We start from the raw sequence: 55,657 nt of genomic DNA on the forward strand, positions 1-55,657 counted from the left end.
CCCTTTTTAACAACCAGAACACGCAAACCCACATAATGAGGCTAGTGTGGTGGGCTCGGTTTTGTTTATAAGAGACAGGGGCGAAATCGGCGAGCCGCGCGCGGATGGGGCCCGATTGCGGGGTGAAGGTCTCGGGGGAGTTCACGACGCTCCAGTTACGGCGTTCCAGCACCAGCCCCGGCCGCAGGCCGTCGAAGATGCGCACGACGCGGGTCAGGAAGCGGCGCTCGAAGCCGTGCACGGGCCGGTGAATATCGCCGAGCGCGCGGCCGAGCACCTCGTGGGCGGTGAAGAAGGTCGGGGCGCAGAGCGACAGCGCGCTGACCCGCCATTCGCCATGCGCCTTCTCCATCAGCACCAGGTCGTCTGGCACGCGGCGCGCGGCGGCCAGCAGCGGCGGCAGGTCCGCGCCGTCCAGGGGAGCGCCGAGCGCGGCGGCGACCAGTGCGGCGGCCTCGGCCTGGCCGGGGCGGGAGCCCTCGGCTTCACCCCAGACGATGTCGCGGTGGGCGGCCGCCAGCGGGTCCTTGCGGGCGGCGGGATCGGCCTCGCCGCCTTCCAGCCAGGCGGCCTCGGGAATGGGACGCAGGCCGATCGTGAAGTCCGCGGCCTCCTCGTAGGGGGCGTGGCGGATGGTCATTGGGGCTTGAAGCGGCGGGCCAGCGCCCACAGGCCGACGCCGATCACGATGCCGACGGTGTCGGCGAAGAGGTCGATCCAGTCGCCCTGACGGCCGAACGGCATCAGCGCCTGCGCGACCTCGATCCCGGCCGACAGCCCCCAGACGCAGACGATCACCGTCTTGCGCCGATGGGTCGACATCAGGAGCCCGATGACGACCAGCAGGCCGAAGGCGATGGCGTGGGCGGCCTTGTCCCAGACCAGCTTGGCGCCCGGAACATCGTTGGTGGGGGCCAGGGTTAGGTAGAGGATCACGCTTACCGCGGCGCCGAAGATCGCCACGCGCAGCGGCCGCGGGATGAACGAGAAGAAGGCGTGCATGTCCATCTGATAGCTGCGCCCCGCGGCGACGGCGAGCCTTTCAAAAGCCCGCCTGGCCCGCTAGCTTCCGGGAAAATTCAAACACGGGTTTAAATCGATGGCGATCGAAGCAGTGATCTGGGATTTCGGCGGGGTGTTCACCTCCTCGCCGTTCGAGGCGTTCGCGCGGTACGAGGCCGAGAATGGGCTGCCCAAGGGCCTGATCCGCAAGATCAACTCGACCAATCCCGACAGCAACGCCTGGGCCCTGTTCGAGCGCAACGAGATCGACACCCAGGGCTTCGATGCGCTGTTCCTGGAGGAATCGACCGCGCTCGGCCATCCGGTGCCCGGCGCCGACGTGCTGCCGCTGCTGTCGGGTCACCTGCGGCCGCGCATGGTCGCGGCGCTGAAGGCCTGCAAGGCGCGCTTCAAGGTCGGCTGCATCACCAACAACATGGTCACCCACCACAGCCCGGGCGCCGACGCCCCGCAGCGCGCGGCCGGGGCCATGGGCCAGGTCATGCCGCTGTTCGACCACATCATCGAGAGCTCGAAGGCCGGGGTGCGCAAGCCCGACCCGAAGATCTACCTGATGATGTGCGAGGCGCTCGGCGTGACGCCGGAGGCTTGCGTCTACCTCGACGACCTGGGCATCAACTGCAAACCGGCCGCGGCCCTGGGCATGCGGGCGATCAAGGTGGTGGCTGTCGACCAGACCTTGGCCGAGCTGTCCGCCGCCACCGGTCTGACGTTCGAGGAAGAGGAGCTGGCGTGACCCGCCCAACCAAGATCGGCGCCGAGGCGGCGCTGGCCAAACTGCCGGGCTGGAGCCGGGCGCCGGGCGATCGCGAGGCGATCGCCCGCACCTACCGGTTCGCCGATTTCAACATCGCGTTCGCGTTCATGACGCGGGCGGCGATCCGCGCAGAGCAGCTTGACCACCATCCGGAGTGGTTCAACGTCTACAACCGGGTCGAGGTGCTGCTGACCACCCATGACGCCGACGGGGTCACCGAGCTCGACCTCGCCATGGCGAGCTTCATGGACGAAGCGGCGAAGGCGGCCGGCGCGAAGGACTAGCCAACCAGGGAGCAGACGATGTCGGGACGGGTCGAGGGCAAGAAGGCCTTCATCACCGGTGGAGCCCAGGGACTGGGCGCGGCCATGGCGCGCAAGCTGGCGGCCGAGGGCGCCAAGGTCTCGATCGCCGACATCAACTATGCGGGCGCGCAGTCGGTCGCCGCGGCCATCAACGCCGAGCACGGCGAGGGGACCGCCTTCGCCTTTCCGCTGGACGTGACCAAGGAAGACCAGTGGATCTTCGCCCTGGAGGAAGCCGACGCGGCGATGGGCGGCATCTCGGTGCTGGTCAACAACGCCGGGATCAGCCGCGGCGGGAACATCGAGCAGCTTTCCTTCGAGGACTGGAAGCTGGTGATGGAGGTCAATGTCGACTCGGTATTCCTGGGGACCAAGCATGCGCTGAAGTACATGCGCCAGAACCAACCCGGCTCGATCATCAACATCTCGTCGATCGCCGGCCTGATCGCGGCCCACAACTCGCCCGCCTACAACGCCTCCAAGGCCGGGGTCTGGCTGCTGAGCAAGGGCATCGCCCTGCATTGCGCCAAGCAGGGCCTGGATATCCGCTCCAACTCGATCCACCCGACCTTCATCGATACGCCGATCCTGGACCGGCTGCGCGACCAGCTCGGCAAGGAGGTCGCCGAGGGCAAGCTGGCCCGCCAGATCCCGCTCGGCCACATCGGCGAGCCGGAGGACGTCGCCAACGCCGCCGTCTACCTGGCCAGCGACGAGAGCAAGTTCATGACCGGGGCGGAGATCAAGCTCGACGGCGGGATATCGGCGATGTGAGAGGCCGGGCTAGCCCGGCGACGGCCGAGTTGCGGCTTAAGCAGCCGCGACGCACCACTTAGGCGGAAAGGCGTGTGCGGGCGCGGCGCGGCAGGACGCCGTTCAGGACGAGATAGGCGACAAGGCCGATCACCAGCCCCCAGAACGCGCCGCCCACGCCGAGCAGCTTGATGTTCGCGGCCGAGGCCAGGAAGGTGATCAGCGCCGCCTCGCGCGACGCCGGATCGGCCATCGCGCTGGCGAGAGCGCCGCCGATCGTGCCGAGCAGGGCGAGGCCGGCGAGCGTTGTGATGAAGGTCGCCGGGAACGCCATGAAGACGGCGGCGAGCGTCACGCCGAACACCCCGACCAGCACGTAGAAACAGCCCGCGGCGATGCCGGCGACCCAGCGCTTGGTCGGATCTTCGTGCGCTTCCTTGCCGGTGGCGATCGCGGCCGTGATCGCTGCGATGTTGAAGGCGTGCGAGCCGAACGGCGCCATGATCAGCGACCCAAGCCCCGTCGCGGTGACGATCGGATCGGCGCTGGTCTTGAAGCCGTCGTTCCGCAGCACCAGCATCCCGGGCATGTACTGGCCGGTCAGGGTGATGAGAAACAGCGGCAGCGCGACCGAGAGCAGCGCGTTGAGCGAGAATTCCGGCCTGGTGAAGACCGGGGCTGCGAACTCCAGCTTCAGTCCCGCCAGATCGACCCGGCCCTGCGCGAGCAGGAAAGCCAGTCCGAGAACCAGGATGCCGACCACCGCATAGCGGGCGTGGAAGCGCTTCATCACCAGATAGGCGACGATCAGCAGGCCCACCAGCAGCGGGTCGACGCCGGCGCCGCCAAACGCGCCGATCCCGAACTGCAGCAGGATGCCCGCGAGCAGCCCGGAGGCGATCCCCGGCGGGATCAGGCGGATCACCTTGTCGAAATAACCTGACAGTCCGAGGACGACGAAAGCCGCCGCCGAGACCATGTAGGCGCCGACCGCCTCGCCATAGGGCGTCGTGGCCAACGCCGTAACGAGGAACGCCGCCGCCGGCGTCGACCAGGCGGTGATGATCGGCTCCCGATACCGCCAGCTCAGGAAGAGGCCGGACAGTCCGACGCCGATCGAAACGGACCAGACCCAGGAGGCGGTCAGCTCCGGGCTGAGACCAGCCGCCTTGGCGGCCTGGAAGACCAGAATGAACGTGCCGCCGTAGTTGACGATGACGGAGATCAGCCCGGCCACGACCGGATGCGTCAGGTCGCGCAGACGGACGGGCGATGGGCTGGGGGACATGGAAGCTCCTGAGTCTAGGCGCGGGCCGACGCGGCGGGTTGACATCTATCCGCGCAATGGCCTGATTGGCCCCGCCATTTTGACCGAGTTACCCAGACCAATTGTTCAGACATTCGCAGCTTGAGTCCGTGAAGGCCTGGCTCGTCCACCCCGCCCACGCGGCCATGCCGCTTCACGCGCGAATTCAACGGGCGATCCGCCAATTGATCCTCGATCATGCGCTGGGCGCGGGCAAACCGTTGCCGGCCTCACGCGCGCTCGCCAAATCGCTCGGGGTGTCGCGCGACACGGTCGAGGCGGCCTATGGGCAGCTTCACGCCGAAGGGTTCATCGACCGCCGCGTCGGCAGCGGTAGCTTCGTGGCGCAGGTCACCGAGCTCACGGCCGGGCGGCGGTCCACCCCGCAGGCCGCGCCATCGGGGCCGCCTAATCTCAGCAAGCGCGGAAACGCCGTGTTCCGCAGCGGCGGGGTCCGCGAGCGGCTTTCACTACGACCATTCGCTCACGGAGCGCCCGAGACGCGCACGTTCCCACTCCATCTTTGGGAGCGGCTGGAACGGCAGGTGCTGAAGGAGAGCGGCACGCAGGCTCTCCTCCACGCCGATCCGCAAGGTGTCGAGCCGCTGCGGCGCGTTATCGCCGACTATGTGAACCTTGAGCGCGGCGCGCGCGCCACGGCTGACCGGGTTCTGGTCCTTACCAGCTCACAGCAGGCGCTGACGCTCTGCGCGAACATGCTGCTGGACCCGGGCGATCGCATTTTCATCGAGGACCCGGTCTACTACGGCGCGCGCCAAGCGTTCGACGCGGCGGGCCTGGAGTGCGCGCCCGTCGGCCTCGACCGTCAGGGCCTGCTGGTCGAACAGATCCTGGACGATCCGCGCGGCGCCAAGGCCGTTTTTCTCACGCCATCCCATCAGTTCCCGACCGGGGCGACGCTGTCGCTCGATCGCCGTCTGGTGCTTATCGAGTGGGCGGCCCGGCGGCAGGCCTGGCTTATCGAGGACGACTACGACAGCGAATTTCACTACGCCGGCAAGCCGACAGCCTGCGCGCAAGGCCTCGATCCGCACGACCGGACCCTCTATGTCGGCACCTTCACCAAGTCCCTCTTCCCCGGACTGCGGATCGCCTACGTCGTGCTCCCGCCCCAGCTCGTGGAGCCGATGACGGTGGCGCGGACCCTGCTTGACGGGCATTCCGCCCCGATCGCGCAACTGACGCTCGCGAGGTTCATGGAAGGCGGGCACTTCGGCGCGCACGTCCGATCCATGCGCGGCGTCTACGCCGAACGGCTGGGCGTCCTGGTCGACCGCGTCGAAACGCACCTGTCGGATTTCGTCGAGGCGCAGCCTCCCGCGGGGGGGCTGCAGATGCCCTGCCTGCTGACCTGCGGCCTGTCCGAGGGCGCGGTCGTCCAAGCGGCGCGGCGAGCCGGGATCGAGTTGCTCGGACTATCGGGGCTCCACGTCGGTGAGTCCGGGCAGCCGGGTTTCCTGATGGGTTTCGCCGCCTACACGCCCGACGAGATCGAGGTCGCGGTCAAGAAGCTGGCCGGTGTGTTCCAGGCCATGACGAAGTCCTAGTCGCGCGCCGATCATGGCTCGGGTCGGGTGAGACCGTTCGCCGTCCCGGCGGAGGTCGCCGACGTGAGCTAAGAGCCCAGTTCGGCGGCGCGATGGCGCACAGCGTCCTCTAGTTGATCAGCATGGTTCCCAGCAGCACCCGTGCGCCCTTCTGGCCCAGGATGCGGTCGGCGTCGCGTTGCAGGGCCTGGCCGAGGACGTCTGGGTTGGGCGGGGTCGCGGGGGTCATGCCGGAGGCATAAGTCTGCAGGGTCTGGACGAAGGCGGCGCGGATGCGGGGGACGACCTGTTCGGCCTTGGCGCGCAGCTTGGCGTCCGGCACGTCGAGGATCGTCTGCACGGTCAGCACCCCGCGCCGGCCGCTCGGGCGCATGACGCTGGCGGCCAGGGTGTGGATCTCGACATAGGTGCCGACGCCGGTCTTCTTCTCGTCTTTCTTCTGCTCGTCCTTCTTCGGCGCGGCGGCTGTCAGCAGCGGCGCGGCGAGCACGAGGGCGAGGAGACGGCGACGGTCCATGGCGACACCACGCCACATCATGGTTAGAGCTCTCTTTACGAGCTTGGCCGGACAGTGCGGCGACGATTCGCAGTTCTTGTATTGGAGCGCCGCTTTTGGGCCGGTTCGCAGCCACCAACCTCGACCTCGACGGCAAGGTGATCTTCGTCACCGGGGGGACGGGCTCCTTCGGGCGCCGCTTTATTGAAACCGTGCTGATGCGCGCCAAGCCGCGCAAGCTGATCGTGTTCTCGCGCGACGAGCTCAAGCAGCACGAGATGCAGATCGACCTGGCCGAGAAGTTCGATCCCGAGACCCTGACCTGCATGCGCTTCTTCCTGGGCGACGTGCGCGACCGTCAGCGGCTGACCCTGGCCATGCGCGGGGTCGACATCGTCATCCACGCCGCGGCGCTGAAGCAGGTGCCGGCGGCCGAGTACAATCCGTCCGAGTGCATCCACACCAACATCATGGGCGCCGAGAACGTGGTCTGGGCCTGCCTCTCCAACCGCATCAAGCAGGTGGTGGCGCTCTCGACCGACAAGGCCTGCAATCCGGTCAATCTCTACGGCGCGACCAAGCTGGCTTCCGACAAGACCTTCGTGGCGGCCAACAACCTGTCGGGCGACATCGGCACCCGGTTCTCGGTGGTGCGCTACGGCAACGTGGTCGGCTCGCGCGGGTCGGTCGCGCCGCTGTTCCAGCGGCTGCTGGCGCGGGGCGACAAGGAGCTGCCGATCACCGACGCGCGCATGACCCGGTTCTGGATCACCCTGAACCAGGGCGTCGACTTCGTGCTGTCCTCGCTGGAGATCATGCGCGGCGGCGAGATCTTCGTGCCCAAGATCCCGTCGATGAAGATGACCGATCTGGCGCAGGCCATGTCGCCCGGCGTCGGCGTCCGGGTGATCGGCATCCGCCCGGGCGAGAAGCTGCACGAGATGATGATCTCGGCCGACGACGCGCGCACCACGGTCGACCTCGGCGACCGCTACGCCATCGAACCGGCCTTTGTGGAGTTCGGCCGCGAGTCCTACGCCAAGACCCATCCGATGGTGGCCGAGACCTTCTCCTACGCCAGCGACACCAATGACGAGTGGCTGAGCGGCGAGGGGCTGTTGGCGCTGCTGGCCGACGGCGCGCCCGAGCATCGCCACCGCCGGGCGACGGACTGAGCGCCATGCTGCCCTACGGCCGCCAGACCATCGACGAGGACGACATCGCCGCGGTGGCCCAGGCGCTGCGCGGCGACTTCCTGACCACCGGGCCGACGGTCGAGGCGTTCGAAGACGCCTTCGCCGATCAGGTCGGCGCTCAGCACGCGGTGGCCTGTTCGAACGGCACGGCGGCGCTGCATCTGGCCATGCTGGCGCTGGAGGTGCAGCCGGGCGAGGCGGTGATCGCCCCGTCGATCACCTTCCTGGCCACCGCCAACTGCGCGCGCTTCGTCGGCGCCGAGGTGGTGTTCGCCGACGTCGATCCGCAGACCGGACTGATGACCCCGGGCGCCCTGGCCGAGGCGATGACGCGGCTGGACGGGCGCAGGTTGCGGGCGGTGCTGCCGGTGCACCTGCGCGGCGACACCGCCGAACTGCCGGCGCTTGAGGCGATGGCCAAGAGCGCGAACGCGGTGCTGGTCGAGGACGCGCCGCATGCCCTGGGCTCGAGCCTGAAATTCGGCAACACCGTGCAGCGGGTCGGCGACTGCGCCCACTCGGCGATGGCGACCTTTTCGTTCCATCCGGTGAAGACCATCGCCACCGGCGAGGGCGGCATGGTCACGACCAACGACGCGCGCCTGGCCGAGCGCCTGCGCCGGCTGCGCAGCCACGGCATGATCCGGCCGCAGGACGGCGATCCGTGGTGGTATGAGATGCCGGAGATCGGCTTCAACTACCGGCTGCCCGACATCCTCTGCGCGCTTGGGATCTCGCAGCTGGCCAAGCTGGACGCATTCGCCGCGCGCCGCCGGGCGCTGGCGGCGCGATACGAGGAGGCGCTGAAGCCGCTGGCCCCGCGGGTCGTGCAGGCGAGCCGGCCCGACTGGAGCGACCCGGTGCTGCACCTGATGGTCGCGCTGATCGACTTCGAGGCCGCCGGCCGCACCCGCCGCGAGGTGGTCGAGGCCCTGCGCGCCCGCGGCGTCGGGACCCAGGTCCACTACATCCCGGTCCACACCCAGCCCTATTACCGCGAACGCTATGGCGAGCTGGAGCTGCCCGGGGCGAGCGCCTGGTACGAGCGCTGCCTGTCGCTGCCGCTCTATCCGGGCATGGCCGACGACGACGTCGACCGGGTGGTCGCAGCGTTGGCGGATGTGCTGGGGCTCTGAGAGCGCGGCGTCCGAAATCCGCGCGAATTCCGCTTGCCCGGCGGACAGCGCGGCCTAGGTAGGGGGACCGGCGCGGTCTTCGCCCGGTTCCAAGCCCATCCCGACCGGTGAAAGGCCAGCTATGGCCCAGGACGACTCCGCCCGCATCAACGGCTCGGCCCTCGCGGTCGGGGCCGGCTGCTACCTGATCTGGGGGCTGGTGCCGTTGGCCTTCCAGATCATGGGCCGGTTGGGGATCGGCGCCTGGGAGATCCTCGCTCACCGGACGCTGTGGGCCGTGCCGACCGCCTTCCTGTTCGTGGCGATGGCCGGCCAGACCAGGCAGCTGGCGACGGTGCTGCGCAACGGCCGGACCATGGCCTGGCTGGCGCTGTCGGCCGGGGTGATCGCGATCAACTGGCTGGTGTTCATCTGGGCGGTGAACAACGGCCGGGTGCTGGAGACCAGCCTCGGCTACTTCATCAACCCGCTGATGGCGATGGCCGCCGGGGCGTTGATCTTCCGTGAACGGATGGACGGCATCGGCAAGGGCGCGATCGCCCTGGCCGGCGTGGGGGTGGTGATCCAGACCTTCGCGCTCGGCCACTTGCCGATCATCTCGCTGACCCTGGCGACCAGCTTCTGCGCCTATGGGATCATCCGCAAGCGGGTGGCGGCCGAGGCCCAGACCGGCCTGCTGATCGAGTGCCTGATCCTCGCCCTGCCCGGGGTGTTCCTGATCGGCTGGCTGCAGAGCCAGGGGCAGGGTCACTTCACCGCCAGCCCGTCCGCCGCGGCTTGGCTTTTGGCCTGCGGGCCGATGACCGCGCTGCCGCTGATGATGTTCTCTTGGGCCGCGCGGCGGATCCCGTTCTCGGCCATGGGCTTTCTGCAGTTCATCGCCCCCAGCATGACCTTCGTGATGGGGGTGATGCAGGGCGAGGCGTTCACCCCGCTGCGCGGCGTCTCGTTCGCCTTCATCTGGGGCGGGGCGGCGGTGTTCGCCTTCGGGGCCTGGCGGCGCAGCCGGATGCTGGCGGCGGCCTAGCCCATGCGCGTCATGGCCGGGACGCGCCCGGCAATGACGAAGTGATCAGAGCGCGGCGTAGGCGGCCTCGATCAGCCGCTTGGCGCGGGCGTCGCCGATCAGGTCGGTGGACTGCTTGTTCATGACATAGGCGCCGGCCAGGCCTGTCTCCGGGTCGGCGAAGGCGCAGGAGCCGCCCCAGCCGGAGTGGCCGAAGGTCTGCTCGCCAGGACCCCAGACCTTGACCGCCGAATTGCGCATGAAGCCGGCGCCCCAGCTCATCACGAACGGCAGCACCAGGTCCTGGCCGTGAATCCGCTCGCGCGAGGCTTCGGCGATCAGGGCCGGCGACAGGATGGTCTCGCCGTCCAGCCAGCCGTCATTGGCCAGAGCCCCGATCAGCCGGGCCAGGGCCGGGGCGGTGGCGTGGCCGTTGGCGGAGGGGATCTCGATCCGCCGCCACTCGGCCTGGCCGCGGCCGGCTGGCGAAGACCAGGGGGTCAGGAAGGCGGCCTTGGTGGCGGCGTTGATCTCGCCGAAGGTCGGCAGGCCGCTCGGGCGCTGCAGGTCGGCGGCGCGGTGGTGCTCGGCGTCGGGCAGGCCGATCCAGAGGTCGAGGCCGAACGGTCCGGCCAGGTCCTCGCGCAGGGCGGTCCCCATGGTGCGCCCGTCGACCCGGCGGAAGATCTCGCCGGCCAGGTAGCCGAAGGTGATCGGGTGGTAGCCGCTGGCGGTTCCGGGCGGCCACAGCGGGGCCATGGCGGCGAGCTTGGCGCAGATCGCGTCCCAGTCGAACCAGAGCGAGGGCTCCATCTCCTCGGGGAAGCCGGAGAGGCCCTCCTGGTGGCTCATCACCTGTTCGACGGTGATGGCGCCCTTTCCGGCCTGGGCGAACTCCGGCCAGACGTCGGCGACGGGCTGGGCGTAGTCGAGCTTTCCGGCGTCGACCAGCCGGGCGATCAGCAGGGCGGCGATCGCCTTGGTGGTCGAGAACACCGGGGTCAGGGTCGTCTCGTCGAAGGCCCTGGTCCGCTGGCGGTCGGCGAAGCCGGCCCAGAGGTCGACCACCAGCTCGCCGCGCTGCACCAGGGAAAAGCGGGCGCCCAGCTCCTGGCCGGTCACGAAGTTGTCCTCGAAGGCGGCGCGGACGCCGGCGAAACGTTCGGGGCAGAGGCCGTGGATCTCGGGGGTCATGCCAATCGCTCCAATCGCACGCTGGGGGAGGTCGCCTTCAGCCGCTGGGCCATGGCGACGATGGGAAGTTCGGCGGCTCCGGCCGCATGGGCGGCGGCGACGGTCTCGGCCACCCCGCCGACTGCGCGGGCGAGCGCGTAGGAGCCGCTCAAGCCGTCGAGGATCGCCGCGCCGAACAGGGCGCTCAGGAGATCGCCGGTGCCCTTGGGGGCCGAGGGCAGGCGCGGGTGGGCGGCCATCCAGGCTTCGTGCGGATCGACATAGATCACCCCGATCTCCTTGGCCCCGCCGATCGAGGAGACCAGGGCCGGCTTGCCGAGCCGCCGGGCGGCGACCAGCACGTCCTGCGGGGTGCGGGTCTCCAGGCCGGTCAGGTGGGCCAGCTCCCAGGCGTTGGGGGCCAGGATGTCGGCGCGCGGGACCAGGTGTTCGGCGATCGCCTGGGCGACGACGTCGGGGACGTAGAGCCCCTTGCCGGAGTCGCCGATGGTCGGGTCGACGATGACCGCCGGCGCGCGCGGAGCCTCGCCGCCATAGCCGCTGCGCTTGGCGCCGCGGACCGCGTCGATGGCGGCGGCGGCGGCCAGCACCTGCTCGGTAAAGGCGAAGTAGCCGGTCAGCACCAGGTCGGTCTGGCCAAAGAGCTTGTTGGCCTCGATCCCGGCCAGCACGCCCTCAAGCACGGCCGGCTCGACCTTGGCGCCGCCGGGCGGGCCCCAGCCGGGATGCCGGCCGTAGAGCACCGTCGGGGCGACCATGGTGTCGATGCGCAGGATTGAGAGGGCGCTGGCCTGGGCCGTTCCGCCGACGTGGCTGGCGGCGACGTGGCTGGAGATGATCAGCGCGAGCGGCATGGCCGCCCTGCTTAGCGAGCGGCCCCGACCCCGACAAGCTGGGTGCTACCAAGTCTCGCGGTATGGCCGCACCTCGGCGAGGAACGACCAGGCGCTTTTCGGCTGGTGAGCCAGGTGGAAGACCTCGCCGGCGATGTCGTCGGGGGCGATGAAGAAGTCGTCGGGCGCGTCCTTCCAGCGCTCGCGGGTCCAAGGCACATCGATGACCGCGTCAATCACCAGATAGGCGACATGCACGCCCTTGGGCCCGACCTCGCGGGCGATGGCCTCGGCCAGGATGCGCTGGGCGGCCTTGGTCGGGGCGAAGCCGGCGAAGTGGGCCTTGCCGCGCAGGGCCGAGGTGTTGCCGGTGACGATCAGCGCGCCGCCGCCGGCCTCGATCATCTTCGGCGTCACCTGGCGGGCCAGGTGGTAGAGCGCCATGACGTTGGTTTGGAAGTTCTGCTCGAGCACGGACGGGTCGATGTCGAGGAAGTTGCCGAATGCGCCGCCGACGGCGTTGTGGACTACGACCTTCGGCGTGCCGAAGCGGACCATCAGGTCATCGACCGCGGCGGTCAGAGCGCCGGCGTCCGAAACGTCGACGGGCACGGCGACGGCGTCCGGGATCTCCTGGGCCAGGGCGGCGAGGCGGTCGAAATCGCGGGCCAGCATGGCCACGCGGTAGCCGTCGGCGGCGAACCTGCGGACGATCGAGGCTCCGGTCCCGGGGCCGACCCCGGTGATGATGGCGAGCGGTTTCATCTGGGCGTTCCTTCTGGGGGAGAGAGGACTAGGCCGCGAGCGCGCGGCGCAGGAAGTCGAGGCGGTCGTTGCCGAAGAACAGCAGGCCGCCTTCGGTGACGAAACTGGGCGCGCCGAAGACCCCGGCCTCGACCGCCGCGGCGGTGTTGGCCTCCAGCTCGGCGGCGCGTTCGGGGGCGTCGATCAGGTCCGCGGTGACGCCGAGGTCGGCGAGCAGGGCGGCGACGTCGTCCGAAACTGCGAGGGGCGCGTCGCCGGCCCACATGGCGCGGAACAGCCGGCGGGCGGCCTCCTCGCCATGGCCGAGCTTGCGGGCGGCCAGGGCGGCGTGCAGCAGCCGCGGCCCGTCGACGCCGCTCATGCCGGGATTGGGACTGAGCTGGGCGCCGTAGAGCGCGGCCCAGCGGCCGAGGTCCTGGCGGGCATAGGCCTGCTTGGGCTTGCAGATGACGGTGGTCGGCACGTTGCCGACCCGCTTCATCGTCTCCAGCACGTCGAACGGCCGCCAGTCGAACTCGCCGGGCAGGTCGTCCAGCTGGGTGCTGGCCAGGTAGCTGTAGGGGCTGCGGAAATCGAAGAAGAAGCGGGTGCGGGTCAGGGCGTCGGTCATGGGTTTCCTCCAAGCAGTTTCTTGAGGCCAGGCGCGGCGGCCGGGCCGGGGCGCAGGCGGGCCCGCTCGCGCGGCACCGGCTGGCCCGTCTCGGCGTCGACCAGCGCCAGCACCAGCGGGTGGCCGCTCGCGCTGTCGACCAGTTCGATGGTCGCCGCGCCCAGGCCGTTGGCGTCCCAGCGGTCGCCCCATTCGCGCAGGGCGGTGACCACCTTCCAGAGGTCGGCGCCCTTGTCGGTCAGCCGGTAGTCGTGACGGGGGGGATTGTCCTGGTAGGGGCGGCGCTCGACCAGGCCGGTGCTCTCTAGGTGCTTGAGACGGGTCGAGAGGGTGGTGTTGGGCATGCCGGTCGAGGCCTGCAGCTCGTCGTACTTCGACAGGCCCAGCGCCAGGTCGCGCAGCAGCAGCACCGCCCAGCGGTCGCCGATCGCCTCGAGCGCGCCGGCGACGGAACAGGTCATGCCGGCGAAGGACTTGGCGCGCATCGGTCAGGCTCCTCAGTAACTCTTATGATTGGAGTTAGTGGGCGCGGAGCCGGACGCAAGGGGAGCGGCGTTGAATTTCCCTCTCCCCGCTTTCAGGGACAGAGAGCAGATACTCGTTCTTCTGACGGGGAGGGGCCAAACGAAAAGCGGCGGCTGGATCGCTCCAGCCGCCGCCTCAATTCGGAAGTGTCCGAAAGCCTTAGGCTTCGGTGGTCTCGGTGTTGCGAGCGGTCTGGCGCTCGGCGATCCGGGCCGACTTACCGCGACGGTCGCGCAGGTAGTAGAGCTTGGCGCGACGGACGACGCCGCGACGCTTCACTTCGATGGATTCGATGTTCGGGGAGTGCAGCGGGAACACGCGTTCCACGCCTTCGCCGAAGGAGATCTTGCGGACGGTGAAGCTCTCGTTGATGCCGCCGCCCTGACGGCCGATGCAGACGCCTTCGTAGGCCTGCACGCGTTCACGATCGCCTTCCTTGATCTTCACGTTCACGCGCAGGGTGTCGCCGGCTTGGAAGTCCGGGATCGAGCGGGTGGCGATGAGGCGATCGGCCTCTTCTTTTTCGAGCTGCTGAATGATGTTCATGTCAGTCGTCCTTGTCCTACTGGGCTTTACTCGCCCTTTGCCTGTTGATTGGCGAGATGCGCCGCCCAGAGGTCCGGACGTCGTTCCCGCGTGGCCGCTTCGCGCTGGCTCCGCCGCCACTTGCCGATATCGGCGTGGTGACCGCTGAGTAGTACGGGCGGTATCTCAAGCCCCTCGAATTCCCGCGGTCTGGTGTACTGCGGGTGCTCCAGGAGCCCGTCCTCGAAACTCTCTTCACTCAAGCTTTCGGCCTGGCCGAGGACGCCGGGCACGAGCCTTACGCACGCTTCGATCGCCACCAGGGACGCCGCCTCGCCGCCGGCGAGGACCGCGTCTCCGACGCTGATCTCCTCGAACCCCCGGGCGTCGAGCACCCGCTGGTCCACCCCTTCGAACCGACCGGCCAGGACGATCAGTCCCGGGCCCTTGGCCCACTCACTCACACGCGCCTGGGTCAGGGGCCGACCCCGAGCGCTCATGTACAAAAGCGGCCGTCCCCGCCGATCCACGCTGTCCAGCGCGGCTGCGATGACGTCCGCCCGCATAACCTGTCCAGGACCGCCACCGGCAGGGGTGTCGTCGAGGAAGCCGCGCTTATCCTTGGAAAATTGGCGAATGTCCACCGTTTCCAGAGTCCACAGACCGTGCTCGCGCCAGGCCGTGCCGATCAGCGAGACGCCGAGCGGGCCGGGATAGGCCTCGGGAAACATGGTCAGAACGGTGGCGTCGAAGGACATGGGCGGCTTTTGGACCATTGGGCGTTGAAATTCCACTGACGTGCGGGCCGCATGCGTCCCAGCCTGATTGCGGAGGGCCGGTGCGTCCGCGCGCAACCGGGATGGCGCTTAGGGGATCGCCCAACTTGCCGGAACGCCGCTATCGGCTTAAGCCGATGCCTTTCGCAGTTGCAGCATTTTTAGAGATCCGATGGAAACGCCCGAAATCCTCACCGAGACCCTGGCCCTCGAACGCATCGAGGTGAACACCTTCCGCGGCGTTTCGCCCGAGGACGGACCGGGCCGGATCTTCGGCGGCCAGGTGATCGCCCAGTCGCTGCTGGCCGCCTATGAGACGGTCGAGGAGCGGATCTGCCACTCCCTGCACTGCTACTTCATCCGCCCGGGCGACCCGCGGATCCCGATCCTGTTCGAGGTCGACCGCTCGCGCGACGGCGGCACCTTCACCACCCGCCGGGTGATCGCGGTGCAGAACGGCAAGCAGATCTTCAACCTGGCCGCCTCGTTCCAAGTCGCCGAAGACGGCTTCGAGCACCAGGCGCCGATGCCGGCCGTGCGCAGCGCTGACGACATGGCCGCCGAGGCCGAGGCCCACAAGAAGGCCGTGCTGGACGGCATGAGCGAAGAGATGCGCCGGATGATGAACCGGCCGCGCCCGATCGAGATGGTCGGCCGCGACAACTATGGCTTTGGCCGCAAGCCCAAGCCGAGCGAGCCCAAGAGCGACACCTGGATGCGGGCCGTGGCCCCGATCGGCGACGATGCGCGCATGCACCAGGTGATCCTGGCCTACGCCTCGGACATGAACCTCTTGTCGACCGCCATGCGCCCGCACGGCGTGGCCTGGCAGACGCCGGGCCTGCAGTCGGCCAGCCTCGACCACGCGATGTGGTTCCACAAGGCCTCGAACTTCAACGACTGGCACCTCTACACCCAAGACAGCCCCAGCGCCTCGGGCGGCCGCGGCTTCGTGCGCGGCGCGATCTACGGCCAGGACGGGACGCTAGTCGCCTCGGTGGCCCAGGAAGGCCTGATGCGAATGAAGAAGTAATCCCAAATGGCGGCGAGCTCCGGCTTGCCGCCTTTGTTTTCCGACTGTTAGGCTCGGCGCTTCCTCGAAGGGGGCGTGCGAGTGTTCGGACAGTTCCTCAGTGAGTTGAAGCGTCGAAACGTCATTCGTGTGGCTGCGCTCTACACGGTGACCGCCTGGGGGATTTTCCAGGTCGCCAAGACGATCTTCGAGACCCTCGATTTTCCCAAGTGGACCAGCCAGGCGGCTCTGGTGGTGCTGGCGCTCGGCCTGCCCATCACCGCAATCATCGCCTGGGCGTTCGAACGCGCGCCGGATGGAAGCATTCACCGCACGACGCTGCCCGAAGGCGACGAGGCCCCGCCGAGGACGGGGCTGACCCGGCTGGACGTCATGCTGCTGGGCGGCATGGGCCTGGTGCTCGGGGTGACCGCGGCCATGGTCAGCGGGGTGATGCGCGGCGGGCCGCTGCAGATGCTGGGCGGACCGCCCGACAAGTCGGTGGCGGTGCTGCCGTTTACGACCTTCAGCCGGGCTCAGGACGCCGAGTATTTCGCCGACGGCCTGACCGAGGAGGTGATCAACAGTCTGGCTCAGTCGCCGGAGCTGAAGGTCGCCGGCCGCACCTCGAGCTTCTACTTCAAGGGCAAGAACCAGGATCTGCGCGAGGTCGGCAAGAAGCTGGGCGTGGCGCACGTGGTCGAGGGCAGCGTGCGGCGCGAGGGCGATCGCCTGCGCGTCACCTGCCAGCTGGTCGCCTGCAAGGACGGCTTCCACCTGTGGTCGGAGACCTATGACCGCCAGATGATCGACGCCCTGGCCCTGCAGACCGAGATCGGCGAAGCGGTGGCCGAGGCGATGAAGGTCAAGCTGGCCCTGCGCGGCGCGCGGCCCGGCGGTGAGCCGCGGAGCCCGGACGCCTACGCCCTGCAGCTCACCTCGATGGCCCAGCTTCGCCGCCAGGATCCGGAGTCGCTGAAGCAGGCGCGGACGGGGTTCGAGAAACTGATGGACCTGGAGCCGCGGAACGCCGCGGCCTTCGCCGGCTACGCCCAGGCGACGATGGTGCTGGCCCAACAGGGCCTGTCGATGGATATCGGTGAGGCCGGTCGTGTCGCGCAGGGGGCGATCGATAAGGCGGTGCAGCTCGATCCGGAGTCGCCGGACGTCTGGATGGCCAAGGCGATGATCGCCCGCGTGCAGAGCATCCGGATCGGCGGTCCCCAGTACGAGAAGGCGTTCGACGAGGCCATCGCCCGCACCCTGAAGCTGGCGCCTAACAAGCCTGAGGCGCTGAGCGCCAAGGCCTCGCGGCTGAACGACCTGGGCCAGTCGGAGCAGGCGGTGGTGTTCGGACGCAAGGCCCTGACCCTCGATCCGCTGAACCGCTCGACGATCATGACCTACGGCAAGGCGCTGATGAACGTCGGCCAGCTGGACGAGTCCGAGCGCCAGTTCCATTCGGCCACCGAACTGTACCCCGACTACGAACAGGCCAAATACCAGCTGGCCATGGTGCTGACCGAGAAGGGCCGGTTCGACGAGGCCGAGCCATGGCTGAAGGCGATCGCCGACGGCCAGGACCCGTTCATCTCGCTCCAGACGTCATGGGTCTATATGAACCTCGGTCTGCGCGACGACGCCGATGCGGTGCTCCGGGCGATCAGCGAGTCGCCGGCCAAGGAACTCGGCGAGGTCACCATCCTTTGCTACGACGGCGACTGGCCAGGCGCGCTGGCCATGGGCCGCTCGCTGATGGCCAAGGACGACGAGCCGTTCTGGCCGATGGTGGTGTTCCAGACCTCGGTGATGACCGGCAAGTACGCTGAGGGCGTCGCGGCGCTGAAGAAGCTGCGGCCCGACATCTTCTCGCCCGAGCCGGCGGTGACCGGGCTGGACCTGGCCATGCCGACCGTGGCGGCGCACGCGCTGAATCGCACGGGCGACCGGGCGCAGGCCAAGCGGCTGCTGGACGAGGTGCTGAAGGTGACCGCGCCGACGCCAGGGCAACGGCCGCCGAACGACTGGCTCGTCGCCCGGGCCAAGGTGTTCGCCGAGAAGGGCATGCGGGCCGAGGCGGTCGCGGCGCTGGAGAGCGCCTATCAGAACGGCTGGCGCGGCATCTTCCTGTGGGACGAGAGCCTCTGGCTCGACCAGCAGCCGAACCTGGCGGCGCTGCGCGAGGATCCGGCGATCCAGGGGCTGATGGCCAAGGCGCGGGCCGACCTCGCACGGCAGCGCGCGGCGGTGCTGGCCCAGCGGGCCTGACCGCCGCGGCGGATCACGACGCCGGCTGCAGCGGGCGCGTGTAGGTGGCGAGGTCGAAGTAGTCGCGCCAGACCTTGATCTTGCCGTCCTGCATCTCGAATACGCCGCAGCATGGCAGGTCGACGGCGGTATCCCCGACCATGGTGCGGTCCAGTCGTTCGGCGATCACCACGTCGCCGCGCGAGATCAGGTTGAGCACGTCCCACTGGGTCGACGTCCAGCCGCGCACGAACCCGGCGATGAAGGCGCGCAGGTTCTCGCGACCTGTGACCGGCCGGGTGGGCATGTTGTAGTAGGTGCCGTCGTCGGTGAAGAAGCAGGTCAGCTCGTCGGGGTCGAGCCGCGACCAGGCGGCGATGAAGTCGCGGATGGTCTGTTCGTTCTGGTCCATGGTCGCCCCCCGACTGGTTGTTTGGTGCAACCTAGCCTTTTGCCGGAGCGAAGCGCCAGGACTCAGTCCTGGTCGCGGCCTTCGTCGGGGTCGGCCTCGATGACGGCCGGCGGTTCGGCGATCAGCCTGCCCTCGGCGATACGGACTTCCGGCACCGCCTCGCGCGTGAAGGGCAGCCACCAGCTGGCCCCGGCCTTCGGCTGGATCTCGAGCAGGTCGCCGGCGCCGAAGTCCTGGACGGTCTTGACCTTGCCCAGCAGTTCGCCAGCCGTGGTCTCGACGGCAAGGCCGATGAGGTCGGCGAGATAGAACTCGTCCTCGTCGGGTTCGGGCAGGCTGTCGCGGGAAATGTAGAGCTTGAGGCCGCGCAGGGCTTCAGCTGCGTTGCGGTCGTCCACGCCCTTGAGGCGGGCGACGATCCCGCCCTTGGTCGGGCGGGCCGAGGCGATGGTCAGGGCGGGCGAACCGTCCTGACGCATCAAGCCCTTGTAGCTCGCCAGGGCCATGGGGTCGGCGGTGAAGGTCGTGACCTTCACCTCGCCGCGTACGCCATGGGCGGCGCCGACCTGGGCGACGAAAATCAGATTGTGCGTTTCGTCGCCCATGTCGGGTTCGAGTTAGCCTTCGGTTTGTTCCGGAGCGGCTTCGTCAGCGGCCGGAGCTTCGGCGGCCGGAGCTTCCGCAGCCGGGGCTTCCTCGGCCGGAGCGGCTTCCGGTTCCGGAGCCGGCTGGGCGGCGGCTTCGGCGGCGGCGGCGGCGCGATCGGCTTCACGCTGGGCGCGCTCTTCAGCGCGTTCCTTGGCCTTGCGGCCCGGCTCGGCCTTGTTCGGGTTGTTGCCGGCTTCCCACTTCACCAGGCCTTCGTTGGCCAGGAAACGGGCGACGCGGTCGGTCGGCTGGGCGCCCTTCTTGAGCCACGCCTGGATCGACTCGACCTTCAGGGTGACGCGCGCCGGGTCGTCCTTCTTGAGCATCGGGTTGTAGGCGCCGACCTTCTCGATGAAGCGGCCGTCACGCGGCGAGTGCGAGTCGGCGATGACGATGTTGTAGTAGGGGCGCTTCTTGGCGCCGCCACGGGCGAGACGGATCTTGAGCATGGGTTAGTCCTTTGTAAGCTCTAGGATTTCTTGAAGGGGTTGAAGCCCGGCGGCAGATTGCCGAGGCCAGGAAGCTTCGGACCGCCGGGACTGCCGAGGCCGGGCAGACCGCCCCCTTGGCTCGCCAGCTTGCCGAGTTCTTCCAGTTGCTTGGGATCGGGCGCCGGCATCTTGCCGCCGCCCAGGGCCTTGAGACGGTCCATGCCGCCGCCGCCCATCATGCCGGCCATGCGGGCGAAGCCCTTGCCGCCGTCGCGGCTCATCATCTTGAAGGCGTCGGCCATCTGGCGATGCTGCTTCAGGAGCCGGTTGATCTCGGCCACGTCGACCCCGGCGCCGGCGGCGATGCGGCGCTTGCGCGAGGCCTGCAGGATGTCGGGCTTCTTGCGCTCGGCCTTGGTCATCGAGGAGATGATCGCCATCTGGCGGTCGATCATCTTGTCGGAGACGTTGGCTTCCGAGAGCTGCTTCTTGACCTTCTGGACGCCCGGCAGCAGGCCCATCAGGCCTTCCATGCCGCCCATCCGCTTCATCTGATTGAACTGCTCGGCCATCATGTCGAGGTCGAACTGTCCCTTGGCCAGCTTCTTGGCCATGGCCTCGGTCTTGGCCACGTCCAGGTCCTGGGCGGCCTTCTCGACCAGGGCGATGACGTCGCCCTGACCCAGGATGCGGCCAGCCACGCGGCGGGCGTCGAAGACGTCGAGGCCTTCGATCTTTTCCGAGACGCCGAGGAACTTGATCGGCAGGCCGGTGACGGCGCGCATCGACAGGGCCGCGCCGCCGCGGCCGTCGCCGTCGGCCCGCGTCAGCACCAGGCCGGTGAGCGGCAGGCGTTCGTGGAAGGCGGTGGCGGTGCGCACCGCGTCCTGGCCGGTCAGGCTGTCGGCGACCAGCAGGGTCTCGGTCGGGCTGGCGATCTTCGCGATCTCGGCCGCCTCGGCCATCATCGCTTCGTCGATGGTGGTGCGGCCGGCGGTGTCGAGGATGACGACGTCGAAGCCCTGCAGCTTGGCCGCGGACATTGCCCGGCGGGCGATGTCGGGCGCCGACTGGCCGGGCACGATCGGCAGGCTCTCGACCCCGGCCTGCTTGGCCAGCAGGGCCAGCTGCTCCATGGCCGCCGGGCGGCGGGTGTCGAGCGAGGCCAGCAGGACCTTCTTGCGGTCCTTGGCCAGCTTCAGGGCCAGCTTGCCGGCGGTGGTGGTCTTACCCGAGCCCTGCAGGCCGGCCATCATGATGACCGTCGGCGGGTTGAGCGCGAGGTTCAGGCCCTCGGCGACATCGCCGCCCAGCATCTCGACCAGGCCGTCATAGGTGATCTTCACCACCTGGTCGGCGGGGCGGATCGAGCGGATCACCTCTTCGCCGGCGGCCCGTTCCTTGGCCTTGGAGATGAACTCGCGGACGACGGGCAGGGCGACGTCGGCCTCGAGCAAGGCGACACGCACCTCGCGCAGGGCTTCGTCGATGTCCTTTTCCGAGAGCACGCCCCGCCCGGAGAGGCGGTCGAAGACCCCGGAAAGCCGATCTGTCAGTGCGTCGAACACGCGGCGGAACTCCTATAGGCCCAAACGCAATCGACCCCCGTGGACGATCACGTCGACGGGGGGCCTCGCCGCCCTCGTCCCACATAAGTCGTGGGGGTCGTGGCGGTGGAGGGCGCGAATGCTATGCGCCAGAAGGGGGCGCTTATGCCCCTGTGGATGGAATAGGTCAAGGATTTGGCGCCGGGGGCGTCGGCCGATCCACTCACTGCGAGGGCCAGTACCCGCGGCGGAGCAGGGCATAGGCCGTGGAGACGTCTTCGACCGAGCGGAACACGATCTGGTTTTCCGTGCCGAAGTTCCAGATCCCGACCGTCAGAGTCGCTTGAGGCTTCTCGCCGATGAATATCGTCGCTCTCCCCTTTCGCTCGCGTTCGATGCGGACCTGGTTGGGGATGGGAACGCTGCTGGCGGTTCCATACCCGTCCGCGCGACAGGAGAGGGCTCTGATATTGGTGATCGCGTAGATGGTGCGTATCCGCCATTCGGCGTCGCCCTTGAGGATGATGGGAAAGGCGATCAGCCCCGCCAGGCTCACCCAGACCGCTTCAGGCCCCGCCATCGCTGGGTCGACCAGGATCAGCAACGGCGATAGCGCCAACATCAGCGCCGTGAATGCGGCCGCCTTGACCTGGCCGTTGTAGCAGGGCCAGCGGAGCGTGCCCTGGGGCGGGCGTCCGACCCACAGAATCTTCTCGATCGTCTCGTCGGCGTGCAGGTGGGGCCGGATGATCGCTGTCAGGTCCGGCGAGACAATCGACTTGCTCATGCTCAAGCTATGACACGGCCTGCGCGCACCGTCGCGGGGCGGGCGACGGCCCGGCGAGCTAGGCCGGGCCGGCAGTCGGACTAGCCCTGCACCACCCACTGACCGTCGGAGCCCTTGCAGGCGGTGTGGCGTGAGGTTTCCGGCGCGCCGCTCTGGGTGCGGATGGTCTGATCGAAGGTGCGGCAGACCGAGTTGCCGCCGGCGTATTGATTGCCCCGGGCCGGGCGGACCACAGTGTCGGACACGTAGCCGATCGCCTGGCCGTCGCGGCCGGCCAGCAGCCAAGGCGTGCCGCTGACCCGGGCCAGGGCGTCGAAGCTCTGGCCGCCCGACAGCTTGCCGACGACCGGCGCCGAGGTGGTCGGCCGGGCGCGGACGTTGACGGTCTTGGGGGCCGTGTAGGCGCCGGAGGCGGACTCGTAGGCCGAGGCCGGCTCGACGCCATTGGCGAAGCGCAGGCCGCTCAGCGAGACCGGCTGGCCGCCGCCGTTCGAGGTGGAGACAACGCGCACGTCGCCCGAAGCGCCGGTCTCCGGGTTGGACCAGGACTGCGAGCCGCCGCGGTCGAGGGCGTTTTGGGCCGCGTACTGCGCCTTCTGCTGATCGCTGCGCTGCATGCGGCAGCCGATGTAGGAGCCGGCGGCCGCGCCGGCCGCGGCGCCGAGCACGGTGCCCAGCGTGCGTTCGTTCTTGGCGAGGTTGCTGCCGACCACGCCGCCGACCAGGCCGCCGATCACCGCGCCGCCGGCCTGCTTGTTGCCGCCGGCGTCGCAGCCGAAGATCGAGGACAGCGGGCTGCCCTGGCGCAAGGTCGGCTGGGCGCCCGCGGTCGCGGGCATGGCGAGAGCGACGGCGACGAGGGCCGCGGTGACTTGTGAAGGACGCATATCGGGTTTCCTGGACGGATCGGGGCCCCAAGCGGGGCGAACAAGCTCTGCCGGAAAATGCGCCTGCGTACGGTTCCGTTCCATGCCGCGGCGCAATCAAAAATTGTATCGACCCGCCGGCGGGCTGCCGCCACGGCGCCCTTGACCTGATCCCCTCTGCGGGCGGGTAATCCGCCCGAGCGTCGGACACACGGCGGCATAAGGGAGAACGCCATGGAACGGGCCTATGACCTGGTGATCCGGGGCGGTACGCTGGCGGACGGATCGGGCGGCCCGGCCTATGCGGCCGACGTCGCGGTCAAGGACGGACTCGTCGTCGCGGTCGGCCAGGTGAGCGGCGCCGGGATCGAGGAGATCGACGCCCGCGGCAAGCTGGTGACGCCTGGCTTCGTCGACATTCACACCCACTATGACGGCCAGGCGACCTGGGATCAGCGGATGCAGCCCTCGTCCTGGCATGGGGTGACCACGGTGGTGATGGGCAATTGCGGCGTCGGTTTCGCGCCTTGCCGGCCCGCCGACCACGACCGGCTGGTGCGGCTGATGGAGGGGGTGGAGGACATTCCCTTCCCGGTGCTGACCGAGGGCCTGCCGTGGAACTGGGAGAGCTTCCCGGACTATCTCGACAGCCTGGAGGGCCGCCAGTTCGACGTCGACATCGGCGCCCAGCTGCCGCACGCGGCGCTGCGGGTGTTCGTGATGGGCGAGCGCGGCGCCAACCGCGAGGACGCCACCCCGGACGACATCGCTGCGATGGCCGCCATCGCCAAGGGCGCGGTCGAGGCCGGGGCGCTGGGCTTTTCGACCTCGCGCACGCTCAACCATCGGACCAGCGACGGCCAGCCGACCCCGACCCTGACCGCCTCCGAGGACGAGCTGACCGGCATCGCCATGGGGCTGGCCGCGGCGGGCAAGGGCGCGCTGCAGTTCGTGTCCGACTTCGGCGACCCGGAGGCCGAGTTCGCGATGCTGCGGCGGATCGTCGAGGCGTCGGGGCGGCCGCTGTCGTTCTCGCTGGTCCAGAGCCCGATCCAACCGGCCCAGTGGCGGCTGCTGCTCGACCGCCTGGAAGAGGCGAGCGGGGCGGGCCTGCCGATGCGGGCCCAGGTCTGCGGGCGACCGGTGGGGGTGCTGTTCGGGCTGGAACTGACGCTGAATCCGTTCACGCACTATCCGAGCTACAAGGCGATCGCCGCCCAGCCGTTGGCGCAGCGCGCCGCCAAGCTGGCCGATCCGGCGTTCCGCGCCCAGCTGCTGAGCGAAGGGAACGAGGCCTCGGCCGCGTTCGCCGCCAATATGACCCAGAACTGGAAGGTCATGTTCCTGATGGGCGAGACGCCGGACTACGAGCAGACGCCCGACCGTACGGTGCTGGCGCTCGCCAATGCACGCGGCGTGCGGCCCGAGGAACTGGCGCTGGACCACATGCTGACGAACGGAGGCCGGGGGATGCTGTACCTGCCGTTCCTCAACTATGCCGGCGGCTCGCTGGACCCGTCGTACGAGATGCTGAACCACCCGGACACGGTGCCGGGCCTGTCGGACGGCGGCGCGCATGTGGGGATGATCTGCGACGGCTCGTTCCCGACCTCGAACCTGACCCTCTGGACGAGGGACCGAACGCGCGGGCCGAAGCTGGCGCTGGAGGCGATGGTGCGGATGCAGAGCCACGACACCGCCGCGGCGCTGGGCCTGCACGACCGCGGGCTGGTGGCGCCGGGCTACCGCGCCGACCTCAACGTCATCGACTATGACGGCCTGACCCTGGGCGCGCCGAGCGTCGCCTACGACCTGCCGGCCGGCGGGCGACGGCTGGTGCAGCGGGCCGACGGCTATGTGGCGACCATCGTGGCCGGGCAGGTGACCTATCGCGACGGTCAGCCGACCGGCGCCCTGCCGGGCCGGCTGCTGCGCGGGGCGCGGGCGGCGCCGACGGCGATCGCGGCGGAGTAGCCGAACGATCACTCCGCCGGGACGGGTTCGACGCTCGTGTCGTCGGCCCGAGCCTCGCCCAGGACGCGTTGGCCCAAGGTGACGATCAGCAGGGCCGAGCTTGCTGCGACCACCGACACCCAGAAGCCGCTGCGGGGGCCGAAAGCGTCGACGACCAGGCCGGAGACGAAGGCGCCTAGGGCCATGCCGATGCCGATGCCGGTCATCACCCAGGTCACCCCCTCGGTCAGCGACTCCGGGGGCACGCGCCGCTCGATCAGGCCAAAGGCGGTGATGAAGGTCGGCGAGATCGCCACGCCGCTGAGAAAGATCGCGCCGGCCAGGACGGGCACGCTGTCTGCCAGCAGCAGGGGCAGGGTGGTCAGCAGGACGACGCCCAGCGCGGCCAGCAGCTGATGCTGCAGGGGAACCTTCAGGTTCAAGGCGCCGATGATCAGCCCGACGATGAAGGAGCCGAGGGCGTACACGCCGATCACTAGGCTGGCGGCGTCCGGCTGGCCCAGCTCCCGTGTCAGGGCGACAGTGCTGACCTCGGCGGTGGCGAAGATCGCGCCGACGAAGATCAGGGCGGCGGTGATGATCTGGACCGGCCGCAGGCCGATGGCCGACGTGCGAGCCCGGCTCGCCGTCGCCCGGACCTTCGGCTCGGTGCGGCGTTGGAGTACGAACGCGGTCATTCCGGCGGCCAGGAAGAGGGTGGAGGCCAGAAGCCCAGCTTCCGGGAATACGGCCACGCTGAGACCGACCGAGAGGGAAGCTCCCGCGATGTAGACCAGTTCGTCGGCGACCGACTCGAAGGCGAAGGCGGTGTTGAGCTCGGGCCGGTCGCGGAAGATCTCGGTCCAGCGCGCGCGCACCATGGCCGGGATGCTGGGCATGGCCGCCGCGAGCAACGCGGACGTGAACAGGGTCCAGGTCGGCCAATCCAGGCGGGAGGCGAGGATCAGGGCGCCGAAGGCCAGCACGGAAATCGCCGCTGTCGGGGGCAGGAGCCGACTCTGGCCGAAGCGGTCGACGAGACGCGAGATCTGCGGCGCGGCGAAGGCGTTGGTGAGCGTGAAGACGGCGGCGACCGCCCCCGCGAGCCAGTATTCGCCCCGGGCCTGGGACAACATGGTGACGATGCCGATGGGGGCCATGGCGATCGGCAGCCGCGCCACGAAACCCGCGGCGGCGAAGCCCTTGGTCCCAGGGGCCTGGAAGATCTCGCGATAGGGATTGGGCATGGCCTGGCCTTTCGATGGTGGCGGCGCACGTCCCGAAGTCCTACATACGCCTCGTATGCCAGTGAGGTGGTTACATACGTCTCGTATGTCAACCGCCCCCCGCCGCTTTCCGACCGGAGCCCCAGATGACGCGAAGATCGCGCCCCGAGATGATCGCCGAAACCCGCGCCAAGCTGATCGCCGCGGCGCGAAAGGCGTTTGGCGAGCGGGGCTATGCCGACGCCTCGATGGACGACTTCACGGCGAAGGCCGGCCTGACGCGGGGCGCGCTCTACCACCACTTTGGGGACAAGAAGGGCCTGCTGGAGGCGGTGGTTCGCCAGATCGACTCGGAGATGGCGCAGCGGCTGAAGCTGATCGCCGCCGCCGCTCCTACGCCGTGGGAGGGCTTCGTCCTGGAGAACATCGGTTATGTGGAGATGGCCCTGGAGCCGGAAATCCAGCGGATCATGCTGCGCGATGGTCCCGCCGTGCTGGGCGATCCGTCGCGCTGGCCAAGCGCCGACGGCTGCATTGCGGCGATCCGCGCCAATCTGGAGCAGTTGCAGGCAGACGGCGTGGTACGGGACGACGTTGACGCGGATGTCGCCGCGCGGCTGATCTCCGGCGCCTCGACGGACGCCGCCATGTGGATCGCCAACGCCTCGGACGCCGCCTCGGCGTCCCGCAAGACCGTTCCGGCCTTCAAGGCCCTGATGGAAGGGTTGCTGCGTAGACCTCAGGCGGACGCCGGATAGCCAGCCCGGTTTCCAGCGGCGGGCGAACGGCGCGGCGCCATTCCCCATGGCCCTGACCGCCGACGCAGGCCATAAGCGCGGGATGGCCGCCTCCCTTGCGCCGCGTATGGACCTCGACGACACGCCGACCCTGGACGGGGCGCGCGAGATCCTGCGCCGCACGTTCGGGCACGCCGATTTCCGCGGGCGGCAGGCGGAGGTGATCGCCGAGGTGCTGGCCGGCCGCAGCGCCATGGCGGTGCTGCCGACCGGCGGCGGCAAGAGCGTCTGCTATCAGATCCCGGCGATGATGCGCCCCGGCCTCGGGCTGGTGGTCTCGCCGCTGATCGCGCTGATGACCGACCAGGTCGCGGGCCTGCAGCAGTCGGGCGTCGCCGCCGCCAAGCTCGATTCCACGGGCGAAGCGTGGGAGCGGGCCGAGACCTGGGAGAAGATCGACCGCGGCGAACTGGACCTGCTCTACATCTCGCCGGAAGGGCTGATGCAGCCCTCGATGCTGGAGCGGCTGTCGCGCGTGCCGCTGGCGCTGCTGGCCATCGACGAGGCGCACTGCGTCAGCCAGTGGGGCCACGACTTCCGGCCCGAGTACCGGATGCTGGGTCGGCTGGCCGACATCTTCCCGAACGTGCCGCGGCTGGCGGTCACCGCCACCGCCGACAACCGCACCCGCGAGGACATCCGCGCCGAGCTGCGGCTGGAGGACTCGGCCGAGTTCGTCGCCAGCTTTGCACGGCCGGAACTGGCGCTGTCGGCCGAGCGCAAGCGAGGAGCCGGCCACAAGCGGGTGCTGGAACTGGTCGCCGCGCGGCCGGGCCGTTCGGGCGTGGTCTATGCCGGGTCGCGCGACGGAGTCGACAAGCTGGCCGAGGCGTTGCGCGGGGCGGGGGTTCCGGCCCTGGCCTACCACGCGGGCCTCGACAAGAACGTCCGCGCCGACCGGCTGGAGAAGTTCCTCGAGGCAGACGAGGCGGTGATGGTCGCGACCATCGCCTTCGGCATGGGCGTCGACAAGCCCGACGTCCGCTATGTGATCCACGCCGATCCGCCGGCCTCGATCGAGGCCTACTGGCAGGAGATCGGCCGCGCCGGACGCGACGGAGACCCGGCCGAAGGCATCACCCTCTACGGTTCGGCCGACATGGCCTGGGCGTTCCGGCGGCTGGATGGCCGCGACGTCGATGAGAGCGTCAAGCAGGTCCAGGGCCGAAAGGTGCGCCAGCTCTACGCCATGCTGGACGGCACGACCTGCCGCGCCGCCGCCGTGCGCCGCTACTTCGGCGAAGAAGGGGTCAAGGCCTGCGGCCAGTGCGACCTGTGCCTGGGCGAGGTCGAGACGGTGGACGCCACCCGGCCGGCGCAGATGGCGCTGTCGGCGGTGCACCGCATGGGCGGCCGGTTCGGCCGCGGGCGGCTGGTCGATCACCTGCTCGGCAAGACCAAGGATCCGTCGAGCTTCGAGGCGAGCCTCACCACTTTCGGCATCGGCCAGGAGCTGAGCGCCGTCGCTTGGCGCGACCTGATCGACCAGCTGTTGTTCGACGGCCTGCTGCGCGAGGACCCCAACGACGGGCGGCCGCTGATCGGGCTGGGCGACGCCGAGGGGGTCAAGGCGATCTATCGCGGCGAGCGGCAGGTTTCGCTGCGCAAACCGCAGGAACCTGAACCGAAGGCGCGGTCCGGCGGCCGGCGCAAGGGCCAGAGCGGGGCGGCGCTGGCGGTCGGCGCCCACGACCAGCCGGTTTTCGAGGCGCTGCGCGCCTGGCGCCGGGACGAGGCCGCGCGCCAGCACCTGCCGCCCTATGTGATCTTCCACGACCGCACCCTGGCCGAGATCGCAGGGCGCAGGCCCTCGGATCTTTCGACCCTGGGCGCGATCTCCGGCGTCGGTGAGGGCAAGCTGCAGCGTTACGGCGAGGCGGTGCTCGCCGTGCTGCGCGGCATGGACGCCTGAGCTTTGGGCTAGGCCGGCTGCAGGAAGACGTAGCGCTGGTAGGGATCGGCCAGCGTCCAGTCGGAGCCGGCGATCTTCCAGTCCGGATAGTTGGCGGCGATGAAGTCGAGGGTCATCGAGGTGTCGCCGTAGGTCGCCTCGCCCTCGACGGTGTCGCGCTGGTGCGGCACGAAGGCGAAGCCCTCGCGGGCGTGCAGCTCCTTGTAGGTCTCGGCCTTGTCGGCGTAGTCGGGGTTGACGTCCCAGTACTCCGGCGCGCGGATGGTGATGGCCAGCAGGCCGTCGTCGGCGATGTGCCGGCGCAGGGCGCCGAGGGCCGTGTCGGTGGCCGAGCGCGAGGTGTGGGTGAACACCGAGAAGGCGAAGGCGACGTCGATCGAGCGTTCCGGCGCCGGCAGCGACTTGGGCAGGTAGTCCGACTGCGCCAGGTTGCCGATCAGCCCCGCCTCGCGGCAGAGGCCGACCGCGAAGTCCCACGGGTCCATCGCCCAGATGCTGGCCGGGTCGGTGTAGTAGTACATCATCCGCGTGATGCGCCCGTAGCCGCAGCCGTAGTCGAGGACGCGGGCCTGGGAGAGCGAGCGGTTGCGGACCGCCGCGTAGTTGTAGGCCAGGGCGCGGACGAAGCTGACCGTCTCGCGCAGCAGGGTCAGACCGGCGTTGCCGGTGAAGTTGCGCTGGGTCTCGTCGCTGGCCATGCGTGGCAGCAGGGCCGACAGGTGCGGCAGGTCCTCGCGCGGCAGGTCGATGATCAGCATCCCGAAGGCGTCGAGCGAGAGCGTGGCGCGCAGCTGGGCCAGTACCTGGTCCACGCCGGCCCCGGAGGCGGCGAGAGTTTCGGCGGCGGCGACCGCCTTGGCGTCGTCGGGAGGCAACATGAATGACTACCTGAGCGAGAGGAGAGGAGGGTTCCATAGACCTGTCCGCCGCCTGTTGGCTACCCGCCTGCCCCCGCACGGTTAAGACCGGCGAAAGGCTCTGGCCCTAACCTCGCGCCAGTCGAGGGGAACGGGCATGGCGGTCGCGATCCTGCAGGCGCGGATGAGTTCGTCGCGGCTGCCGGGCAAGGTGATGAAGCCGCTGGCGGGACGGCCGATGGTCGAACGCCAGATCGAACGCCTGCGCCGTTGCGAAACCCTGAGCCGGCTGGTGGTGGCGACTAGCGACGACCCCAGCGACGACGTGTTGGCGAGCTTCCTTACGGACATCGGCGTCGCGGTCCATCGCGGGCCGCTGGCCGACGTGCTCGGCCGCTATATCGGCGCCATCGAGACGCTGGGGATCAGCGGCCAGGTCGTGCGGCTGACCGCCGACTGCCCGCTGGCCGACCCGGGCGTGATCGACGATTGCGTGCGACTGCAGGCCAGCCTGGGCGTCGACTATTGCTCGAACGGCCGCAACCGCACCTATCCGCGCGGGCTGGACGTCGAGGTGTTCAATGCGCAGGACCTGCTGACCGCCGGGCGGCAGGCGACCGATCCCTACGACCGTGAGCATGTGACGCCGTTCCTCTATCGCCCGGGCGCGCCCTTCACCCAGGGCGAGCTGGTCCAGGACCGCGACGAGAGCGCCCTGCGCTGGACTGTCGACACGCCCGAGGACTACGCCTTCGTCGCGAAGGTCTATGGGGCGCTCTATCCCACCAAGCCGGACTTCACGTCCGACGACATCCGGGCCCTGCCCTTCTCCCACTTCGAACCCGACACCTAGGAGCCTTCCCATGACCGGCACGCCGGCCGACCCGAAATCCGCCTGGGCGGGCGACTTCGGCGCCGAATACACGCAGCGCAACGTCGCCTCGGACGAGGCGCTGCGCGCGCGGACCTTCATGTGGGGCCGCTTCGCCCAGGCCTTCGCCGGCGACCCGCCGAAGACCATCCTGGAGGTCGGCTGCAATCTCGGCCTCAACCTGCGGGTCATGCCGCGGCTGCTGGGGGCTGAACTGTCGGCCATCGAGCCGAACGCCACGGCGCGGGCCCGGGTGCTGGCCGACGGCATCCTGCCGGCCGAGCGGCTGTACGAAGGCTTCGGCGACAAGATCCCGCTGGCCGACGGCGCGGTGGAGATGGCCTTCACCACCGGGGTGCTGATCCACGTCGATCCCTCGCGGCTGGCCGCGACCATGGACGAGATCCACCGGGTGTCGTCGAAGTACGTGCTGTGCGCTGAATACTTCTCGCCGCGGCCCGAGACGCTGAGCTATCGCGGCCACGAAGGGCTGCTGTTCAAGAACGACTTCGGCGGCCTCTACATGGACCGGTTCCCGGACCTGCAACTGGTCGACTACGGGTTCTTCTGGAAGCGGGCGACGGGACTGGACGACGCGACCTGGTGGCTGTTCCGCAAGGGCTAGGAGGCGGACCCTTCAGGGGAGGGCGCCTTATTCCAACTGTCATTTCGGCGCAGCCGAAGACCGTGGCCCATTCGCGCCGCGTTGGGTGTTCATGGGTCCCGGTCTTGCGTCGCAAACCGGGATGACACGACGGCGGGTGGGTCGGCAGTGCTATTCCACCATCGACCAGTCGAGCGGCGCGCCGCGCTGGAGGGCGTGGGCGGCCTTACGGCCGAGGACGTCCGGCAGATGCTTGGGCGGCAGGCCGAAGCCCGGGCGGATCGAGCGGACGTTGGCGGGGGTCAGCACCTCGCCGGCGGCGACGTCGGCGACGACGTAGAGCGAGCGGCGGTGGTCGCGGCTGGAGGCCTCGGACGGGGCCTCGTCGTAGCGGACCGAGCCCAGCGCCAGCCAGGCGTCGCGGCATTCGACGACCAGGCGTTCGAGCTCGGCCGGTTCGAGCGAGAAGTCGGAATCGACGCCGCCCTCGGCGCGGCTGAGCGTGAAGTGCTTTTCGATGAAGCACGCGCCCAGCGCCACGGCCGCCACCGAGGCGGTGACGCCCATCGTGTGGTCTGAAAGGCCGGTGACGACCCCGTGCTGGGCGGCCAGGTGCGGCAAGGTCATCAGGTTCATGTCCGACGGCGGGGTCGGATAGCCGCTGTTGCAATGGAGCACGATGATCTCGCTCGCCCCGGCGCCGCGGGCGGCGGCGACCGCCTCGGCGATCTCGGCCGGCGAGGCGAGGCCCGTCGACATGATCAGCGGTTTGCCAGTGCGGGCGCAGAGCTCGATCAGCGGGATGTCGACCAGCTCGAACGAGGCGATCTTGTAGGCCGGGGCGCCCAGGCTCTCGAGCAGCTCGACGGCGGTCGGGTCGAACGGCGAGGAGAAGACCGTGATGCCGATCTCGCGGGCGTGGGCGAACAGCCGTTCATGCCAGTCCCAGGGGGTGTGGGCTTCCTGGTAGAGGTCGTATAGCCGCCGCCCGTCCCAGAGGCCGCCGTGGACGGTGAAGCCGGGCCCGTCATGGTCGATGGTGATGGTGTCGGCGGTGTAGGTCTGCAGCTTGACCGCGTCGGCGCCGGCAGCCTTGGCCGCGTCGATCAGGGCCAGGGCGCGCTCGATCTCGCCGTTATGGTTCCCCGACATCTCGGCGACGATGTAGGGCGGATGGCCGGGACCGATCTTGCGGCCGGCGATGGTCACGAGGGGTTGGCTCACGCGCCGTCTCCAGGTTCGAGCCGCGCCAGCACGGGCGCGATCTGCACAAAACTCGGCGCCTCGGCGTCGGCCGGGAAGCCGTTGTCGCCAAGGGCCGCAAACTTGCCGGTCCGCACTCGCACCGAGCGGCAGCCGACGGCGGCGGCGGCGGCCATGTCGTGGCCGGGATTGTCGCCGATCACCACCGCCTGGGCGGGGAAGGCGCCCAACCGGCGCAGGGCCTCAAGATAGCAGGCCGGATCGGGCTTGGGCGCCTCGTGCTCCCAGCAGAGCAGCACCTCGTTGACCAGGTCGGCGACGCCCAGCGCCTCGATCTTGCGCGACTGCATCAGCGCCAGGCCGTCGGTGACGATGGCCAGCCGGTAGGATTGGGCGAGCTTAGTCAGGGTCTCGGGGACGCCTGGCCAGAGGCTGATCGTCGGGCGGTGGTCGCGGTAGATGCCGACCAGGTCGCCGATCAAGGCCGGGCTGGCGGACAGGCCGGCCTGGTCCAGCACGACGTCGAAGATGCGGCCGCGGCCGTGGGCGTCGAGTTCGGCCTCCATGCCGGCGGCGAGGGCGTCGGCGTCGAGGCGCGGATGCTGGCGGGCTAGTTCCTGCGCCACCGCGCGGAAGCCGGAGAGGACGTAGGTCCGCTCGTCGTAGAGCGTGTCGTCGAGGTCGATGAGCAGGGCCGAGATCATGGGGCGGCGATCACAGGGCCGCCAGCTCGGCGTCGGTGACGATGCGGTCCTGGGAATAGCGCAGCATGGTCAAGCCGTAGGCGAGCGCCCGCGGGCGAGCGGCCTCGGCGTCCTGGCCGCGCGCCATCTGCAGGATGCGCTCGGGCGAGGCCAGGCCGGCCTGGATCGAGAGGTTGGAGGCGCCGCCGAAGCGCGGGTTGATCTCGATGAAGCGGGTTCCGGTCTCGTCGTGAAAGGCCTGTACGACATTGTGGCCGACGAGGCCGAGCGCCGCGCAGAGCTGCAGCGCCTGATCGGCCAGGACCGGTAGGTCCTCGGTCCGCGACTTGGTCGCCTCGCCGCCCTGGACCTGCAGCCGGCGGCGGGCGAGCGCCTGCAGCGGCGCGCCGTCCAGGCTCATCAGCACGTCGATCGTGTATTCCGGGCCGTCATCGAAGGCCTGGACGACCAGGGTCTCGTCGACCGGCAGGTCGGCGGGATCGTCGATCCGGCGGGCGCCGGCGCCGCCGGCGCCGTCGACCGGGCGGACGAAGACCGGGAAGGCGTCAGGGGTCTGGCCTGGCGCGTAGGTGCGCGGTGTGGATAGGCCGAGCTCGGCGCAGGCCTGGGCGAAGCGGCGTTTGTCGCGGCAGACGGCGAGAGCTTGCGGCGATGGAACCAGGATCTTGACGCCGGCGGCCTGCAGCCGAGGACGCAACTGCGCCAGCCTCGCCAGTTCGCCGTCGCGGGTCGGCACGATCAGGCCGACCGCCTCGCGGGCGCAGGCGGCCAGCAGGGCGCCCTCGAAGGCCGGATCGTCGCTGCGCGGCAGGATCAGCGCCTGGTCGGCGGCGAAGAGGGCGGCGTTGTCGCGGGCGATGTCGGCGGCGATCACCCGCCCGCCCAGCGGACGGGCGGCGGCCTGGAAGGCCTGGACCAGCAGGACCTTGGCGGCGGCGCTGAGGATGAGGACGTTCATCGCCGCCCGCCGGACCCGCGCCTAGACCGGCCGGGCGTAGGCGGTCTGGTTGCGGCCGACGCCGGCCCGCGCGCAGCCACGGCGGAATTCGATCACCGCGTCCAGCGACCGCTCGCGCCACAGGCCCATCTCGAAGGCGACGCGGGTGAAGTGGCAGTTCCGGCCCTTGGCGCGGTCGCGCATGTAGCCGGTGTCCGGATTGAGCAGGAAGATGTCGATCGGGAACTCGCCCAGGTGCTCGACCACTTCCCAGCCGTTGGCGGCCAGGGCGCGCGGCAGGGTGTCGGTGTTGAAGTAGTTGAGGTGGTCGGGCGCGGCGAGCCAGAATTGCGGATCGGCCAGCCCGCGCCGGACGATCTGGTCCTGCAGCCACGAGCCGTCGTTCGGGACGGCGACGCGCAGCAGGCCGCCCGGCGCGACGATGGCGCGCAGTCGCTGCAGCAGGCCCATCGGGTCGATGACGTGTTCGAGGACGTTGTTGCAGATCACCAGGTCGTAGACCTCGCCCTTGGCGATCTCCTCGTCGAGCAGGGCGAAGGCGTCGCCCAGCATCAGGTGCTCGGCCAGGTGCGGATGGAACTCGCGCACGCCGTCGTCGGTGAAATCGAGGCCCTTGGCCTGCCAGCCGCGCTTCAGGAAATAGTCGAGCGTGAAGCCTTCGCCGACGCCGACTTCCAACAGGCGGCCGGGAGCACGGTTCCAGACCTGCTCGGTCTCGGCCGGCTGCAGCAGCTTGTGCTCAAGTTCTTCGGCCGTGTAGCCGTGGGCGTAGGGCGTGCGCCCGTCGGTCGCCCCGAAATACTTGTCGCGATAATAGGCGGCGAGTTCGTCCGGCGTCGGGCGCGGTTCGATCTCGTAATAGCCCTCGGGCCGTTCAACCAGTCTGAGGCTCAAGGCGGCGCTCCCAATTCGTCGGCCCATCTGCCCCTGAGCGTAGTTAAGGCTCCGTCAATCGCGGTGCGGCGAGGGGTCGCCCCCTCGCCGCTCTCGCCGTCAGAACCGGGTCTTCAGCTCGACGCCGATGGTGCGCGGGTCGTTCACAAAGCCGGTCAGGTTGTTGAAGTCGATGCCGCCTTCCAGGCTTTCGTCGTCGGTGATGTTGCGGCCGAACACCGCCGCATCCCACTTGCCGTCGGCGGTGGCGTAACCCAGGCGCAGGCCGCCCTCGAGCAGCTTGTCGTCGGTGAACTCGACCGAGCGGTAGAGGAAGAAGTTGATTTTCGAGCGGTAGGCCCAGTCGGTGTAGGCGTAGAACTCGCCGTCGCGGAACGGGATGGCGTAGCGCGCGGTGACGTTGGCGATCCAGCGCGGCGCGTTGGGCAGGCTGTTGCCGTCGACCAGCACCGTGCCGGGCGCGCCGGGCGGGTCGAGCACGGTGCAGGGTGCGCCGCACGGCTGGATGGCCAGGTTCGGGTCCTGGATCTCGGTGTAGCTGTACGAGAGACCGGCGGTCAGCAGCAGGTGCTCGATCGGGTTGGCCTCGCCATTGAACTCGAAGCCGTAGCCCTCGGCGTGCTCGGCGTTGACCAGCCGGTTGAAGTTGGCGCCGCCGCCGACCGCGGTCAGCTGCATGTCGTCGACCTTGTAGTAGTAGACGCTCGCGTCGACCCGGGCCCGGCGGTCGAACAGGTCGGCCTTCACCCCGGCCTCGTAGGACATCAGGGTCTCGGTTTCGGCGACCGAGATGGTCGAGCCGAACAGCAGGCGGCCCTGGATCGACGGGGCGCGATAGCCCTTGGCGATGCGGGCGTAGACGTTGACGTCGTCGTTCACCGCATAGGTGGCGTTGAGGTTGAAGCTGACGTCGTCGCTTTCAGGATCGGCGGCCAGGATCGGGGTCTGCGGCAGGCCGATCGGCGACAGGGTCTGCTGGGCGATGAACTCCTTCTTGTCGTTGGAGTAGCGGATGCCGCCGCCGATCGTCAGCTGGTTGGTCAGCTTGTAGTCGGCGTTGGCGAACAGCGCCCAGGCCTTGGTCTTCTGGTGCTGGTAGGCGAAGCCGTTGCGGGTTCCGCCGGCCAGGGTGTCGAAATTGATGCTGTCGATCTTCAGGTCTTCGAAGAAGTAGAAGGCGCCGACCGTGTAGTTCACCCCGGCATAGTCGCCGGCCAGGCGGACTTCCTGGCTCCACTGGGCGTGATAGGGCACCCCGTCGGCGCTCTCGGCGGTGAACGGGATCAGGCCCGGACCCGAGGGCGGGGCGAAGACCGCGCCGAAGCCGCCGTCGACGTCGCCGCGCGAATAGGCGGTCACGTGCTCGTAGGCGGTGATCGAGGTCAGGGTCGGCCCTTCGTCGCCGAAGTCGTAGGTCAGCTTCAGATTGGCGCCCGAGCCTTCCATGGTCTGGCCGGTGCGCGGCTCGGCGTCCTGATAGATCGTCTCGCGGTCGAAGCCGGGGACGAAGTCGTTGGTCCCCTGCTGGATGGCGTTGCCGCGGAAGATCTGCGGCGAGCCGTCGAGCTTGGTGTAGTGCAGGTTCAAGAGGGCGCTGAAGGCCTCGGTTGGCGTGTACAGCAGCTGGCCGCGGAGGGCGCTCTGGTCATAGCCGCCGGTGACGTCGTCCTTGCCGGTGAAGCCGTTGTCGATCCAGTCGTCGCGGTGCATCCAGATGCCCGACAGGCGTCCGGCCAGCACGCCGTCGATGATCGGGCCGGAGACCGCGCCCTGGACGTTGGCGGTGCCGAAGGTGGCGTAGGAGGCCTGGGCGTAGCCGCCGAAGTTCTGGGTCGGCTTGGCGGAGTCGAACTTCAGGACCCCGGCCGGGGTGTTGCGGCCGAACAGCGTGCCCTGCGGCCCGCGCAGGGCTTCGACCTGGTCGATGTCGAACAGCGGGAAGCTCTTCAGCACCGGGTTCTCCATCACCACCTCGTCGTAGACGAAGGAGACCGGCTGCGAGGCGTTGAAGTCGAAGTCCGTGTTGCCAAGGCCGCGGATGTAGGGCCGCGGGAAGATCCGCGCGTAGCTGGATTCCAGCGTCACGTTGGGGATGCGGGCCGAGAACACCCGGATGTCGCCGCCCGAGGACTGGATCACGTCCAGCTTCTCGGCCGAGATGGCGGTCACCGAGACCGGCACGTCGTTGAGGTTCTCCGACCGCTTCTGGGCGGTGACGACGACTTCGCCGAGTTCGGTATCCTGGGCGAGGGCCTGGACCGGCGCGAAGACGGCCAGTCCGGCGGCGGCGGCCAGCGCGGCGTGCGCGGCTCGGTTCAAGAAACGCGTACGCATGGTCATTGGCTGGGTCCCCCTAGACCCTGTCCCGGTTGGCTTGAAATAAGCCAACCGGGATGAACAGGGTCGATTCCTTTGAATTTTGAGCCCTCCCTACCCACTCACGATGACCCATCGTGAGTGGGGAAGGGCTCAAGCGATTCGTCTGCGTTTTAGGGGGCTTAGCGGAGTCGCAAAAGTGTAACCGGCGTGTCGTCGACACGACATGCGCCGTCTGTGGCGCCGGCGCCTCGCAATCGGGCCGCGGCGCCTAGATGCCGCTCGCCATAGCCGCGGCGGCCTGCGCGGTCTTGGCCGGGCGGCGACGCGGCGGGGTGTCGGCCGGCGCGCTCCACAGCGGACGCAGCGCCTTGGGCAGATTGGCGCGCACCTTTTCGACCTGGCCGGGGGCCAGGTGGCGCGACAGCACGCGGCAGACCGCCTCGATCGCGCGGCGCGGATCGATGCTGTGGGCGTCGGTCAGCCAGGCGCCGACGTCGTCCACGAACTCGTCCAGGCTGCTGCAGCGGTTCGGCTGCTTGGCCGGCTGATATTGGTCGTAATAGACCCCGCGGATCAGCAGCGGCAGCTGCGAGCCGAGGTGGGCCGAGAGGTCCACCGGCAGGCGGTCGCGCAGCTTGTGCAGGACCACGCTGAGCACCTTCCACGCCGCGTGCCGGTCGATGTCCAGCTCCTCGGACAGCTCCTTGAGCCAGGCGTTGGTCGTGTGCAGGGTCCTGTCGAAGACGTCCAGGCCGTTGACGCTCATGGGAGCCTCCTTCGATGGCGGACGATCTGCCAACGGTCGCCGCCGAAGCCGGTTCCAGCCCGCGCGCGTTCGTGATCGGCGCTAGAGCACGGCGGTCTCCAGGCCTTCGAGCGCCCCGGCCGCGCGCCAGGCCTCGAGCAACTGGACGAAGGCGATCGGACCCTTGCCGTAGGGGCCGTTGCGGGCCGCCAGCGCCGAGGGCCGGCCTTCGTTGTTGTAGTAGCCGGGGGTGCACTCCTCGGCGAACTTGGCGCGCTGCAGGGCCGAGTCGATGATGGTCTGCACCCAGGCGTCCTCGGCCGCCTGCGAGGCCTCGACCCGCCCGATCCCGCGTTCGGCGCAGGTCGCCAGGATGTAGCCGATGTGCTTGGCCTGCTCGTTGAGCATGTGCGGGTAGTTCACGGTGAAGCCGGACTGGCTGTTGCTCATGATGAAGCAGTTGGGGAAGCCGCGGCTGTGCATGCCGTGCAGGGTCGCGACCCCGGGCTCCCATTTGTCGGTCAGGGTGACGCCGCCGCGACCGACCACCTCGTAGCCGGCGCGTCGCGCATAGGAGGTGCCGACCTCGAAGCCGGTGGCGAAGATCAGGCAGTCGAGCTCGTACTCGACGCCGTCCACGACCACGCCCTTCTCAGTGATCTGCTGAACGCCGCGCCCTTGCGTGTCGACCAGGGTGACGTTGGGGCGATTGAAGGTCGCCAGGTACTCGTCGTGGAAGCAGGGCCGCTTGCAGAACTGGTTGTAGTAGGGCTTCAGCGCCTCGGCGGTGGCGGGGTCCTCGATCACCGTGTCCACCCGCGCGCGGATCTGCTCCATCTTCTGGAAATCGGCCAGCTGCACCAGCTCGCCCGGGTCCTGGACCCCAGCTGCTGCGTTCCGGTTGCGCGCGATCATGCCGAGGTTGCGGATGATGTCCGTCCAGCCGTCGTTGACCAGGTCCTCTTCGGCAAAGCCGCCGCTGACCAGGGTGTTGAAGTTGTCCATCCGCGCCTGCTGCCAGCCGGGGGTCAGGCCGGCCGCCCAGTCGGGGTCGGTCGGGCGGTTGTTGCGCACGTCGATCGACGAGGGCGTGCGCTGGAAGACGAACAGTTCGCCGGCGGCCGCGCCCAGGTGCGGCACGCACTGCACCGCTGTGGCCCCGGTGCCGATGATCCCGACCCGCTTACCGGCCAGGCCGGTAAGCCCGCCGTTCGAGTCGCCGCCGGTGTAGTCGTAGTCCCAGCGGCTGGTATGGAAGGTGTGGCCCTTGAAGCTGTCGACGCCGGGAATGCCCGGCAGCTTGGGCCGGTGCAGCGGGCCGTTGGCCATGGCCACGAAGCGGGCCTTCATGGCGTCGCCGCGATTGGTGGTGATGATCCAGCGGCCGGCGGCCTCGTCCCAGCTCATGCCGGTGACTTCGGTCTGCAGGCAGGCGTTGGCGTAGAGGTCGTATTGCTGGGCGATCGCGCGGCTGTGGGCGAGGATCTCCGGCGCGCGGGTGTACTTCTCGACCGGCATGTAGCCGGTCTCCTCCAGCAGCGGCAGATAGACGTAGCTCTCGACGTCGCAGGCCGCGCCCGGATAGCGGTTCCAGTACCAGGTGCCGCCGAAGTCGCCGCCCTTTTCGATGACGCGGATGTCCTTGATCCCCGCCTCGCGCAGGCGGGCCGCCGCCAGCAGGCCGCCGAAGCCGCCGCCGATCACCACCACCTCGACCTCGTCGGTGAGGGCGGCGCGGGTGAAGCCCGGCTCGACATAGGGGTCGTCCAGATAGCGGGCGAAGTCGCCCGCGACCTCGACGTACTGCTCGTTGCCGTCGGCGCGCAGGCGCTTGTCGCGCTCGGCCCGGTACTTCTCGCGCAGCTTCGCCGGGTCGAAGCCCAGTCCCGTGGTCGCCGCGTCCGCGAGTTCCGCTGAATCCGCCATCGATGCCTCCCGAAACATACCGCTTTATCCAATTTGGGTTCCCCTTGGGGAAGGCAAGGGGAGGGCGGGCGGAAACGACGATCGCGAGGTGACGGCGCGCGCCCCATTGTTGATATTGCGCGCCAATGATGGCCGCTCGGCCTGGCGGGTGAAGTCGAATGTCGGCGCTGACGATCGCCTCGGTCTGGATCAATGCGGTGCTCGACGGCCTGGTCCGCGAGGGACTGGAGCGCGCCGCCCTGACCCAGGGGCTGCGCGGAGTCGTCGACGGGCGGGCGCCGGACGCGGGTCAGGTCGAGGTCGGCCTGGCGCGACGCATCTGGCGACGGGCGCGGGCGCTCAGTGACGACCCGCTGCTGGGCCTGAAGGTCGGCTCGCGGCTGCCGGTTCAGGCCGCCAACGTGGTCAGCGTGGTTCGGGCCCACAGCGGGACCTTCGAGGAATCGCTGCGCCACATGGCCCGCTACCAGGTGCTGCTCAGCGACAGCGGGCGGTTCACGCCGACCGCGCGGGAGGGCGGCGGCCTGCGCTTGACGTACGAGCCGAGCAAGGCGGCCGTCGGCATCGACCCGCTGCAGATCGACTCGGTGGTGGCCGCCGCCGCTGGCCGCCGGCCGCGTCCGGTCCTGGTGCAGCTGGTCGGGCGCGCCGAGGTCGATCCCGCCCCGTTTGCGGACCTGCTCGGCTGTCCGGTGCGCATGGGCGCGGCGGCGGCGACCATCGACTTCGACGCCGCCGCCCTGGCCACGCCGATCCCAGGCGCCGACCCGGCCCTGCGCGACCTCAACCTGGCCTATGCCGAGTCCCTGCTGGCCGGTCGCCGGCGGATGGACGGCCTGCGCCACAACGTGCGCGCGGCGATCGGCAAGCTGGGGCCCGGCGCGGCCGACGTGCCGTCGGTGGCGGCCGAGGTGGGATGCTCGCCGCGCACCCTGCAGCGGCGGTTGGCGCAGGCGGGGACCAGCTTCAAGACGCTGCTCGAAGGCTATCGCATGGAGGAGGCGCTGATCCTGCTGGTCGAATCCCAGGCCAGCGTCGCCCAGATCAGCCGGCTGCTCGGCTATTCGCAGACCAGCGCCTTCTCGCGGGCGGTCGCGCACTGGTGGGGGACTTCGCCGCGCGCCCTGCGCCAGGCGAGGGGCGTTCCACTGCGCTGACGAATTGCAGCCGGGCCGCGATGCCCTTCAGGGTTGCCGAACGGCGGTCTTCGGGTTCAACTGCCGCCATGGGATGGTCGCAGCGGCAGGGTGTGCTGGACTCGCAGGCCGGTCAGATCATCAATCTGATCGGCTTGATGCTGGTCATCCTGGCCGTTCCGGCTCTGACGATCTACGAAACCTGGTCAGAACAGGCGGCCATGCGCCGGGCCTGGAACATCGCCGGCCCTGCATGTCCTGTCGTCGAGGCCTCGCCGACCCTGTTCGGAGCCAAGGGGCCCAAGGCTTTCGAGTATGGGGATATCCGCTTCGAGCGGCGGTTCGGCCACGTCAGCTGCGTGGCCCCGGCCAAGCGCGGCATGGTCGGCGGCGAGGTCTATCGGGTCTGCCAGTTCAGCGCCCCGGCGGCGCTGGCCGTGACGACAGGCGGACGCACCAGTCTCTACAAGCCCGGCGTCGGCCAACGCGCCACGGTCACCGTCCGCGACGGCCAGGTCAGCTGCGTCGTCGGCGGCTGGTTCACCGGCTGACCCCCCGCGACACCTCGCCCCGACGGGGCGTGCAGAAGTCTGTTGAGAGTAAGTCGCATTTGCCGCTATAGAGCGCGGCTCAAACAGACACAGTGCGTTCGGGGATCTGATGACGGTTATCGGCGGAGCGCGGATCGCGCGCGCAGGCTTGGCGACGGGCGCCAGCCTGCTGGCCCTGACGATCGCGGGCGTGGCCCAGGCGCAGGACGCCAGGGGCGCAACCGAGGTCTCGGAACTGGTGATCACCGCCGCGCGCACGACCCTGCCGGCCAGCGCCCTGCCGATGACGGTGGATGTGGTCGACTCCGAGGACCTGGCCCAGCAGGTGTCGATCAGCGGCTCGATCGTCGATGCGGTGTCGTCGTTGTCGCCGTCGTTCTCGCCGACCCGCCAGAAGCTGTCGGGCAGCGGCGAAACCCTGCGCGGCCGCTCGCCGCTCTACGCCATCAACGGCATTCCGCAGTCGACCCCGATCCGCGACGGGTCGCGCGACGGCTTCACCATCGACGCCTTCTTCATCGACCACGTCGAGCTGATCTATGGATCCAACGCCCTGCAGGGCATCGGCGCGACCGGCGGGGTGGTCAACCAGGTCACCGTCGGCCCGCCGAAAGAGGACGGCCTGTCGGGCCGGGTCCTGGTCCAGGCCAGCACCGACGCCCAGGCGCACGGCGACGGCCTCGGCTGGAAGACCGCGGGCCTCGGCGCCTGGCGCAGCGGCGCCTTCGACGCGACGCTCGGCCTCGCCTACGAGGCGCGCGGCGCCTTCTATGACGGCCATGGCGCCCGCATCGGCGTCGACAACACCCAGGGCGAAATCCAGGATTCCACCAGCACTTCGATCTTCGGCCGCTTCGGCTGGCAGATCGACGACAGCCTGCGCCTGGACCTGATCGCCAACCGCTTCGAGCTGAAAGGCGACGGCGACTATGTGATCGTGGCCGGCGACCGCACGAAGAACCGCCCGGCCAGCTCGATGCGCGGCTCGCCCGAAGGACGCACCGCGGCCAACCGCGTCGAGACCGTGTCGCTGGCCCTGACCGACGACGATCTGTGGGGCGGCGATCTTAACGCCCAGCTGTTCTACAACCGCTCGCGCGATACCTTCGGCGGCGACCGCAGCGCCACGTTCCAGGACGTGCGTCTGGCCCCGCTCGGCACGCTGTTCGACCAGTCGTCCAACGAATCCGAAAAGTTCGGCGCCCGCGCCAGCTATGAGCGCGAAGTGCCGTTCGTGCCCGGACTGAGGGGCACGCTGGGCCTCGACACCCTGCGTGACGAAACCGCCCAGACCCTGATCGCCACCAATCGCGTCTGGGTGCCGCCGACCGAGTTCCGCAGCGTCGCGCCGTTCGTACAAGCCAACCTGGCCCTGTTCGGCGACAAGGTGCACCTGGCCGGCGGCGCCCGCTACGAGTCGGTGACCCTGAAGGTCGGCGACTACACGACCCTGGCGACCTACGGCTCGCGCGCGGTCGGCGGCGGCGAGCCGAGCTTCGACGCCACCCTGGTCAACGGCGGCATCGTCGTGACCCCGATCCAGGGCCTGCGCCTCTACGCCAGCTATGCCGAGGGCTACACTGTTCCCGACGTCGGCCGCATCCTGCGCGGGGTGAACCGCGACGGCGTCGACGTCGACAGCTTCCTCGACATCAGCCCGGTGGTTTCCGACAACCAGGAGATCGGCGCGGAGTGGAAGTACGGCCCGATCGAGGCCAGCGCCGCGTACTTCTGGTCGACGTCCAAGCTCGGCCAGCTGCTGGTGCTGAACCCGGCCACCAACGTCTACGACGTGCAGCGTCAGCGCGTAGAGATCGAGGGCGTGGAGCTGAACGTCTCGGCCAGGACCCCTGTGCCTGGGGTGAGCGTCAACGCCGGCTACGCCAAGCTCAAGGGCCGCGCCGACAGCAACGGCGACGGCAGTGTCGACATCGACCTGGACGGCGCCAACATCTCGCCCGACCGCTTCAACTTCGCGCTGATCTACCAGGACGGCCCGCTGTCGGCGCGGCTGCAGAGCCAGTCCTACCTGGAGCGCAGTTTCGAGGGCGCCGATCCGCGAAACAGCTTTGGCGGCTACACCCTGGTCGACGCCTCGGTCCGCTACGAGGCGGGCTTCGGCGACGTGTTCTTCAGCGTCCAGAACCTGATGGACGAGTACTATCTGAGCTACGCATCCGACACGAGCAACGCGACCGACAACCTGCGCTACTTCGCGGGCCGCGGTCGGGTCTTCACGCTCGGCCTGGAGCGCAAGTTCTGATGCCGACCCTGAGGCTCCTGCACCGGTGGGCCGGAGGCCTGGTGGGTCTCTTCCTGGCGGTGCTCGGCCTCTCGGGGGCGTTGCTGGTGCACAAGGACGACTTCCTGGGCGCCACCCTGCCGCACGCCGCCGATCCGCAGGTGCAGGACGCAGCAAGCATCGCCGCGGCGGCCGAAAAGATCTTCGCGGGGCCGGACGCGCCGCGCTCGATCATCCTGGCCAGCGAGCGGATGGGCCTGCATCGGCTGAACTATGTCGACGCCGACCGCGGCGCCTATGCCGATCAGAGCGGCGAGATCGTCGCCTCCTGGACGTCCAAGTGGGAGCGGCCGGAGATCTGGCTGTTCGACCTGCACCATCACCTGCTGACCGGCGACGCCGGCGAACTGGCCGCTGGGATCATGGCGCTGGTCGGGCTCGGCTTCGTGGTCACCGGGATGATCCTCTGGTGGCCGGCGCGGCGGTTGTTCGCCTTGCGCGCCTGGCCGGCGAACATGAGCCGCAACGCCGTGGTGCGCCAGCACCGCGACCTCGGCGTCGTGACCGCGCCGCTGCTGTTCGTCTCGATGCTGACCGGGGTGATGATGACCTTGCCTGTCGTCGAGGATCTGCTGCTGGCGCCGTTCACGTCGCCCGCGGCGATGGCCGCCGCCGCCAAACCGCCGGGCGAAAAGGGCGGCCCGCTCGCCGCCGACCTCGATGTCGACGCCCTGCTGGCGAGCGCCCGGGCCAGGTATCCCGATGGCGAGCTGCGGATCATCAGCCTGCCGACCAAGCCGGGCGGGCTGATCTCTCTGCGCCTGCGTCAGCAGGCCGAATGGCTGCCGAACGGACGGACCATGTTCTGGTTCGATCCGGCCGACGGACGGCTGCTGGCCAGCCGCGACGCCCAGGCGATGCCGCTGGGCCTACGGATCGCCAACGCCGAGTATCCGATCCACGCGGCGAAGGTCGGCGGCCTGGCCTACCGGCTGGTGATGAGCGTCTCCGGCCTGGCCCTGGCGCTGCTCGGCTCGCTGGCGGTCTGGACCTTCTGGGCCGGGCCAAAGACCCAGAAGCGCAAGCGGCGCGCGCCGGTCGCCAAGGCGGCCTGACGCGGATTCGGCCGGTCGGGCGAACCGTGCTCGCAAATGTCTGGCGGGCGGTATGTTCGCGCGGCTAAGCTGGTCGCCATGAACCCGCGCATTTTTGTCCTGACCATGGTGACGTTCGCGTTCGGGTCGGGCGCCTTCATCTTCGCTGGCCTGCTGGAAGCGCTGGCCGCGGACCTTGGCGTCACCACCGCCGTGGCCGGGCAGCTGCAGACGGTGTTCGTGCTGACCTCGGCGGTGCTGGGGCCGGTGGCGGCCTGGCTGTTCGCGCGGGTCGACCGCAAGGTGATGGTGATCGCGGGCCTCAGCCTCGGCCTGGTGCTGCACATCGCCTGCGCCCTGACCCCGAACTTCGAGGCGCTGATGGTTTTGCGCGCCCTGGCGGGCCTGGCCGGGGCCATGTCGGGGCCCGCGGCCAGCGTCGCGGCCGCCTCGCTGGCACCGCCGGATCGGCGCGGATCGGCCCTGGCCATGGTGTCGGGCGGCATGACCCTGGCCTTCGTGGTCGGCATTCCGATCGGCAGCGTGGTCGGCGACCTGTTCGGCTGGCGCGCGACGTTCGTGACCGCCGCCGTGCTGTCGGCGATCGCCCTGGCCGGGGTGCTGCTGTTCCTGCCGCGGGTGCCGGCGCCGCCCAAGCGCGCTGGCGGCAGCCTCGACCTGCCGGCGATCTGGCCGCTTTACCTGACCACCTTCCTGGCCTTTGCGGCCAACATGACCCTGAACCTCTACATCGCCCCGATCGTGCGGGTCGGGGCCGGCGTCACCGGCGCGGGGGTCGGCGCCTTCCAGTCGATGATCGGCTTTGGCTCCATCGTCGGCCTGTGGCTGGGGGCGCGGGCCGCCAACCGAGACCTCGGGCGCAGCTGGATCCTGATCGGCTTTGCGATCCAGGCGACGGCGATGAGCATCCACTTCGCCGCCACCCACCAGGTCGCGCCGGCCGGCTGGCCCAGCGCCGCCCTGGTCGCCCTGGGGATCTTCGTGGCTGCGACGGCGCTGTTCTCGATCACGCCGGTGATCCAGTCGCGGCTGATCGCGATGACCGAGGGCGCGCCAGTCGCCCTGGCGCTCAACGGTTCGGTGATCTCGGTCGGCCAGGCGCTGGGCTCGGCCATGGGCGGACTGGCGCTGGCGACCTACGGCGTGCCGGCGATCCCCGGCGCGGCGCTGACCATGTCGCTGCTGGCGCTGGCCACCCTGGCCTTCGTGTTCCCGAGACCGAAGCCGACCCTTGCGCCGAAGCCGTAGGATCTGTTGCAGCGTGCGATGAGAGAACCGGAGGGGCGAGCCCCTCCGGCAGTGGTTAGCCCTAGTGCCTCAGTTCGCGGGCGCCGGCCATTCGCCGGGCCCGACCGCGACGCATGGCCTTTTGACCGACCAGGAAGCGCACCAGTTGGCGATCATCGTCGTCATCCTCGATGCCTTCGCTCTCGTCCTCGTCTCTGCGCTCGCTGAGCACGTGGGCCAGGACCAGTCGGCGCAGACGCCGCCGGCGCCTGGGGCCCCCGACCAGGACTTGAGCCAGGCGCCGATCCTCATCGCCGCCTTCCTCATCCTCGATGCCCTCGTCCTCGTCTTCGTCGCCGCGTTGACGGAGCATCTGGGCGAGCACCAAGCGACGCAGACGCCGCTTGCGCACGGCTCCGCCGACCAGCAGGCGAGCGAGGGTATGATCCTCGTCGCCGCCTTCATCTTCATCGATGCCTTCGTACTCGTCGTCGGCTTCGGCTCCACGCTTGTCGCTGATGAGACGGGCGATCAGCAGCCGCCGCATGCGCTTGCGGCCCCGTACCTTGCCGCCAGCGAGCAGGCGGGCGATGTCGTCGATGTCTCTGCCATTGCCATCGTAATTGGTGTCAAACGTCATCGAGTGCTCCTCGTGTGTTTGCTTACAGGCCGCGTCAAAAGGCACGCTGTCCGGACGGCGCGGTTAGCTTCATCCCCGACTTGACGTGAGTGACTAGTGGTCGGCGCCGGCGTCCGAGGCTCGGTCGCGGCTCGCGGCTCGCTCGATCAGCGTGCCCACGATCGCGGGGCTCAAGACATCGAACTGGGTTAGACGCTTGGCCGCGCTTTCAGCAATTAGCGAACGCAACAGCATCCGCGACAGCTCGGCGTCCTCTTCGGACTCCGGAGTTTCGTCGCCCCGGGCCTGCTGGTCCAGAACGCAGGCGACGCCAGCTTCGAACGCCCGTTCAACGATGTCTCTCAATGTCGCTTCGGGCTTCAGCTCGGACAGGCGGGCGCGCTCTTCATCGGAAAGTTCCCGGCGATCGCCGGAGGCGTCCATGCTCTCGATGCTGATCACCCGCCCCGTGCCAGGATCGACGTTAATGGATAGGAGCGGTGCGAGCGCCTGTTCAGACGATCCGGCGGCGGCTTTTTTCCGGCCCGTCGTGGTTGAAGATTCCGCGGCGAAAGAGGGATGTTCGTCGATTGGGGACACGGTGACCTCCATGCCTTTCCCCCGATGTCAGCATGCTACGCGCCCGATGTGCGCCGGTCTCCTAGGTTCATTGCCCGCGGGTAGGACCCCCGGCCCGTCGCAGGGGGGAGCATCAGTCGACGCGCGTCGAAGACCGCACGGTACGGATGACGACGTGTTCGATCCGGCGAGACTGGGGTCACGGTCGGCCGCCGTCTCCTTCACGCCAGACATGGCGCAGAACTGCGCAGCGGCCGCGGCCGCCCGCCGCGAAGCTAGGCTTTCGAGCGCGCTGAATGCGGCCCTAGACGTCGACTTCGGCGTCTAGGGCGTTTTCCTGAATGAACTCGCGGCGCGGCTCGACCAGGTCGCCCATCAGGCGGGTGAACATGTCGTCGGCGTCGTCGGCGTGGGTCACCTTGACCTGCAGCAGGGTGCGCGCGTCGGCGTCGAGCGTCGTCTCCCACAGCTGGTCGGGGTTCATTTCGCCCAGCCCCTTGTAGCGCTGGATCGACAGGCCGCGGCGACCGGCCTCCATCACCGCGTTGAACAGGTCCAGCGGGCCGCGAACGGTGGCGGTCTTGTCCTTGCGGGTGAAGGTCGCGACGCCGTCGAAGGTCTCGACCATGGCGGCGGCGCGTTCCGACAGGCGGCGCGCGTCGGCCGCATGCAGCAGCAGGTCGTCGAGCACGATTCGCTCGGACACGCCGCGCTTGATCCGCGAGAACACGTAGCCGCCCGTGGCGGCTTTTTCGCCGTTCCAGGTCCCGTCGCCTTCCTCGGCGTAGAGATCCATGCGCTTGGCCGCCTTGGCCAGGTCGCCGCCGTCCTCGGCCAGCAGGCCGGCGATGGCGGCCTGTTCGATGGCGAAGGCCGGGGCGCGGGCCGACAGGCGTTCAATGTTGGCCTTGGCGCCGCGGGCGCTTTGGACCAGGGCGAGCAGGTCGGCGCCCACCAGGCGTTCGCCGGTCGACAGGTCGAGCGCCGCGCCCTCGACGCCTTCGTCGATCAGGTAGTTTTCGAGCTCGGTGTCGTCCTTCAGGTAGCGCGACTGACGGCTCTTGGTCGCCTTATAGAGCGGCGGCTGGGCGATATAGAGGTAGCCGCGCTCGATCACCTCCGGCATCTGCCGGTAGAAGAAGGTCAGCAGCAGGGTCCGGATGTGGGCGCCATCGACGTCGGCGTCCGTCATGATGACGATCTTGTGGTAGCGCAGCTTGTCGATGTTGAAGTCGTCGCGGCCGATGCCGGCGCCCAGCGCCGTGATCAGGGTGCCGATCTGGTCGGACGACAGCATCTTGTCGAAGCGCGCGCGCTCGACGTTCAGGATCTTTCCGCGCAGCGGCAGGATGGCCTGGTTCTCGCGGTTGCGGGCCTGCTTGGCCGAGCCGCCGGCGGAGTCGCCCTCGACCAGGAAGACTTCCGACTTGGCCGGATCCTTCTCCGAGCAGTCGGCGAGCTTGCCGGGCAGCGAGGTGATGTCGAGCGCCGACTTGCGGCGGGTCAGTTCGCGGGCCTTGCGCGCGGCTTCGCGGGCGGCGGCGGCCTCGGCGATCTTCTGGACGATCAGCTTGGCCTCGTTCGGGTGTTCTTCGAACCAGGTGCTGACGCCTTCCGACACCAGGCTTTCGACCGCGGGGCGCACCTCCGAGGAGACCAGCTTGTCCTTGGTCTGCGACGAGAATTTCGGGTCCGGAACCTTGACCGAGAGCACGCAGGTCAGGCCCTCGCGGGCGTCCTCGCCCGACAGCGAGACCTTCTCGCGCTTGGTCGCGCCCGAGCTCTCGGCGTAGCCGGTGATGATGCGGGTCAGGGCCGAGCGGAACGCCGCCAGGTGGGTGCCGCCGTCCTTCTGCGGGATGTTGTTCGTGAAGCAGAGGACGTTCTCGTGGTAGCCGTCGTTCCACCAGAGCGACAGGTCCAGTTCGACATTGTCCTTCTTGCCGCGGACCACGATCGGGGTCTTCAGCAGCGGCGTCTTGGCCTTGTCCAGGTGGCGCACGAACGCCTCGATGCCGCCCTCGTAGTGCAGCAGCTCGACGAAGGGCTCGGCCTCGCGGTTGTCCTTCAGCCAGATGGTGACGCCGGAGTTCAGGAAGGCCAGCTCGCGCAGGCGATGCTCCAGGGTCTTCCGGTCGTATTCGATGAAGGCGAAGGTCTCGGTCGAAGCCATGAAGGTGACCTCGGTGCCTGACAGCGGCTCGCCGTTCTCACGCAGGGGCGCGTCGCCGGTGACGACCAGAGGCGAGACCGCGTCGCCACGGCGGAATTCCATCTCGTAGGCCTTGCCGCCGCGATAGATCTTCAGGCGCAGCCAATCGGACAGCGCGTTGACGACGGAGACGCCGACGCCGTGCAGGCCGCCGGAGACCTTGTAGGAGTTCTGGTCGAACTTACCGCCGGCGTGCAGCTGGGTCATGATGACCTCGGCCGCAGAGACGCCTTCGCCCTCGTGGATATCCACGGGAATGCCGCGGCCGTCGTCAGTGACGGTCACCGAGCCGTCGGCGTTCAGGATCACTTCGACGCGGCTGGCGTAGCCGGCCAGGGTCTCGTCGATGGCGTTGTCGACCACCTCGTAGACCATGTGGTGCAGGCCAGAGCCGTCGTCGGTGTCGCCGATGTACATGCCGGGCCGCTTGCGCACCGCATCCAGGCCCTTCAGGACCTTGATGGACTCTGCGCCGTACTCGGCCTGCCCGTTGGTTTCGCCTTGGGTTTCGTCGGTCATACCGTATCCAGAATCGCCAGGTTCGAGCCGTCCACATGGACGCCCTGGGCCCGGCCCTTCAAATCCTCGAAGAGATGCTCGTCCGTTCCGGTCAGGAACGCCTGCAGCTTGAGCGCCTCGATTTCGTCGAAGAGCGCGGCCCGCCTGCGACGGTCCAGATGCGCTGCGACTTCATCCAGCAACAATATAGGGTTTGGAGCCGATTCTGCACGCGAAAGACGCGCCGCTTGGCCCAAAACCAGGTTCAGAATCAGGGCTTTCTGCTCGCCAGTGGAGCACTCTGCCGCCGGACGGTCCTTTTCGGCGTGGATGACGGCCAGATCGCCGCGGTGCGGACCGGTCAGGGCGCGGCCGGCGGCGGCGTCGCGCTCGCGGGCGGCGGCCAGGGCGCGGGCCAGGCGGGCCTCGATTTCCTCGGCCTTGAGCCCCTCCGCGGCCATCCGCTCCCAGTCGCCGGTCAGCGACAGCCGGGCCTGCGGGAACGGCCGGTCGCCGCGGCTGTCGATCTCGGCCTGTAGCGCCGCCAGGGTGCGGGCGCGGGCCTCGGCCATCAGCGCCCCGGCTTGCGCCATCCTGGCCTCCAGCGCCGTCAGCCACGCTGCGTCGGCCGGGCCGTCGTTCAGCAGCCGCATGCGCTCGCGCTGGGACTTCTCATAGGCGCTGGCGTGAGCCGCGTGGCCCGGCTCGGCGGCGAACACCAGCCGGTCGAAGAACCGGCGGCGGTCGCCGGCGCCCTCCAGGAACAACCGGTCCTGGGCCGGGGTCAGCCAGACTTGGCGTTGGTGGTCGGAAAGCCGGCCGGGCGGGACCGGCTCGCCCTCCAGCCGCACCGCGCGCCGCGCCGCGCCGGCGCTTTCGATCCCCGTGCCGATGCGCACCGGCTCGCCGTCCTGCTCGATGACGGCGGCGACCGCCCAGGCGCGGCCCTGGGCCTCGCCGGGCCGGCGGCGGCCGAGTTCGGCGCCGACCGCGCCGCGCAGGCCACGGCCCGGGGTGAACAGGCTGACCGCCTCCAGGAAGTTGGTCTTGCCGGCCCCGTTCGGCCCGACCAGGAACACCGGTCGCCCATCCAGGGCGAGCTCGGCCCGCTCGTAGGAGCGGAAGTCCGTCAGGGTCAGGCGGGTGAAGGCGGTGGTCACCGCCGCCTCATAGCCGGTTTCGCGAGCCGGGGCGAAGGCTTGAGCGCGGTGGCGGATCGACTAGGCTGCGCGCGGAAGTTGCGGGGGCGCGATGCGGTCAGTTCGGGTATGCGCGGCGGCGTTTTGCGCGTTGATGTGGGGTGGGGCGGCGGGCGCGGCGCCGCCCGCGCCGGTCATCACCAATCCCGACTGGCTGGAGCGGCCGAGCTCCCAGGATGTGGCGGCCCTCTATCCCAAGTTGGCGATGGCCATGTCGATCACCGGCCGCGCCGCGGTGGCGTGCCAAGTTGATTCCTACGGGACCTTGGAAGGCTGCAAGATTGAAAGCGCCTCGCCGACCGGGCAGGGCTTCGGCGAGGCGGCGCTGGCCCTGACTTCTAAGTTCCGGATGAAGCCCAAGACAGTGGACGGGCGGGCGGTCGCTGGTGGCGACGTGCGCATTCCGATCCGGTTCATACTGCCGGCCTCGAAGCCGATGCCCGCACCGCGCCCGCCGGCCTCGCCGCGCGCACTTGCGGCCGCCCGCCGGATCTCGGCGATCCTCTTCAGCGAGGTCAATATTGCGGCCGCAACGGACGACGCGATCGGCAAGATGGAGGTCAGCGGCCCAGGCGTGGACGCCGAGACGGTTGCAGCGGCCAAGGTCGCCGTCGCCGCTGGCATGGCGGCTGGCCGGGACTATGTGCTCAAGACGGCGCCGGAAATCTATGCCGACCTGTTCACGGCGCCGGAACTCGAGGGCATCGCGTCCTTTCTGGCGACGTCCGCCGGGCGCACTGCGGCCTCGGCGCGGCTCGCCGAAAGTCAGCAGCTTCGCGACGTCGGGATGGCGACGGGCGGCGAAATTCGCCGCATGGCGCGCATCGAGTTCTGCCGCGCCCGCGACTGCCAGGAGACGCCTGCGCTGCAAGACCTGCGGAGCGTCCAGGACGACGCCGCGATCACTCGGCCCGAGTGGAGCGAGGAGCCCTCGCCGAAGGCGCGATGGGGCGCGTATCCGGGGGTGGGCAAGGTGCTCGCTATCGGAGGCTACGCTGTTCTCAAGTGCCGGGTCGACGACATGGGGCTGCTGGCGGGATGCCAAGTGGTGGTCGACAGTCCGAAAGGCCTGGGGTTTGGCGACGCGGCCCTATCGTTGGCCCCCGCCTACAGATTGGCGCCGAGCCTGATGGCGCAAGGCGCGGCGGGAGAGCCGATCCTCGTCTTCTCCCCGTTCCCGGTGCTGCGCCTGCCGGACGCGGCGAGCGCTGCACGCTTGCCGCTGACCCAATCGCTCGCCGCCCTGCAACTGGCCAAGGACGAGGCCGATGATGTTCGGGCCAGGGGCCGGGCGAAGTTCGCGGGCGCGCTGACCGAGGACGGGATGGCGACTTCGCCGCCCGAGGCCGCCGCCGCGGCGACCGAAGCCTTGCTGAACGCCTATGACAGCTGGTTCGCGACCTTGCTCGACAATGCCGCGGCCGCCTATGCGCAGGTCTATTCCGAGGACGAGTTGCGTCAGTTGCTGGCCTTTCGGCGCAGCCCTGCCGGCCGCGCCTGGACCGCCAACGAGCAGGCCCTGACCGCAGCGTTCGCCGTCGAAGCTGAAGCCGCCGCCGTCATCGGCGCGGCGCAGGCCCGCAAGACGTTCTGTGCGGAGCGTCAGTGCGAGCCCAGCTGAACGCTGCGGGGCCTAGACCCGCAGCGGCATCAGCACGTACTGGACGTCGGCGTCGACGGGGTCGATCACCAGGGCCGGGTCGTTCGGGCCGCCGAAGCGGAACTCGGCGGTCTCGCCGGCGATCTGGTCGGTGACGTCGAGCAGGTAGCGGGCGTTGAACGACAGCTCGAAGGCCTCGCCGTTGTAGTCGACTTCCAGCTCCTCGACCGCCTGGCCGGCTTCCATGTTGCGGACGGTCAGGATGATCCGGCCCGGCTCGATGGCCATGCGCACCGAGCGGCTCTTCTCGGCCGAGATGGTGGCGACGCGGTCGACCGCCTTGGCGAACAGCTTGTTGTCGACCAGCATGATGCGGTCGTTGCCCTGCGGGATCACGCGGCTGTAGTCGGGGAACGAGCCGTCGATCACCTTGGACGTCAGGGCCGCGCCGTTGAAATCCAGGCGGATCTTCTGGGGGCTGACCTGCAGGTCGACGTTCTCGCCGGCGTCCTCGAGCAGGCGGCGGGCCTCGCCGATGGTCTTGCGCGGAACGATGACGCCGGGCGTGCCGGCCGAGCCCTCGGGGGCGATCATCTCGGCCAGGGCCAGGCGGTGGCCGTCGGTGGCCACGGCGCGCAGCTTCTGAACGCCGCCGTCCACGACCGTGTGCAGGTAGAGGCCGTTCAGGTAGTAGCGGGTCTCTTCGGTCGAGATCGCAAAGCGGGTCTTGTCGATCAGCCGGATCAGGTCGCCGACGTCGACGCTGACGCGGCTGGAGAGGCCATCCGAGGACATCACCGGGAAGTCGCCGGCCGGCAGCACCGGCAGGTTGAACCGCGAGCGGCCCGCAGCCACGGTCAGGCGCGGGTCCTCGCCGGTGAACGACAGCGAGACGTCGGCGCCCTCCGGCAGCTTGCGGACGATCTCGTATAGGGTGTGGGCCGGGGCGGTGATCTGGCCCGGCTGATCGACCTGGGCCAGCGCCTCGTCGATGATCTCCATGTCGAGGTCGGTGGCTGAGAAGGTCAGCCGGTCGCGCTCCGCCGACAGGAGGACGTTTGAAAGGATCGGGATGGTGTTGCGGCGCTCGACCGCGCTCTGCACGTGACCCAGCGCCTTCATCAGCGCCGCCCGTTCAATCGTAAGCTTCATGTTCCGGTCCGAATCTCTCCAAGCGCCGACGCAGGCCGCGCCGCCGCCCCCTGTGCTGGAGGGACTTGGGACATTAGCCGAAATGCGGCCGGGTTAAAGGGGGCGAAACCATCAGAACGGGGGAAACCCTTCAGGCGCTGGCGATATCGAAGCGCACGGCCGAGCGGCCGAAGTCGACCGAGACGGTTTCGAACTGGGTCAGGAGGTCGATGCCGAGCATGATCGTCGGGGTTTCGTGCAGGTCCCAGAGCTTGAAGATCGGCATGTCCGAGAACACCACCGGCACGTTGCCCAGGTTCAGGCCGCCCAGGCGGATGAACGGCAGGTAGAGCTGCTCGCCGCTGAACCGCTCGCCGGCGATGGAGATCAGCCCGACATGGGTGGCGCGCTGGCCGGCGGCGGGATCCAGGCGCATGATCAGTCGCCGGAGCGCGGCGTTGCCGAGCGAGAACTGCGAGCCGGAATCGATCATCGCGCTGATGGAGCGGCCGCTGATGTCGGCGTCGACGATGGTCAGCTGACCGGACTTGCGGCGGGCCGGCACCACGACCTTGCCCTTGGCGCTGGCCTCCTGCCGCGACTTGGTGATTTCCAAGGTGTTGCCGGCGAATCCCATGACCAGCCGCTGGCCCTTCAGCCAGTCGATTCCGAGCACCCCGTCGATGTCGAAGGACGACATCGGCAGCACCGGCGCCTGGACCTTCTTGCGCACGCGGGTCCCGATTTCGAGCCGGTCGAGCACGACGCTCGGGCGGCCGCGGCGCCCGACGATGGTGTGCACCTGCAGCTCGCGGCCGGCCGGCAGGGCGAGCTTGCCGGCCAGCTCGGACGACACGCAGGAGACGTTGGCGCCGGTGTCGACCATGAAGCGATAGGGACCCAGGCCGTTGATCGTCACCGGGGCGGTGATGTGCTCGAAAAGCTGCCGGGTGATGGCGATGGAGGTGGGTTCATCGTCAGGTTCTACGGCCGGCGCCTCAGGAACCTGCCCGAAGACCGGCGGCGCGGCGAACAACAGGCCACCGGCGGCGGCGAGCCTGCCGAGCGCGAGGCGGCGAGTCTGCGACCCGACCAGCACGTTCTGCTCCCTGATGTTCCGGCGAAGCCTACGCCCGATACGGGAAACCGTCAATTTTTCTAGAGACTTAGCGCCGCCCCAGGGTTGTGGCGGGCGAAGCGGGCGCCGCAGCCCGCGGGCGGGCTGGGCGCGGCGCCCCGCCAACCGGCGGCGCCTGGCTGCGGAGGGGCTATCGGCAGCCATCGGCAGGCGTTGCGCAAACCTGCCGATGGCGTCCAGCAACCTGCCGCCGGGTGGCGATCCTCAGGCCGCGGCGGTCAGGCCCTCGTAGGCGGCGGCGATCAGGGCGACGTCGCGCGGGTCGCCGACCAGGTCGGTCCCCATGCGGTTCATCGTGTAGGCCAGCGCCGCCTTGCGCCCCGGATCGACCATGGCGAACGAGCCGCCCCACCCGGAGTGGCCGAAGGTGGCCGGCGAGGGGCCGTAGAGCCCGTCGGTGTTGAGCAGGAAGCCCGCGCCCCAGCGGGCCGGCACGCCGAGTACTTCATCGACGCCGCTGATCCGCAGCTGCGTCGCCTGGGCCAGGGTCTGCGGCGACAGCAGCCGGCCGGCCGCCACCTCGCCGAACAGCCTGGCCAGCGAGCGAGCGTTGGAAAAGCCGTTGGCCGAGACCAGTTCGCAGGCGCGCCAGGCGGCGGTGTTCGGCAGCAGCGGCTCGATGACCGGATTGGTGTAGGCCGCCACCTGCGAGGGGTTGAGGTCGGCGGCCATGTTCGAGGTCGCCAGCTCTGGCGGGGCGATCATTTCGGCGCGGCG

Annotated in this window: 52 protein-coding genes and 1 pseudogene (1 of these 53 cut by a window edge); 20 read left to right on the forward strand and 33 right to left on the reverse strand. The window is 69.3% G+C overall.

All coding sequences use genetic code 11. From position 1 onward, the window contains the following. The coding region (locus OUA97_RS10840) for a heme-dependent oxidative N-demethylase subunit alpha family protein (RefSeq protein WP_267231903.1) at positions 1 to 640 on the reverse strand (640 nt) is incomplete at its 3' end. Then, complete coding sequence (locus OUA97_RS10845; protein WP_267231904.1) at positions 637 to 1,008, reverse strand: VanZ family protein; 372 nt, start codon at positions 1,006 to 1,008, stop codon at positions 637 to 639. The genes OUA97_RS10840 and OUA97_RS10845, both read right to left, overlap by 4 nt. Positions 1,009 to 1,099: 91 nt before the next feature. Here OUA97_RS10845 and OUA97_RS10850 point away from each other — a divergent pair, with 91 nt between their 5' ends. The 3 genes from OUA97_RS10850 to OUA97_RS10860 are packed head-to-tail and all read left to right on the forward strand — an operon-like array spanning position 1,100 to position 2,859. Then, positions 1,100 to 1,759 (forward strand): HAD-IA family hydrolase, encoded by a 660-nt coding sequence (locus tag OUA97_RS10850; RefSeq protein WP_267231905.1) that lies wholly within the window; start codon positions 1,100 to 1,102, stop codon positions 1,757 to 1,759. Then, positions 1,756 to 2,064 (forward strand): 4a-hydroxytetrahydrobiopterin dehydratase, encoded by a 309-nt coding sequence (locus OUA97_RS10855; protein ID WP_267231906.1) that lies wholly within the window; start codon positions 1,756 to 1,758, stop codon positions 2,062 to 2,064. The genes OUA97_RS10850 and OUA97_RS10855 overlap by 4 nt, the downstream gene beginning before the upstream one ends. Positions 2,065 to 2,082: 18 nt before the next feature. After that, entirely contained in the window at positions 2,083 to 2,859 is a 777-nt protein-coding gene (locus OUA97_RS10860; RefSeq protein ID WP_267231907.1) for an SDR family oxidoreductase, read from the forward strand. 58 nt (positions 2,860 to 2,917) lie between these two features. Here OUA97_RS10860 and OUA97_RS10865 read toward each other — a convergent pair whose 3' ends face one another. Then, positions 2,918 to 4,126, reverse strand: a complete 1,209-nt coding sequence (locus tag OUA97_RS10865) for a benzoate/H(+) symporter BenE family transporter (protein ID WP_267231908.1) — start codon at positions 4,124 to 4,126, stop codon at positions 2,918 to 2,920. Between the two features lie 128 nt (positions 4,127 to 4,254). On the opposite strand from OUA97_RS10865, the gene OUA97_RS10870 reads away from it, so the two are divergent. Further along, on the forward strand, positions 4,255 to 5,712 hold the full coding sequence (locus OUA97_RS10870) for a PLP-dependent aminotransferase family protein (RefSeq protein ID WP_267231909.1): 1,458 nt from the start codon (positions 4,255 to 4,257) through the stop codon (positions 5,710 to 5,712). 109 nt (positions 5,713 to 5,821) lie between these two features. On the opposite strand, the gene OUA97_RS10875 is transcribed toward OUA97_RS10870, so the two are convergent. Then, entirely contained in the window at positions 5,822 to 6,250 is a 429-nt protein-coding gene (locus OUA97_RS10875; RefSeq protein ID WP_267231910.1) for a hypothetical protein, read from the reverse strand. Positions 6,251 to 6,324: 74 nt separating this feature from the next. Here OUA97_RS10875 and pseB point away from each other — a divergent pair, with 74 nt between their 5' ends. From pseB to rarD, 3 genes are all read left to right on the forward strand, one after another. Next, entirely contained in the window at positions 6,325 to 7,383 is a 1,059-nt protein-coding gene (pseB, locus tag OUA97_RS10880) for a UDP-N-acetylglucosamine 4,6-dehydratase (inverting) (protein ID WP_267231911.1), read from the forward strand. 5 nt (positions 7,384 to 7,388) lie between these two features. Then, the gene (gene pseC / locus OUA97_RS10885; protein WP_267231912.1) at positions 7,389 to 8,540 is read left to right on the forward strand and encodes a UDP-4-amino-4,6-dideoxy-N-acetyl-beta-L-altrosamine transaminase; all 1,152 of its coding nucleotides are present in this window, start codon (positions 7,389 to 7,391) and stop codon (positions 8,538 to 8,540) included. A 121-nt stretch (positions 8,541 to 8,661) separates the two neighbouring features. Continuing rightward, positions 8,662 to 9,567, forward strand: a complete 906-nt coding sequence (rarD, locus tag OUA97_RS10890) for an EamA family transporter RarD (protein WP_267231913.1) — start codon at positions 8,662 to 8,664, stop codon at positions 9,565 to 9,567. A 45-nt stretch (positions 9,568 to 9,612) separates the two neighbouring features. Here rarD and OUA97_RS10895 read toward each other — a convergent pair whose 3' ends face one another. The 7 genes and pseudogenes from OUA97_RS10895 to trmD form a co-directional block, all read right to left on the reverse strand. Next, positions 9,613 to 10,740 (reverse strand): serine hydrolase domain-containing protein, encoded by a 1,128-nt coding sequence (locus OUA97_RS10895; RefSeq protein WP_267231914.1) that lies wholly within the window; start codon positions 10,738 to 10,740, stop codon positions 9,613 to 9,615. Beyond that, positions 10,737 to 11,594: a bifunctional hydroxymethylpyrimidine kinase/phosphomethylpyrimidine kinase gene (locus OUA97_RS10900; protein ID WP_267231915.1), complete on the reverse strand. Its 858-nt coding sequence runs from the start codon at positions 11,592 to 11,594 to the stop codon at positions 10,737 to 10,739. The genes OUA97_RS10895 and OUA97_RS10900 overlap by 4 nt, the downstream gene beginning before the upstream one ends. Before the next feature lie 45 nt (positions 11,595 to 11,639). Beyond that, entirely contained in the window at positions 11,640 to 12,338 is a 699-nt protein-coding gene (locus OUA97_RS10905) for an SDR family NAD(P)-dependent oxidoreductase (RefSeq protein ID WP_267231916.1), read from the reverse strand. A 28-nt stretch (positions 12,339 to 12,366) separates the two neighbouring features. Next, on the reverse strand, positions 12,367 to 12,948 hold the full coding sequence (locus OUA97_RS10910; RefSeq protein ID WP_267231917.1) for a 2-hydroxychromene-2-carboxylate isomerase: 582 nt from the start codon (positions 12,946 to 12,948) through the stop codon (positions 12,367 to 12,369). Next, positions 12,945 to 13,433, reverse strand: coding sequence for a winged helix-turn-helix transcriptional regulator (locus OUA97_RS10915; RefSeq protein WP_267231918.1), 489 nt, complete (start codon positions 13,431 to 13,433; stop codon positions 12,945 to 12,947). The genes OUA97_RS10910 and OUA97_RS10915 overlap by 4 nt, the downstream gene beginning before the upstream one ends. Positions 13,434 to 13,632: 199 nt before the next feature. Further along, on the reverse strand, positions 13,633 to 14,019 hold the full coding sequence (gene rplS, locus OUA97_RS10920) for a 50S ribosomal protein L19 (RefSeq protein ID WP_267231919.1): 387 nt from the start codon (positions 14,017 to 14,019) through the stop codon (positions 13,633 to 13,635). Positions 14,020 to 14,022: 3 nt separating this feature from the next. Next, positions 14,023 to 14,756, reverse strand: a pseudogene (gene trmD, locus OUA97_RS10925) (tRNA (guanosine(37)-N1)-methyltransferase TrmD); the annotation flags it as partial. Between the two features lie 190 nt (positions 14,757 to 14,946). Here trmD and OUA97_RS10930 point away from each other — a divergent pair. Beyond that, positions 14,947 to 15,807, forward strand: coding sequence for an acyl-CoA thioesterase (locus OUA97_RS10930; protein WP_267231921.1), 861 nt, complete (start codon positions 14,947 to 14,949; stop codon positions 15,805 to 15,807). Positions 15,808 to 15,888: 81 nt separating this feature from the next. Continuing rightward, positions 15,889 to 18,054: a tetratricopeptide repeat protein gene (locus tag OUA97_RS10935; RefSeq protein WP_267231922.1), complete on the forward strand. Its 2,166-nt coding sequence runs from the start codon at positions 15,889 to 15,891 to the stop codon at positions 18,052 to 18,054. Between the two features lie 13 nt (positions 18,055 to 18,067). Here the strand turns inward: OUA97_RS10935 and OUA97_RS10940 are convergent, their stop codons facing one another. The 6 genes from OUA97_RS10940 to OUA97_RS10965 form a co-directional block, all read right to left on the reverse strand. Continuing rightward, positions 18,068 to 18,445: a limonene-1,2-epoxide hydrolase family protein gene (locus OUA97_RS10940; protein ID WP_267231923.1), complete on the reverse strand. Its 378-nt coding sequence runs from the start codon at positions 18,443 to 18,445 to the stop codon at positions 18,068 to 18,070. Between the two features lie 62 nt (positions 18,446 to 18,507). Continuing rightward, positions 18,508 to 19,050 (reverse strand): ribosome maturation factor RimM, encoded by a 543-nt coding sequence (rimM, locus tag OUA97_RS10945; RefSeq protein ID WP_267231924.1) that lies wholly within the window; start codon positions 19,048 to 19,050, stop codon positions 18,508 to 18,510. A 12-nt stretch (positions 19,051 to 19,062) separates the two neighbouring features. Beyond that, positions 19,063 to 19,542 carry a 30S ribosomal protein S16 gene (rpsP, locus tag OUA97_RS10950; RefSeq protein ID WP_267231925.1) on the reverse strand — a complete coding sequence of 160 codons (480 nt, stop codon included), beginning with the start codon at positions 19,540 to 19,542 and terminating at the stop codon, positions 19,063 to 19,065. A gap of 20 nt (positions 19,543 to 19,562) precedes the next feature. Continuing rightward, the gene (gene ffh, locus OUA97_RS10955; RefSeq protein ID WP_267231926.1) at positions 19,563 to 21,092 is read right to left on the reverse strand and encodes a signal recognition particle protein; all 1,530 of its coding nucleotides are present in this window, start codon (positions 21,090 to 21,092) and stop codon (positions 19,563 to 19,565) included. A 202-nt stretch (positions 21,093 to 21,294) separates the two neighbouring features. Further along, positions 21,295 to 21,858, reverse strand: a complete 564-nt coding sequence (locus tag OUA97_RS10960; protein ID WP_267231927.1) for a hypothetical protein — start codon at positions 21,856 to 21,858, stop codon at positions 21,295 to 21,297. Between the two features lie 80 nt (positions 21,859 to 21,938). Further along, positions 21,939 to 22,745 carry an SH3 domain-containing protein gene (locus OUA97_RS10965; RefSeq protein ID WP_267231928.1) on the reverse strand — a complete coding sequence of 269 codons (807 nt, stop codon included), beginning with the start codon at positions 22,743 to 22,745 and terminating at the stop codon, positions 21,939 to 21,941. A gap of 213 nt (positions 22,746 to 22,958) precedes the next feature. On the opposite strand from OUA97_RS10965, the gene OUA97_RS10970 reads away from it, so the two are divergent. After that, a complete protein-coding gene (locus OUA97_RS10970; RefSeq protein ID WP_267231929.1) occupies positions 22,959 to 24,698 on the forward strand; it encodes an N-acyl-D-amino-acid deacylase family protein in 1,740 nt (579 codons plus the stop codon). An 8-nt stretch (positions 24,699 to 24,706) separates the two neighbouring features. Here the strand turns inward: OUA97_RS10970 and OUA97_RS10975 are convergent, their stop codons facing one another. Beyond that, positions 24,707 to 25,924, reverse strand: a complete 1,218-nt coding sequence (locus tag OUA97_RS10975; protein ID WP_267231930.1) for an MFS transporter — start codon at positions 25,922 to 25,924, stop codon at positions 24,707 to 24,709. 125 nt (positions 25,925 to 26,049) lie between these two features. Here OUA97_RS10975 and OUA97_RS10980 point away from each other — a divergent pair, with 125 nt between their 5' ends. Further along, positions 26,050 to 26,661, forward strand: a complete 612-nt coding sequence (locus OUA97_RS10980) for a TetR/AcrR family transcriptional regulator (RefSeq protein WP_267231931.1) — start codon at positions 26,050 to 26,052, stop codon at positions 26,659 to 26,661. A 106-nt stretch (positions 26,662 to 26,767) separates the two neighbouring features. Further along, on the forward strand, positions 26,768 to 28,612 hold the full coding sequence (gene recQ / locus OUA97_RS10985) for a DNA helicase RecQ (RefSeq protein ID WP_267232008.1): 1,845 nt from the start codon (positions 26,768 to 26,770) through the stop codon (positions 28,610 to 28,612). A gap of 8 nt (positions 28,613 to 28,620) precedes the next feature. Here the strand turns inward: recQ and OUA97_RS10990 are convergent, their stop codons facing one another. Then, a complete protein-coding gene (locus OUA97_RS10990) occupies positions 28,621 to 29,490 on the reverse strand; it encodes a class I SAM-dependent methyltransferase (RefSeq protein ID WP_267231932.1) in 870 nt (289 codons plus the stop codon). A gap of 136 nt (positions 29,491 to 29,626) precedes the next feature. Between OUA97_RS10990 and OUA97_RS10995 the strand changes: the two genes are divergently transcribed. Further along, positions 29,627 to 30,322, forward strand: coding sequence for a glycosyltransferase family protein (locus OUA97_RS10995; RefSeq protein ID WP_267231933.1), 696 nt, complete (start codon positions 29,627 to 29,629; stop codon positions 30,320 to 30,322). 10 nt (positions 30,323 to 30,332) lie between these two features. Next, positions 30,333 to 30,965: a pseudaminic acid biosynthesis-associated methylase gene (locus OUA97_RS11000; RefSeq protein ID WP_267231934.1), complete on the forward strand. Its 633-nt coding sequence runs from the start codon at positions 30,333 to 30,335 to the stop codon at positions 30,963 to 30,965. 150 nt (positions 30,966 to 31,115) lie between these two features. Here OUA97_RS11000 and pseI read toward each other — a convergent pair whose 3' ends face one another. The 7 genes from pseI to OUA97_RS11035 form a co-directional block, all read right to left on the reverse strand. Continuing rightward, a complete protein-coding gene (gene pseI, locus OUA97_RS11005) occupies positions 31,116 to 32,168 on the reverse strand; it encodes a pseudaminic acid synthase (RefSeq protein ID WP_267231935.1) in 1,053 nt (350 codons plus the stop codon). Continuing rightward, positions 32,165 to 32,851, reverse strand: coding sequence for an HAD family hydrolase (locus OUA97_RS11010; protein ID WP_267231936.1), 687 nt, complete (start codon positions 32,849 to 32,851; stop codon positions 32,165 to 32,167). Before OUA97_RS11010 ends, pseI begins: the two co-directional genes overlap by 4 nt. Positions 32,852 to 32,861: 10 nt before the next feature. Beyond that, positions 32,862 to 33,809, reverse strand: a complete 948-nt coding sequence (locus tag OUA97_RS11015) for an ATP-grasp domain-containing protein (protein WP_267231937.1) — start codon at positions 33,807 to 33,809, stop codon at positions 32,862 to 32,864. Between the two features lie 21 nt (positions 33,810 to 33,830). Further along, on the reverse strand, positions 33,831 to 34,703 hold the full coding sequence (locus OUA97_RS11020; protein ID WP_267231938.1) for a class I SAM-dependent methyltransferase: 873 nt from the start codon (positions 34,701 to 34,703) through the stop codon (positions 33,831 to 33,833). A 99-nt stretch (positions 34,704 to 34,802) separates the two neighbouring features. Next, complete coding sequence (locus OUA97_RS11025) at positions 34,803 to 37,037, reverse strand: TonB-dependent receptor (RefSeq protein ID WP_267231939.1); 2,235 nt, start codon at positions 37,035 to 37,037, stop codon at positions 34,803 to 34,805. Positions 37,038 to 37,290: 253 nt separating this feature from the next. After that, on the reverse strand, positions 37,291 to 37,788 hold the full coding sequence (locus tag OUA97_RS11030) for a DUF2267 domain-containing protein (protein ID WP_267231940.1): 498 nt from the start codon (positions 37,786 to 37,788) through the stop codon (positions 37,291 to 37,293). Between the two features lie 81 nt (positions 37,789 to 37,869). Next, positions 37,870 to 39,693: a flavin-containing monooxygenase gene (locus OUA97_RS11035; RefSeq protein WP_267231941.1), complete on the reverse strand. Its 1,824-nt coding sequence runs from the start codon at positions 39,691 to 39,693 to the stop codon at positions 37,870 to 37,872. Positions 39,694 to 39,851: 158 nt separating this feature from the next. On the opposite strand from OUA97_RS11035, the gene OUA97_RS11040 reads away from it, so the two are divergent. The 5 genes from OUA97_RS11040 (at position 39,852) to OUA97_RS11060 (ending at position 45,985) form a co-directional block, all read left to right on the forward strand. Then, entirely contained in the window at positions 39,852 to 40,850 is a 999-nt protein-coding gene (locus OUA97_RS11040; RefSeq protein ID WP_267231942.1) for an AraC family transcriptional regulator, read from the forward strand. Between the two features lie 68 nt (positions 40,851 to 40,918). Further along, the gene (locus OUA97_RS11045; protein WP_267231943.1) at positions 40,919 to 41,380 is read left to right on the forward strand and encodes a hypothetical protein; all 462 of its coding nucleotides are present in this window, start codon (positions 40,919 to 40,921) and stop codon (positions 41,378 to 41,380) included. Positions 41,381 to 41,489: 109 nt separating this feature from the next. Next, the gene (locus OUA97_RS11050) at positions 41,490 to 43,643 is read left to right on the forward strand and encodes a TonB-dependent receptor (protein ID WP_267231944.1); all 2,154 of its coding nucleotides are present in this window, start codon (positions 41,490 to 41,492) and stop codon (positions 43,641 to 43,643) included. Further along, entirely contained in the window at positions 43,643 to 44,737 is a 1,095-nt protein-coding gene (locus tag OUA97_RS11055) for a PepSY-associated TM helix domain-containing protein (protein WP_267231945.1), read from the forward strand. The genes OUA97_RS11050 and OUA97_RS11055 overlap by 1 nt, the downstream gene beginning before the upstream one ends. A gap of 78 nt (positions 44,738 to 44,815) precedes the next feature. Beyond that, positions 44,816 to 45,985, forward strand: a complete 1,170-nt coding sequence (locus OUA97_RS11060; protein WP_267231946.1) for an MFS transporter — start codon at positions 44,816 to 44,818, stop codon at positions 45,983 to 45,985. A 61-nt stretch (positions 45,986 to 46,046) separates the two neighbouring features. Here the strand turns inward: OUA97_RS11060 and OUA97_RS11065 are convergent, their stop codons facing one another. The 4 genes from OUA97_RS11065 to recF all read right to left on the reverse strand — a co-directional run bounded on the left by OUA97_RS11065 (position 46,047) and on the right by recF (position 51,032). Next, entirely contained in the window at positions 46,047 to 46,604 is a 558-nt protein-coding gene (locus OUA97_RS11065) for a hypothetical protein (protein ID WP_267231947.1), read from the reverse strand. A gap of 93 nt (positions 46,605 to 46,697) precedes the next feature. Then, entirely contained in the window at positions 46,698 to 47,195 is a 498-nt protein-coding gene (locus tag OUA97_RS11070) for a hypothetical protein (protein ID WP_267231948.1), read from the reverse strand. A gap of 271 nt (positions 47,196 to 47,466) precedes the next feature. Next, entirely contained in the window at positions 47,467 to 49,893 is a 2,427-nt protein-coding gene (gene gyrB / locus OUA97_RS11075; RefSeq protein ID WP_267231949.1) for a DNA topoisomerase (ATP-hydrolyzing) subunit B, read from the reverse strand. Continuing rightward, positions 49,890 to 51,032 (reverse strand): DNA replication/repair protein RecF, encoded by a 1,143-nt coding sequence (gene recF, locus OUA97_RS11080; RefSeq protein WP_267231950.1) that lies wholly within the window; start codon positions 51,030 to 51,032, stop codon positions 49,890 to 49,892. The genes gyrB and recF overlap by 4 nt, the downstream gene beginning before the upstream one ends. 91 nt (positions 51,033 to 51,123) lie before the next feature. On the opposite strand from recF, the gene OUA97_RS11085 reads away from it, so the two are divergent. Next, on the forward strand, positions 51,124 to 52,692 hold the full coding sequence (locus tag OUA97_RS11085; RefSeq protein ID WP_267231951.1) for a TonB family protein: 1,569 nt from the start codon (positions 51,124 to 51,126) through the stop codon (positions 52,690 to 52,692). A gap of 12 nt (positions 52,693 to 52,704) precedes the next feature. On the opposite strand, the gene dnaN is transcribed toward OUA97_RS11085, so the two are convergent. From dnaN to OUA97_RS11100, 3 genes are all read right to left on the reverse strand, one after another. After that, on the reverse strand, positions 52,705 to 53,823 hold the full coding sequence (gene dnaN / locus OUA97_RS11090) for a DNA polymerase III subunit beta (RefSeq protein WP_267231952.1): 1,119 nt from the start codon (positions 53,821 to 53,823) through the stop codon (positions 52,705 to 52,707). Positions 53,824 to 53,953: 130 nt separating this feature from the next. Next, positions 53,954 to 54,901, reverse strand: a complete 948-nt coding sequence (locus OUA97_RS11095) for a retroviral-like aspartic protease family protein (RefSeq protein WP_267231953.1) — start codon at positions 54,899 to 54,901, stop codon at positions 53,954 to 53,956. Positions 54,902 to 55,144: 243 nt separating this feature from the next. Next, a protein-coding gene (locus tag OUA97_RS11100) for a serine hydrolase domain-containing protein (RefSeq protein ID WP_267231954.1) crosses the window boundary here: on the reverse strand, positions 55,145 to 55,657 show its end. 615 nt of this gene lie beyond the right edge of the window; the window shows 513 of its 1,128 coding nt (coding positions 616–1,128); its start codon lies beyond the right edge, outside the window; it ends in the stop codon at positions 55,145 to 55,147.

The organism is Phenylobacterium sp. 58.2.17, from assembly GCF_026411515.1.
Taxonomy (GTDB): domain Bacteria; phylum Pseudomonadota; class Alphaproteobacteria; order Caulobacterales; family Caulobacteraceae; genus Phenylobacterium.

What these genes read in the sequence shown, in the direction of transcription:
- OUA97_RS10845 (WP_267231904.1), bottom strand. Translation starts at nt 1,008, where the DNA reads ATGGACATGCACGCCTTCTTCTCGTTCATCCCGCGGCCGCTGCGCGTG.
- OUA97_RS10850 (WP_267231905.1), top strand. Translation starts at nt 1,100, where the DNA reads ATGGCGATCGAAGCAGTGATCTGGGATTTCGGCGGGGTGTTCACCTCC.
- OUA97_RS10860 (WP_267231907.1), top strand. Translation starts at nt 2,083, where the DNA reads ATGTCGGGACGGGTCGAGGGCAAGAAGGCCTTCATCACCGGTGGAGCC.
- OUA97_RS10865 (WP_267231908.1), bottom strand. Translation starts at nt 4,126, where the DNA reads ATGTCCCCCAGCCCATCGCCCGTCCGTCTGCGCGACCTGACGCATCCG.
- OUA97_RS10875 (WP_267231910.1), bottom strand. Translation starts at nt 6,250, where the DNA reads ATGATGTGGCGTGGTGTCGCCATGGACCGTCGCCGTCTCCTCGCCCTC.
- pseC (WP_267231912.1), top strand. Translation starts at nt 7,389, where the DNA reads ATGCTGCCCTACGGCCGCCAGACCATCGACGAGGACGACATCGCCGCG.
- rarD (WP_267231913.1), top strand. Translation starts at nt 8,662, where the DNA reads ATGGCCCAGGACGACTCCGCCCGCATCAACGGCTCGGCCCTCGCGGTC.
- OUA97_RS10895 (WP_267231914.1), bottom strand. Translation starts at nt 10,740, where the DNA reads ATGACCCCCGAGATCCACGGCCTCTGCCCCGAACGTTTCGCCGGCGTC.
- OUA97_RS10900 (WP_267231915.1), bottom strand. Translation starts at nt 11,594, where the DNA reads ATGCCGCTCGCGCTGATCATCTCCAGCCACGTCGCCGCCAGCCACGTC.
- OUA97_RS10905 (WP_267231916.1), bottom strand. Translation starts at nt 12,338, where the DNA reads ATGAAACCGCTCGCCATCATCACCGGGGTCGGCCCCGGGACCGGAGCC.
- OUA97_RS10910 (WP_267231917.1), bottom strand. Translation starts at nt 12,948, where the DNA reads ATGACCGACGCCCTGACCCGCACCCGCTTCTTCTTCGATTTCCGCAGC.
- OUA97_RS10915 (WP_267231918.1), bottom strand. Translation starts at nt 13,433, where the DNA reads ATGCGCGCCAAGTCCTTCGCCGGCATGACCTGTTCCGTCGCCGGCGCG.
- rplS (WP_267231919.1), bottom strand. Translation starts at nt 14,019, where the DNA reads ATGAACATCATTCAGCAGCTCGAAAAAGAAGAGGCCGATCGCCTCATC.
- OUA97_RS10930 (WP_267231921.1), top strand. Translation starts at nt 14,947, where the DNA reads ATGGAAACGCCCGAAATCCTCACCGAGACCCTGGCCCTCGAACGCATC.
- OUA97_RS10940 (WP_267231923.1), bottom strand. Translation starts at nt 18,445, where the DNA reads ATGGACCAGAACGAACAGACCATCCGCGACTTCATCGCCGCCTGGTCG.
- rimM (WP_267231924.1), bottom strand. Translation starts at nt 19,050, where the DNA reads ATGGGCGACGAAACGCACAATCTGATTTTCGTCGCCCAGGTCGGCGCC.
- rpsP (WP_267231925.1), bottom strand. Translation starts at nt 19,542, where the DNA reads ATGCTCAAGATCCGTCTCGCCCGTGGCGGCGCCAAGAAGCGCCCCTAC.
- OUA97_RS10960 (WP_267231927.1), bottom strand. Translation starts at nt 21,858, where the DNA reads ATGAGCAAGTCGATTGTCTCGCCGGACCTGACAGCGATCATCCGGCCC.
- OUA97_RS10965 (WP_267231928.1), bottom strand. Translation starts at nt 22,745, where the DNA reads ATGCGTCCTTCACAAGTCACCGCGGCCCTCGTCGCCGTCGCTCTCGCC.
- OUA97_RS10970 (WP_267231929.1), top strand. Translation starts at nt 22,959, where the DNA reads ATGGAACGGGCCTATGACCTGGTGATCCGGGGCGGTACGCTGGCGGAC.
- OUA97_RS10975 (WP_267231930.1), bottom strand. Translation starts at nt 25,924, where the DNA reads ATGCCCAATCCCTATCGCGAGATCTTCCAGGCCCCTGGGACCAAGGGC.
- OUA97_RS10980 (WP_267231931.1), top strand. Translation starts at nt 26,050, where the DNA reads ATGACGCGAAGATCGCGCCCCGAGATGATCGCCGAAACCCGCGCCAAG.
- recQ (WP_267232008.1), top strand. Translation starts at nt 26,768, where the DNA reads ATGGACCTCGACGACACGCCGACCCTGGACGGGGCGCGCGAGATCCTG.
- OUA97_RS10990 (WP_267231932.1), bottom strand. Translation starts at nt 29,490, where the DNA reads ATGTTGCCTCCCGACGACGCCAAGGCGGTCGCCGCCGCCGAAACTCTC.
- OUA97_RS10995 (WP_267231933.1), top strand. Translation starts at nt 29,627, where the DNA reads ATGGCGGTCGCGATCCTGCAGGCGCGGATGAGTTCGTCGCGGCTGCCG.
- OUA97_RS11000 (WP_267231934.1), top strand. Translation starts at nt 30,333, where the DNA reads ATGACCGGCACGCCGGCCGACCCGAAATCCGCCTGGGCGGGCGACTTC.
- OUA97_RS11010 (WP_267231936.1), bottom strand. Translation starts at nt 32,851, where the DNA reads ATGATCTCGGCCCTGCTCATCGACCTCGACGACACGCTCTACGACGAG.
- OUA97_RS11015 (WP_267231937.1), bottom strand. Translation starts at nt 33,809, where the DNA reads ATGAACGTCCTCATCCTCAGCGCCGCCGCCAAGGTCCTGCTGGTCCAG.
- OUA97_RS11025 (WP_267231939.1), bottom strand. Translation starts at nt 37,037, where the DNA reads ATGCGTACGCGTTTCTTGAACCGAGCCGCGCACGCCGCGCTGGCCGCC.
- OUA97_RS11030 (WP_267231940.1), bottom strand. Translation starts at nt 37,788, where the DNA reads ATGAGCGTCAACGGCCTGGACGTCTTCGACAGGACCCTGCACACGACC.
- OUA97_RS11035 (WP_267231941.1), bottom strand. Translation starts at nt 39,693, where the DNA reads ATGGCGGATTCAGCGGAACTCGCGGACGCGGCGACCACGGGACTGGGC.
- OUA97_RS11040 (WP_267231942.1), top strand. Translation starts at nt 39,852, where the DNA reads ATGTCGGCGCTGACGATCGCCTCGGTCTGGATCAATGCGGTGCTCGAC.
- OUA97_RS11045 (WP_267231943.1), top strand. Translation starts at nt 40,919, where the DNA reads ATGGGATGGTCGCAGCGGCAGGGTGTGCTGGACTCGCAGGCCGGTCAG.
- OUA97_RS11050 (WP_267231944.1), top strand. Translation starts at nt 41,490, where the DNA reads ATGACGGTTATCGGCGGAGCGCGGATCGCGCGCGCAGGCTTGGCGACG.
- OUA97_RS11055 (WP_267231945.1), top strand. Translation starts at nt 43,643, where the DNA reads ATGCCGACCCTGAGGCTCCTGCACCGGTGGGCCGGAGGCCTGGTGGGT.
- OUA97_RS11060 (WP_267231946.1), top strand. Translation starts at nt 44,816, where the DNA reads ATGAACCCGCGCATTTTTGTCCTGACCATGGTGACGTTCGCGTTCGGG.
- OUA97_RS11065 (WP_267231947.1), bottom strand. Translation starts at nt 46,604, where the DNA reads ATGACGTTTGACACCAATTACGATGGCAATGGCAGAGACATCGACGAC.
- OUA97_RS11070 (WP_267231948.1), bottom strand. Translation starts at nt 47,195, where the DNA reads ATGGAGGTCACCGTGTCCCCAATCGACGAACATCCCTCTTTCGCCGCG.
- gyrB (WP_267231949.1), bottom strand. Translation starts at nt 49,893, where the DNA reads ATGACCGACGAAACCCAAGGCGAAACCAACGGGCAGGCCGAGTACGGC.
- OUA97_RS11085 (WP_267231951.1), top strand. Translation starts at nt 51,124, where the DNA reads ATGCGGTCAGTTCGGGTATGCGCGGCGGCGTTTTGCGCGTTGATGTGG.
- dnaN (WP_267231952.1), bottom strand. Translation starts at nt 53,823, where the DNA reads ATGAAGCTTACGATTGAACGGGCGGCGCTGATGAAGGCGCTGGGTCAC.